Origin of the sequence: Sphingomonas sp. Leaf339 (genome assembly GCF_001426195.1) — a bacterium.
In the GTDB taxonomy this organism is placed as follows: domain Bacteria; phylum Pseudomonadota; class Alphaproteobacteria; order Sphingomonadales; family Sphingomonadaceae; genus Sphingomonas.
In genome coordinates this window covers 55,071-112,741 of record NZ_LMRS01000056.1, presented here as the reverse complement: position 1 = coordinate 112,741, position 57,671 = coordinate 55,071, and the positions used below count along the sequence as shown (strand labels likewise).

Genomic DNA, 57,671 nt, shown 5'->3' with positions numbered 1-57,671 from the left:
CGCGGTGCTGTGCCCGCTGACGGGGGCGATCGGCATCCTGTTGACGGGAACGGTCGTCGATAACTGGTATCTGTGGGCAGTGCTGCACGGTTATGCGCCGGATTATCCGAGCACCGGCGTCATCGATCCCGCCACCTTGCCGGGAGCGCCACAATGAGGAGACATTGGAACAGCATCGCCGTCATCGGTGGTGGCACCGCCGGATTATTGCTGCTGGCCGGGTGCGAGCCTGGTGCCAAGAACGTGACGCAGACCGGGTATCGCGGCGCCGGCCTCGCCCAGATCGTTGATCGCAGCAGCCTGGCCAAGGCGGCTGCCATACCGGCCGAACCCTATCCCTTGCCACCCGATGGCGGACCGACAGCCGGCGAAAGCTATGAGAACATCCGGGTACTGAATGCGGTCAGCAAGGAGCGGTTCGACCATCTGATGGCCGAAATGAGCCAGTGGGTCGCGCCAGCGGAGCAGGGATGCGCTTACTGCCACAACCCCGAAAACATGGCGTCCGACGAAAAATACACCAAGGTCGTCGCGCGGCGGATGCTTCAGATGACGCGCACGATCAATTCGCGCTGGGCCAGCCACGTCAAGGACACGGGCGTGACATGCTATACTTGCCACCGCGGCAACCCGGTGCCCGAATATAAGTGGGCGTTGGCCCCGGGTACGCTTAATCCACGTTCGATCCTGGGCAACAAGCGTGGCCAGAATACGCCGGACGCCAACGTCGGCTATGCGTCGCTACCGTCCGATCCGTTCGCCGCCTATTTCGAGGGTAAGGGCAACATCCGCGTCGCGTCGAGCGACGCGTTCCCGTCGTCCAAGCATGTCGTATCCGTGAAGGATGCCGAGAAAAGCTATGGCCTGATGATGCACGTCAGCTCGGCATTGGGCGTCAATTGCACCTATTGCCATAACACCCAATCGTTCCGCGCATGGAACCTCAGCCGCGCACAACGCGGCACGGCCTATTACGGTATCCGCATGGTCCGGAACATCAACGATGAATATCTGACGTCGCTCGCATCGGTGTTCCCGGCTAATCGCAAGGGCCCGCACGGCGATGTGTACAAGGTGAACTGCACCACCTGTCACCAGGGCGTGTCGAAGCCATTGGGTGGCATCAGCATGATCGCGCAGGCGCCTGCACTGAGGGGGCCATCGGTGGAGCCTGCTGGCGCGGCCGCCGGGGCAGCCGTGCCACGCGCGTTCAACCAGCCGGGAGCGATGACGAGCAAGAACGAGCCAGCGCCGATTCCGACACGGCCGTGAGCCAGGTCCGCGCCGCCGCTGCGCGCGGTGCGGATCGATCCGCATGATTGGCAACCATGCCTTGCGCATCTCCCTGTCGGAGGAGATGCACCTTCGCAGACTGCCTCGTTTCGCGGCACCATGCCGGCTGATGCAGATCGTCGCCGTCCTGGGCGAGAAAGATGGTCACGACGCGCGTGCCCATATCGAAAAGCTGGCGGCGGTCGCTCGAACGGTCGAGCCCATCGCCGACAAATATGCCGTAATCGTCAGCGGCGCGATCACGCTGGTCTGGGAACGGCATACCGAATTCGCCACTTACACGCTGTTGCGTAGCGGCGATTTCGACATGCCTTTCGATCCCGGCCATTTCGAACCGTATCTGGCGACGATGCTGGCGGACATGCCAGGCGATATCATACGCGCTACGCAGATCGCGCTGCCGTCGCGCGATATGCCTGATCCCGCACCCGCGACGCGCGATGCGTGGTTTTCGACCGGGTCGATCGTCAACTGCGACGTCGCTGATGGCGCGGCACAAATCGTCTCGGATTTCCGATTGCATGATGACGGCTATGGCCGGTTGCTGATCCTCGACCGCGATCTGGCCGGGGATGAATCAGCACAACTGGTGCTGCGTCTTCAGGAACTGGGCAATTATCGCAACATGGCATTGCTCGGTCTGCCGCTGGCTCAACAACTGACGCCAATGGTGACCGATCTGGAGGCGCGGCTGGCCGAACTGACCGGGGCGGTATCGCAGCGGACGTCGCAGGACGACAAGTTGCTGGACGAGCTCACCTATCTGTCCGCCGAACTGGCGCGTCTGGTCGCCGAGACGCGGTATCGGATGAGTGCGACCAGCGCCTATGCACGACTGAGTATGGATCGCCTTGCTTCGCTCAAGATCGGCGCGGTGCGTGGCTACCAGACGCTAGCCGACTTCACCGAGCGACGGTTGATGCCGGCGGTACGCACATGTGACAGTTTCTCCAATCGCTTGGAGGACCTGTCACAGCGGACGGCGTGGACGAGCGCACTGTTGCGAACCCGTATCGACATCGCATTGGCCAAACAGAACCGAGATTTGCTGACGTCTGTGGATCGGCGGACGCACATGCAGTTGCGGCTTCAGCAGACCGTCGAGGGATTGTCGGTCGTGGCGATCAGTTATTATTTGGTCGCACTGGTGGGTTACGTGCTGGGCGGCATCCCTGGCTTGCCGCACGAACTGGCTATGGCGCTGGCGGCGCCCACCGTCCTTGGCTGCGTGGCGCTGGCCCTGACCAGATTGCGGCGACGGCTGACCGATTAGTCGCGTTTGATCGCCATTGGCTACCTCCCCTGCTCAGAAAGCAGGGGAGCCACCATTCCTACGCCGCCATCTGCCGACGGGCCAACGCGCACTGCGACCAGATTTCGCTCAGCGCCTCGACCAGCCGGTCGATATCGTCGTCGGTGTGGACGGGCGACGGGGTGATGCGCAGGCGCTCGGTGCCCTTGGGCACGGTCGGGTAATTGATCGGCTGCACATAGATGCCGTGGTTCGCCATCAGCCAATCGGAGATCATCTTGGCATGATGCGGGTCGCCGACCATCACCGGGATGATGTGGCTCGGATTGTCGAGGTGCGGGATGCCCATCGCATCGAGCCGGTCGCGGACAATCTTCACCCGGTTCTGATGGCGGACGCGTTCGATCTGGCTTTCCTTCAAGTGCCGGATCGATGCTGCGGCGCCCGCCGCGACCGCAGGTGGCAGCGCGGTCGAGAAGATGAAGCCGCTGGCGAAGCTGCGGACGAAATCGCACAGATTCTTCGATGCGGTGATGTAGCCGCCCATGACCCCGAACGCTTTGCCCAGCGTTCCTTCGATCACATCGATCCGGTGCATCAGCCCTTCACGTTCGGCGACGCCGCCGCCGCGTGGACCATAGAGGCCGACGGCGTGCACCTCATCGATGTAAGTCAACGCGCCATGCCGCTCGCAGACGTCGAGGATCTCGGCGATCGGCGCGATGTCGCCATCCATCGAATACACGCTTTCGAACGCGACCAGCTTGGCGCGACCCGGTTCGACCTCGGACAATAACCGATCGAGATCGGCGACGTCATTGTGCTTCCACTGCCTGCAGGTCGCGCGACTGTGACGGATGCCCTCGATCATCGAAGCGTGATTGAGCGCATCGGACAGCACCACGCAATCCGGCAGCCGCGATGCGAGCGTCGACAGCGCCGCCCAGTTGGATACATAGCCGGAGGTGAAAATCAGCGCGGCTTCCTTGCCATGCAGATCGGCAAGTTCAGCCTCCAGCAGGACATGCTGGTGATTGGTGCCGGAGATGTTGCGCGTGCCACCCGCTCCGGCGCCGCAGCGGTCGAGCGTTTCGTGCATCGCATCCAGCACCTTGGGATGCTGACCCATCCCCAGATAGTCGTTGGAACACCACACGGTGACGTCCGCTACCTGACCATCTTCGGTCCATCGCTTTGCCCGTGGAAACTGGCCGGCCTGGCGTTCGAGTTCGGCAAAGACGCGATAATTGCCCGCTTCACGCAAGTCGTCGAGCTGTTCCGCGAACACCGCGTCGTAGTTCATTGTCCTCTCCCCACGCATTCGATTGGTACGGCCCTTTTGGCCTTATTATTGATTGCCCAGCGAAACATCTTAGCATCACGTAGCGGCAATACCAGAAACAGATGTTCGACGACGCCGAGTATCGCAAGACCGGCGATCAGTGTTGCGGTCGCCGCCGCACCGCTATCCAACGGCGATGATTCGGCCGTCATCCATGCCCAGAGGGCGATGCCGCTGCCGATCAGGATTGACACCGGGAACAGCGGATTGCACCGGCGTTTGCGAAAATAGCTTTTCAGATACGCCAGATGCGCCGGAAACACTTCGTCGCTGAGATTTGGGACGCCCAGGTACAGGTTGAACTTGGCCGACAGTCGCAACACGAACAGCAACAGGAACGTCAGCGGTGCGGCCTGATTGGGCTGGTCCCAGGTGATGGCGAACAACAGGCACGCGGTCGCCGCGATCGCCAATTCATGGTAGATGACGGTGGCGGTCGCGGCTTTGAACCGTGCCCAGCCGACTGCGCCCGCCGGGCATTCGGCGCGGTTCGGGCCGGCGATTTCGCCCATCAAAAAGCTCATCTCGTGCCAGCCCCAGATGACGATCGCGGCAGCAAAGCCGGCATAGGCCGCACCCTCGCTGTCATCCGCCGCTTTCAGCCAAACCAGCACGCTCGCGGCAATCGCGACCAGCCCGGCGAGCGACAGGCTGGTCCGAAAGGTATGCCGCGGACGACTGTCGAGCCAGACGATCGCGGCAGTGCCGATGAACCACATCAGTAGCGCGAAAAGAAGCGGCGGAATGCTCACCAGGCCGGGACCAGCCGGACATTGGCGGGCGCCTCGTTTTGCTTCACCGGGGTGGTGTAGAGCCGCACGAAAGCGATGGCGGCAGCAGCCGTCAAGGCGATGCGCTTGATCCCGCCGACCACGCCACCGCGCTTCTTCGCGGCATCGATGCCGCCGGCGATGCGGCGCATCCGTTCCAGTCCGCGTGCGAAGCGGGGACTATCGGTATCTAGCACCATCGGAAACACCTGGCGCGTGATCGCCGAGCATACCGTGAAGACGCGGGCATCATATTCGGTCGGATCGATGCCCAGCGCCTTATGAAAGGCGGGGCGATTATGATCGCGGACATACATCGTCGCGTAGACGGCAACGAGGAAGAACCGGATCCACCACTTGTTGATGCCACGAAGCAGCGCAGGGTCGTTGCGCATCAGGATGGCGAACGCGTCGCCGTGGCGGAATTCGTCGTTGCACCACAGTTCGAACCAGTCGAAGATCGGGTGGAAGCGTAGCTCAGGATGCGCCGCAAGATGGCGGTAGATCGTGATGTAGCGCGCATAACCGATCTTTTCGGACAGATAGGTCGCATAGAAGATGAATTTCGGCCGGAAATACGTGTATTTCTTGGTGTGGGTCAGAAACCCCAGATCGATACCGATGCCGGCATCTTTGAGCGTATCGTTGATGAAGCCGGCATGACGGCTTTCGTCGCGGCTCATCAGTTTGAACAGCTGGCGGATATCGGGATTGGTCACCCGCTTGGCGATTTCCGCATACAGGATGCAGCCGGAAAATTCGGCGGTCAGCGAGCTGACGAGGAAGTCGATGAATTCCTGACGAAGCCCATCGGGCAGGCTCTCGATCACGCCGTCGAACGCCTGGGTGCGTTTGAAATGCAGCCTATTGGGATCGCTCGCCATCTCGGCGATCAGCGCGTCCCATTCGACGCGGACGGGCGAGACATCGATGCGGTCCATTGCGGCAAAATCGGTGGTGTAGAAACGCGGCGACAGGACGGTGTCCTCGCGCGCGATGGCCAGTGTTTCTGTGTCCGCGTCGGCGCGTTTGACGGGGGTGATCGCGTTCATACCGTGGTCCGATCGCTGAAGCTGACTTCGTATAGTTCGGTCATCTCGAAATGGCCGGCGAATTTGGTCCACAGTCGCTCGATGGTGCTTGCCCGTTCGACCGTGGCGATGCGATCGACGATGCGGCGCTCACCGAAGCCGATGCTGATCGGTGCGCCGTGTACGCGTACTCGGTCGCCCGGACCGATGGCGTAATCGCCGTCGAGGACGACGTGCGCGCACAGGAATTCGTCGCTGTGTTCGATCTCGACCCGGCAGGGCGTGTCGAACGACGTGCGATGTAACGCGATCATGCGGTTGGTGCCCCCAGCAGGGCGGCAAAGGCGGCGCGGTTGCTCGATCCGAACGCGGTCAGCTCGATCGAACGGCCGGTGGCGGTGTCGGTGAGCGACAGCTCGCCATCGTGCCACGATGTCAGCGTGAACGGCGGTGCATCGCCGATGCCGTGTGCGCGCCGTTCACGGGCAAGTCCGCGCATGACGCCGCGGATGAAGCCAGTCTTCTCGCCCGCATGGATTACCGCGGCCGTCCGGCGGGTGTTCACATCCTCAATCACCACGGCTCCGTCGGCCCGGTCGAGGAAGCGAAGCGTTCGCGAGGCAACCGGTGCGATGTGGTTCTCTGCCCGCATTGCGACGGGTGATGCAGCGGCGGGTACATGCGCGATCCGCACGATACTGGTTGCCGCCAGCGCGAACGCCACCAGCCCGCCGGCAATCACCAATGTGCCGCGTGGCAGCATATCAGCGCGGGATGCGGGGGCGCTCATGCCGCCTGCGCCTTGGCGAAGACCGGCATCGATGCATCGTGCAGTTCGACGACCGCCGCGATCCGGCCATCGGGACGGGCGGCAAGACAGGTGCGAGCGACCAGCGTCGCAACCGCCTCGGCACCGGCGACCGACCGTAACATCGGCTGCGGCGCGGCAACCTTCCACGGTCGCGCATGGGGCCATAGCGCGAGATAGCCGAGTGTCGGCGATCCCAGCGGTGCCAGCGAGACGTCGCCGGTGTTGCCGATGCGAAGAGCAAGATCGACCGAGGCTATCATCCCCAAAGGCAGGTTGATGCATTTGGGCACCGCGATGCCGATACGCATCACGACGCGGCGATTGGTCAGCGTGTACATGGTCGTGCGTGCCGATCCCCAGGCCAGCAGATGGAGAAGCGCGACGCCGACGATGCCGAGCGTCGCGGTCATCACGACACCGACATAACCGCCGCTCGACAATGCCATGACAAGCGCCACCGCCGTCAGCGCCGCAAAATATCCCGCGATCAGCCGGGTGTGGAACGCGGTGCGGGCCAGCACGCGCCAGTCGGGTGATCCCTGCCATAGGATGCGCTCGCCGTCGGGCAGCTCACCGGGCAGGCCGGGAATCGGTTCGATCTCGTATTCGGTCACAGGAATGGCTCCTGCCGGGCGGCGTCCGCGTAAAGATAGCCACCACCGAAATAGGCGGCGACGCGCTCTTCCTCGTACAGAGTGATCTGATCGGGTGCGACGAGCCGGGGAACGCCGGCAAACTGCGCACCGTTCAGCGCATCGATCACGACCCGGCGCCGACGACGATCGATCTGCGCCATCATCATGGGCGCCAGCACGCCGTCGGTGCCGATCTGGATGTAACGGACCAGCCGGTCGGCCCGGTCGATCCACAGGTCACTGACCGTCCCCGCCACGACGCCGTCCGCCCCGACCACCGGCCAGCCGTGCAGATCGGAATCCTCGGACGCGATCCAGAAGTCGGCCGCCATGCTGATCGGAACGATGCGGGGATGTCCCTCCATATCCAGATCAGGACGCTTGGCGCGCTCGACCCAGGCGGCCGGGCCGATGCCATCGACCAGCGGATCGCCAGTCGGCGCATAGGGCGCGCCGGCGAAGCGATCGGTACGGCGCGCGGCGATATCGACCGGCTCGCGTCCCTTGGTCGGGGCGGTGACGATACCGTGGCCGAACGGGAGGAGGAACGATTTGGTTGACGCGGTATGCATGGCGCCGCCGAAGCTCTCGATCCGGCCGGATACCTCGTCCTCCAGCGGATAGCCCTCTCGCCGGTCTTCGCGACGGAGGTAGAACACGAGCACGATGAAGAAGAGGACGAAGGCCCAGAAGACCAGCATCGCGACATCAAGGCCGGGGGTGAGCGTGGGATGCATGGCGGTCCCTTTCAGATCGGAAATTCGCTGAGGCCGAAGCGGTTGGACGGTGGGTCGGTGCGGACGTCCGCATCGGCGCGAACGAGCGGCCCGAGCGCGATGAGCGTGCCGAGCAGCAACAGGATTTCGATGCTATAAACGACCGCGTAGCCGGTCGCCGGCCCGGCAAGCGTCGAGCCGAGCCGATGTGCGACCGCTGCTGCCGACACCGCATCACGCGTCAGCGCACCGACCGCGATGGCAAGACCGGCCGCCGTCGCCTGCACCGCACCCCAGGCGCCGAGTGCAAGGCCGGTGCGGCCTCCCTCCGGATCGGCGATCGCCATCGCCGCGGTCAACGTACCGACCGAAAACAACCCTCCGCCGACGCCGATGAAGGTCGCACCGACGGCCAGCAAAGCAGGTGCCTGCAACGGGCCGGCGAAGATCACGCACAGGAACGCGCCGATACCCGCAACGCCGCCGAAACCGGCCAGCCGATGCGGATCGGCCCCGGCGGCCAGCTGGCGCGCGGCATAGGTGAAGCCGGCCAGCATCCCCGCAGCCCACAACGCGGTGAGCGAGGTCGTTTCGCCGACCGACAGGCCAAGGATCTGGCCGCCATAGGGTTCGAGCAGCACGTCCTGCATGCTGAACGCCGCCGCGCCCAGCCCGACCGCGACCAGCAAGCGCATCGTTCGGGGGCGGGCGATGAAGATGGCCCAGACGTCGCGGAAAGCCGGATGAGGGGCATCGACCGCGGTGGCGCTGCGGTTGCGGGCTTCCTGTTTCCACAGCGCGACGATGTTCAGCACCATCGTCAGCACTGCCGCGCCCTGAACGATCTGAACCAGCTTGGTAGGGGTGAAGTCGGCAAGCGCACGGCCGATAATGATCGCGCTGACCAGCATGCCGATCAACAGCATGACATAGAGCAGGGCAACAACGCGGGGTCGCGACTGTTCCGTTGCCAGATCGGTGGCAAGCGCCAGGCCGGCGGTCTGCGTCGTGTGCATCCCCGCACCGACGAGCAGAAATGCGATCCCGGCGCCGATATGGCCGACGATCGCCGGTCCGTCGCCTTGCCCGGTCATCACCAGCAGCGCGAACGGCAGCAGGGCGAGGCCGCCGAACTGCATCAGGGTGCCGAACCAAATATACGGCACCCGCTTCCACCCCAGAACCGAGCGATGGGTGTCGGACCGGAACCCGATCAGCGCGCGTAGCGGCGCGAACAGCAGCGGCAGAGAAACCATTGCGGCAACGATCGATGCCGACATACCCAGCTCGACGATCATCACGCGGTTCAGCGTGCCGGTGAGCAACACGGCCGCCATTCCGACGGACACCTGGAACAGCGACAGGCGCAGCAACCGTCCGAGCGGCAATTCCTCTGTCGCCGCGTCGGCAAACGGCAGGAACCGCGTGCCGATCCGGTTCCAGAACGCACCACTGCGCAAGGTCGCGACCCGAATCATCGCGGCAGCAATTCCAGCGCGTGGCTGGTGTAGAAACCACTGGCGATGCGTTCGCCGCGACCGATGCGAGCGCTCGGCACCGCGCCGGCGATCAGCGTGCGCAGCAATCGCTCGCGGACCGGCTCGATCGCAGGTGCGCGGTCGGCGCGAGGGAACAGCTTGCCGATCGCGTGCATGACGACCAATGGCCGCGTCGATGGCGCGAATGTGAGCAGCACAGAGCTGCGGGTTCGCTCGGCGAGGCCGGCAACGACATCAACAATATCAAACGCGCCATAATGGATCAGCGAGTCCATCGCGACGACGTGATCGAATCGACCAAGCGCAGGATCGAGCATGTCGCCGACGCGCCAGTCGATGCCAAGGCCGGCAGACGCGCGTTCGCGCGCCACGCCGACCAGGCTGCCGGCGACATCGATCGCGACGACCTGAGCGCCGCGCCGCGCCGCCTCGACCGCCAGCGCGCCAGTGCCGCAACCGGCATCGAGGAGGCGCAGGCCGGTCATGTCGGCGGGCAACCACGACAACAACGTGTCGCGCATCCGGTCGCGGCCGGCGCGGACAGTGGCGCGGATGCCGCTGACGGGCGCATCAGACGTCAGCCGTTCCCACGTCTTCGACGCGGTGCGATCGAAATATGTCTCCAACCGGGTGCGGCGGTCATCGTAGCTGGTCGAGGGAAACGCCGTCGCCATCACTCGAAGCCCAGGAATTCGAAGATGTCGCGATCCTTCATCGGCTCGCAGTCGAGCGCATCGCAACCCGCCCACATCTGTGCGGCCAGGCGCTTATATTCTTCGCATACCGCGGCGACTTCGGGTGTCTGTTCCATCTCGAACAGCGTGCACTTCTTCAGACGCGACCGGCGGATCGCGTCGAGATCGGGGAAATGCGCCAGCCGCTTCAGGCCGGTCGCTTCGTTGAACCGGTCGATCTCGTCGGTCGCCGCCGAGCGATTGGCGATGACGCCGGCCATGCGGACGTCATAATTCTTCGACTTCGCCTTGATGGCCGCGACGATGCGGTTCATCGCGAAGATGCTGTCGAAATCGTTCGATGCGACGACCACTGCACGCTCGGCATGCTGCAGCGGTGCCGCAAAGCCGCCGCACACTACGTCGCCCAGCACGTCGAACAGGACGACGTCGGTTTCCTCGAGCAGGTGATGCTGCTTGAGCAACTTCACGGTCTGGCCGACGACATATCCACCGCAGCCAGTGCCGGCCGGTGGGCCGCCCGCCTCCACGCACATCACGCCGTTGAAGCCTTCGAACATGTAATCTTCGGGTCGCAATTCCTCGCTGTGGAATTCCACCGTTTCCAGCACGTCGATGACGGTCGGCATCAGCTTTTTGGTCAGCGTGAACGTGCTGTCGTGCTTGGGGTCGCAGCCGATCTGCAATACCCGCTTGCCGAGCAGCGAGAAGGCGGCGCTGAGGTTGGATGAGGTCGTCGACTTGCCGATCCCGCCCTTACCATAGACGGCGAAGACCTTGGCCGTACCGATACGATCGGCGGGATCGAGTGCGACCTGCATCGATCCCTCGCCGTCGAGGGTCAGTCGGTCACGGGTGCGGATCGGGGGATCGAACAGGGCCATCAGATTTTCCTCATGCCGCCACCGCGGTGACGCCTTCTAGGCGGTCTTCAAGTTCGTCGCTGGCAGCGTGGAGCGCCGCCAGAGTTGCGGCATCGGGTGCCCAGAACTGCCGGTCGCTCGCCTCGATCAGGCGGTTGGCGACGCGCGCCGATGCCTTTGGATTGAGAGTCGCGAGCCGTTCGCGCATGGCGGCGTCCAGCACATAGGTTTCGCTGATCCGCTGATAGACCCAGGGGTTCACCGTACCAGTCGTTGCCGACCAGCCCATCGTGTTCGTGACATGGCTCTCGATCGCGCGCACGCCCTCATATCCGTGCTTCAACATCCCCTCGTACCAGAGCGGGTTCAGCATCCGGGTCCGGGTTTCCAGATCGACCTGTTCGGCCAGCGTGCGCACCTTTGTCGCGCCTTGCGTGGCATCGACGATATAGATCGGGGCGGGGCTGCCCTTCGCGCGGGTGATCGAGCGGCTGATGCCACCCAGCGCGTCGACATAATGGTCGATGTCGGTCACGCCGAGTTCGACCGAATCGAGATTCTGATAGGCGAGATCGACGCCGGCCAAGGCGGTTTTGAACAAGGCCGCCTGTCGCGCCGGTATGCCGGTGCGGCCATAGGCGTAACCCTTTTGCCGTTCGAACACTTCGGCGATCTCGTCGGGATCGCTCCAGGCGCCATCGTCGATCAGCATGTTGACGTTGGCGCCGTACGATCCCTCTGCGTTGGAGAAGACGCGCAGCGCCGCGGTTTCGAGATCGCAGCCATGGATGGCGGCGTGCGACAGACTGTGTTTGCGGACGAAGTTCTGGTCGAGCGGCTCGTCGGCATCGGCGGCGAGCCACGCTGCCTCGGCAATCATACGCGTCTGGAGGGGCAGCAGATCGCGGAAAATGCCCGACAGCGTGACGATGACGTCGATGCGCGGCCGGCCAAGCTCTGCAAGCGGGATCAGTTCCGCCCCCGACAGTCGGCCATAACCATCGAAGCGCGGACGAGCACCGATCAGCGCCAGCGCCTGTGCTATCTGGATGCCTTCGGATTTCAGATTGTCGGTGCCCCACAGCACCATCGCCAGCGTTTCCGGGAAGGCGGCCGTGGCGGTATGGCGGGCGATCAACTCGTCGGCTTGGGCTACGCCCTCGGCACAGGCAAAGGCGCCGGGGATGCGGAAGGGGTCGAAGCCGTGGATGTTGCGACCGGTCGGCAATACCTTGGGATTGCGCAACACGTCGCCGCCCGGTGCGGGCCTGACGAAACCGGCATCCAGCGCATGGACGAGCGCGTCGATTTCACCGTTACCGCCGGTCAACTCGGCACCAGCCGCGATCATCTGCGCCCGCTGATCCTCCGGGATCGGCCGGCCCAGTACATGGAGGCCGTGAGGGATCAGCTCGCACTCGACCTCATAAAGGCGCGCGGCGAGCGTCGAGATGTCGCCGGCGTCGAGATCAAGTGTCTCGGCCTGCGCGGCGATCATCGGCGCAAGGGCAGCGCGCTCGTCCGCTGACGGTGACGACCGCCAGCGTTCCAGCAGCGCCTTCAGATCTCCCATCCCCTTGTAGAGGCCGGATTGCGCGAGCGGCGGTGTCAGATAGCTGACCAGCGTCGCACCCGACCGACGCTTGGCGATCAGCCCTTCGGAGGGGTTGTTGGCCGCATAGAGATAGATGTTGGGTAGTGCGCCGATCAGCCGTTCGGGCCAGCAGTCGCCGGTCAGCCCCGCCTGTTTGCCCGGCATGAATTCAAGCGCGCCGTGCGTGCCGAAATGAAGCACGGCATGCGCGCCGAAATCCTCGCGCAGCCAGCGATAGAACGCGCTGAACGCATGGGTGGGGGTGAAGCGGCCCTCGAACAGCAGGCGCATTGGATCGCCTTCATAACCGAAGGCGGGCTGGATGCCGACGAACACCTGGCCGAACTGCGCACCCAGCACCTGAATGCTGCCGCCGTCGCTCTGTTGCTTGCCCGGCGCAGGGCCCCATTGCGCTTCGATGGCGGCGAGGTGCGGTTCGCGGCGGACGTGATCGTCGGCGGGGATCCGGGCGTGGACATTGGCATCGGCACCGTAGCGGGCGGCGTTGCCGTGCAGGACGGCATTGCGCAGGGCGTCGACATCGGTCGGAACCGCAACGTCGTACCCTTCACCCGATAGGTGGACCAGCGTCGCATGGAGCGATTCCCAAACCGCCAGATGCGCGGCGGTGCCGGTCGCGCCGGCGTTGGGCGGGAAGTTGAACAGCACGACCGCGAGCTTGCGGGTCGCCCGCTCGCTGCGACGCAGGGTGACGAGCGCGGCGACCTTTGCGGCCAGCGCTTCGGCCCGTTCAGGGCACGACTGCATTTCGCGGGTCAGACCGGAGGCGGGGAAGCGGCAGCGTCGCCCGCAACCGGTGCAGGGCTCGCCCGATCCATCGGCCCGACCACCGAACACGCTCGGCAGGATCGCGCCGTCGAGCTCGGGAATGGCGACCATCATCGTTGCCTCGATCGGCAGCAGGCCCTGACGGCTTGCACCCCATTGCTGCAGCGACTGAAACTCGATCGGATGTGCAGCAATATATGGAACGTCGAGTTGCGCCAGTATCGCCTCGGCGGCTGCCGCATCATTGTAGGCGGGGCCGCCGACGAGGCTGAAGCCGGTCAGCGACACGACCGCGTCGACGGTCGCGCGGCCATCCTTCATGAAAAACTTCTCGATCGCAGGGCGCGAATCGAGCCCGCTGGCAAAGGCAGGGATGACACGCAGGCCCCTGGCCTCCATCGCCGCGATCACGCCGTCATAATGACCGGTATCGCGACCTAGCAGGTAGGAACGCAGCATCAGCAGGCCGACGGTGCCCTGCGTATCGTTCGCGGCAGGCAGTGCCTCGATCTTCTCGGCCATGCGGCCCGGTGTCCGTGGGTGATAGACGCCGACATCGGGATAATCGTGTGGCGCGTCGGCCCGTTCCGCATGGCCAGCATAGCGATGCGCGAGCGCTCGGATCATGGCGATGACATTGTCGTCCGACCCCGCCAACCAATATTGCAGTGTCAGGAAATAGGCGCGGACGTCCTGCGCTGTCCCAGGAATGAAGCGCAGCATTTTCGGCAGCCGGCGCAGCATCTTCATCTGGCCCGCGCCCGATGATCCGCCGGGTTTCGAGGAGCCGCGCAGGCGCTTCAGCAGGGCAAGTGGTCCTTTGGCGGGCTTGTCCATCCGATAGTCGCCGAGCCGCGTCAGGCGGACGACTTCGCTGCCCGACATCAGGCCCAGCATCGCCGAGCACTCCTCACGCCGCGCCGCCAGTGCGGGGAGCACCGCGCGGATATGGTCGTCGAGGAACAGCATCGTTGCGATGACGATGTCACCACGCGCGATGTCGGCGATGCAGCGGTCGAGCGCGCCAGGGGTGCGATCCCAGTCGGCGGCGGCGTGGAAGCCGATGGTGATGCCCGCATCCTCTGCGGCGAACCGTGCCGCCGCGCGCTCTGCCGCGCCCGACAGATGGTTGTCGAGCGTGACGATCACGACATGCAGGGGCGCGTTACCGGGCATAATGCGCCTTCGCGTCGTACAGCGTGTCTAGGGTGATGGTGGCCAGATTGTGCTCGGTCGCAAACTTTTCGGTGTTCCGCCGCGCCTTGCCGCGGACGAAAAACGGGATTTTGAGCAGCTCGCGTTCGGCGTCGGCGGACCATGTCCCGCCATTGGTGGCCAGGGTTGGGTTTGTTTCGTCGCTTTCCGGTGCCGTAACAGGCCCGCCACCGACCCCTCCTGCAGGGCGGGACGAAGGAAGATGGCTCGCGCCGCCGGCATCCGAGAATTCGAAATCGTCGCGGAACATCGTCAACAGATGTTCCTCCAGCCCCATCACCAGCGGATGGACCCAGGTGTCGAACAGCACATTCGCGCCTTCGAACCCCATCTGGGGAGCGTAACGAGCGGGGAAATCCTGCACATGGACGGGGGCGGAGATGACCGCGCAGGGAATGCGCAGTCGCTTGGCGATGTGGCGTTCCATCTGGGTGCCGAGCACCAGTTCGGGCTGTAGCCCCTGGATCGCGGCCTCAACCGCCAGATAGTCGTCGGTGACAAGTGGCTCGATGCCATAGAGGACCGCCGCGTCGCGCAAGTCGCGGGCGAATTCACGGTTGTAGCAACCAAGGCCGACAATCTCGAACCCTAGCTCGTCACGCGCCACGCGGGCGGCAGCGATGGCGTGCGTGGCGTCGCCGAAGATGAAGACGCGCTTGCCGGTCAGATAGGTCGAATCGACCGATCGACTCCACCACGGCAGGTTCGAGGGGGCCAGCGCGGCGGCGGGGTCGACGCCAGCGATCGCGGCGACCTCGGCGATGAAATCGCGAGTCGCGCCATGGCCGATCGGCACGGTTCGCACCGTCTTCTGGCCAAAGCGGCGTTCGAGCCAGCGGCACAGCGTGTCGGCGATTTCGGGATAGAGGCAGATGTTGAAATCGGCGTCGCCTAGCCGTGCGAGATCGGCCGGCGTTGCGCCCAGCGGGGCGGTGACGTTGACGGCGATGCCGAGCTGGTCGAGCAATCGGGTGATCTCGATCACGTCGTCGCGGTGACGAAAGCCGAGTGCGGTCGGGCCGAGGATATTGGCGGAGGGCTTGCCGCCGTCGGGCCGTGCGCCGGGAACCGTAGCGGTGCACATCCGGCGGGCGAGCTGATAAAAGGTCTCTGCCGCGCCCCAATTCTCTTTGCGCTGATAACTGGGCAGTTCGAGCGCTACGACGGGGCAGGGCAGGCGCATCGCTTCGGCAAGGCCGGCGGGATCGTCCTGGATCAGCTCCGCCGTGCAGGAGGCGCCGACCAGCATCGCCTGCGGCTGGAACCGGGCATAGGCATCGCGCGCCGCCTGCTGAAACAGTTCGGCGGTATCCTTGCCCAGATCGCGCGCCTGAAAGGTCGTGTAGGTGACCGGCGGGCGTTTCCCCCGGCGTTCGATCATCGTGAACAACAGGTCGGCATAGGTATCGCCCTGCGGCGCGTGGAGGACGTAATGGACGCCCTGCATCGCGGTGGCGATCCGCATCGCGCCGACATGGGGTGGTCCCTCATAGGTCCAGACGGTCAGTTGCATCGCCTCAGACCCTCAACACATCACGGCGCCGGAGCGGGCGCGCAAAGAGTTCGGCAAGGTCGCCGGCCTGGTCGAAGCCGTGGATCGGCGAGAAGACCAGCTCGATCGCCCATTTTGTCGTCAGCCCTTCCGCCTCCAGCGGATTGGCGAGGCCGAGGCCGCAGACGGTCAGGTCCGGCTGTGCGGCGCGGACGCGGTCGAGCTGGCGATCGACGTCCTGCCCTTCGCTAAGCAGCGTTCCGGCCGGCAGCAGCGCGAGTTCGCCGGCAAGGTGGCGGCGGTGGAGATAAGGCGTGCCGACCTCGACCGGGATCATGCCGGCTTCGGTCGCTAGGAAGCGCGCCAGCGGCACCTCCAGTTGCGAATCGGGCAGGAAGGTGATGCGCTTGCCCGTCAGCCGCTCGCGCGAATGCTCGATAGCGCGCTTTGCCCGCTCGCGGCCCGGCGCGATCACGGAGCGGAAATGCATTTCGTCGATGCCGAAGGCGCGGGCGGCGGCATGGAGCCAGTCGGTTGTCCCCTCCGCGCCGAACGGGAACAGCGCATCGAGTCGGCGTCCGCCGCGATCTTCCAGCGTGCGGGCGGTTTCGCCGAGGAACGGCTGGGCCAGCAGGTAGCGCGTATTGGGGCCGACCGGCGGCATGTCGTTCGCCCGTCGTGCCGGCAGGGAATGGACGGGGCCGATGCCGAGGTCGGCAAACAACCGCAGGAACTGGTCCTCGACGACATCGGGCAGTGCGCCGACAATCATCAGGCTGGGCGCATCGGTAGTGTCTGCTGGCAGGTCAGCGGCCAGCGCGGCGAGGCAGGCATCCTCGCCCTCGGTGAAGGTAGTCTCGATGCCGGAACCCGAATAGTTCAGGATCTTGGTGACGCCGGCATGCTTGACCGAAAGGCGCGCGGCGGCGCGTGACAGGTCGAGCTTGATGACCTCCGACGGGCAGGAGCCGACCAGGAACAGCAGCCTGATATCGGGGCGGCGGGCCAGCAGTCGATCGACGACACGATCGAGTTCCTCGTTGCAGTCGGCCATGCCGGCGAGGTCGCGCTCCTCGATGATCGCGGTCGCGAAGCGTGGTTCGGCGAAGATCATCACGCCGGCGGCTGATTGCAGCAGGTGCGCGCAGGTGCGCGAACCGACGACGAGGAAGAATGCATCCTGCACCTTGCGATGCAGCCAGATGATGCCGGTCAGGCCGCAGAACACCTCGCGCTGGCCACGTTCGCGCAGTACCGGCGCGGCGTCGCACCCGGGTGTCGTCGCGGGCACCGCCGGGGTCACCCGGACACCGCCATGCGAGCGGGCGTGGAACCTTGAAGCCGGGCGGCGCGCAGTTTCAGCAGGAACTGCGCCGCGTTGATCGCATAGGTGGCATAGGCCGCCAGGGCGAGCAGCATCCGGCCCCGCTCGGTGCCGACACCGGCGGCCAGCACCACCAGATAGGCAGTGTGGAGCGCCAGCACGAGCATGCTGAAGACGTCTTCCCAGAAGAAGGCGGGAACGAACAGCCAGCGGCCGAACACGATCTTTTCCCAGATTGATCCGGTAATCATGATGGCATAGAGCGCGATCGTTTTCACCACGATCGAGATCGTGGCGGCCTCTGCCCCCTGACCGGTCGCGAGATAGCGTAACACCAGCGTCAGGCTGATGAGGAAGATCAGGAACTGGATGGGGGCGAGAATGCCCTGCACCAGCGTCCACCGGGTCGAGTCGCGGCGGCGGCGCTGGTCGGCGTCGTACAGCGGCGGGGTGCCGCTTCGTGTCGCTTCTGCGAAATTTGGGTCGTTTGCCCGCATCGCTTTCCCTCGCCCTTGATGACCACAAGAGTAGAACCACGCCGATCAAAGTGTCAATTAAAACTGACGTCAACGATAATTGACACATGGTGCGGTGCGGCGTGTTTGGGTGGTTGCGTACGGACATCGATAGGCATAGGTTTCGAGTCGTAGGGCCAGGCGAAGACGTCGGTTTTGCGGGGAAGACGATTGGGTCGGTCTGGCTGGGAGAGCCGGTTATGGCGTCGTTGGCGAGATATGGCGATACGAATGCGGCCCGAAGCGATGCTTCGTCGGCGCGTCGATTTCGCGCCGATGCCGAAGGGCTCGCCGCGTTCCGCCTGCTCGCCGATGTTGAATGCGAACGATCCTTGTCGGCCCTGATCGAGAGCGAAATCATCCCACGGCTGATGATCGCACATGCAACCAGCATCCCGGACGCGCCGACGGTCGGCGGCGATGCAACGATCGATGCGAACGAGATTACCGAACTGGCGCCGCTTGCCCTAATGGTCGAGGCGGATGCATTGCTGGCACATGTCGAAGCGATTCTGGCGCGGGGCGTTTCGGTAGAAACGGTGATGGTCGATCTGCTGGCTCCGACCGCGCGTCTGCTTGGCGAATATTGGGAGGATGATCGCTGCGATTTCGTCGAGGTGACGATGGGGTTGTGGCGATTGCAGGAGGTGGTTCACGAAATCGCCAGTCGTTCGCCTGGCAACCGGCCGGTTGCGCCGGGAGGGCGGCGCGCGCTGTTCGCGTCGATGCCCGGTGACCAGCATAATTTCGGCACCGTCGTCATCGACGAATTGTTTCGTCGCGACGGGTGGATGACCGACCGATTGAGTGAGGCGGCAACGCCCGACCTTTTGAAAAAGGTCGGTGAATCCTGGTTCGACATGATCGGATTGACGATAAGTTGCGACTGCCATATCGCGAATGTGACGTCGGTTATTGGTGCGATGCGGAATGTATCGAAGAACCCGCGTGTCTGCATCATGGTCGGCGGCCGAATTTTCAGCGCCGATCCGGATCTTGCGGCACATGTCGGTGCGGATGGTACGGCGCAGGATGCCAAACTTGCCCTGAAGGTCGCTGCGGATCTTGTCCGTGCGCGTGAAGGGGATTCCCTGACGGTCTGAACGATTATCGATCCTCCGGAGTGCGACGCTCGTCGATGAACAAGCCTATCGCCCTGTCTCGTAAGGCGGCCTTTACCTCGCCTGACACCATGCCGGGGGCGCTGTCCGCCAGCGTCGCCGCGACTTTGCTGGCGTCGGTGGGTGACGTCGCGTTTATTCTGTCGGGCAAGGGTGACATCCTCGATATCGCCGTGTCGCACGGCGATCTGGTCAATCACGGGTTCGCCGACTGGGTCGGCAGCGCGTGGATCGATACGGTGACAGGCGAGAGCCGGGCCAAGATTACCGAGATGCTGGCCGCGGCTGCGGCGGGCGATCCGGCGCGCTGGCGACAAGTGAATCATGCCGCGGCCGGGGGCGATGTGCCGGTCCGCTACCTGGTGATCGCGCTGGGCGAGGGGGAACGGCTGATCGCGATCGGTCGCGACATGCGTAGCGCGGCGGCGATGCAGCAGCGCCTGTTGCAGACCCAGCAATCGCTGGAGCGCGACTATATTCGCCTGCGTCAGGCCGAGACGCGGTATCGCCTGTTGTTCGACATGGCATCCGAGCCGGTGCTGATCGTCGATGCCGAAACGCGCCGCATCCGTGAAGCCAATCCGGCGGCGCACGACCTGCTGGACGCCAGCGAAGGATCGTTGATCGGCAATCCGGTGAGCACCATTGTCGCGACCGAACAGCGTGACGACCTGATCGCCTATCTTGGCGCCTCTGAGGTGGCGGACGACGTCAGGCCGGTGGTGCTGCGGCTAGCCAATCGGCGCGGCGAAGCCCGAATTTCGGTCCGTCTGTTCCGACAGGCACGCACGCCGATGCTGATCCTGCGCGTCGAGCCGGCCGAGAACACGATCGCTGGCCATCGATTCGACGCCACGCTGGCCGAGGTGGTCGAGCGGATGCCCGATGCGTTCGTGCTGGTCGATCGCGACATGACGGTGCTGACCGCGAATGCGGCTTTCCTGGAACTGACCGAATTGCCGTCGATCGACCGGGTGGTCGGTGGGCGCCTGGGAACATGGCTGGGCCGGCCGGGCATCGATCTGGAACTGATCGTGGGGCAATTGCGCGAGCATGGATCGGTGCGCAATGTCGCGACCATCCTGCGCGGCGCGGCGGGAGCGCAGGAAGAGATCGAAATCTCCGGCGTCATTGCGCCATCTGGGCAGGGCGATTGTTACGGCTTCACGATCCGCAATGTCGGGCGACGGTTGCGCAGTGTGCCGGCGGTCGGTGGCGACGCGCCGCGTTCCGTCAGTCAGCTGACCGAACTGGTCGGGCGGATGTCCCTAAAGGAGATCGTGCGCGAGAGCACCGACATGATCGAGCGCCTCTGCATCGAGGCGGCGCTGGTCTATACCTCGGACAATCGCGCCTCGGCGGCCGAGATACTGGGGGTCAGCCGACAGAGCCTGTACTCCAAACTTCACCGCCATGGACTTGGCAATCTGGTGTCGGGCGACAACTGACACCGGGTGCGGGCGCGGGCGGAAAGTCGCTAAAGTCACACTCTCCCACGTGCGCGCGGACGCACGAATGGGCGCACGCGCGAGAACGCGCGGGGATTATAGATCGACGTTAGCAAAGAGCGGGTGTTCGACGGGGGTAAATCTTTGCTCTTGTGTAGGACAGGGGTGATTTTGCGGTGACGGACTGAGCCGCTCTCCGTTCGTGCCGAATAGCCGTAGCGAGGCACTGTTTTCACGTGCCAACCCGTCCGTTGATACGGGCTTTCGACCAGCTCAATCTCTACTCTGGACGATCGGCAGGGATCGGATCAGCCTTGAGCCCTCTGTCTTGGTTAGCCGGTCACCCTCATCCTTCCGGGACGGTGGAAAATGCGTCAATTTGGTTTGACGCCTTCATGCGTCAAGCATAGCCTTCGGGTTGATGGACCCCTTGAGCGCCCCCGGTATCGCGACGCGGTTTCCCGCCCTCCGCGATGTGCTCGAACTGCTCAAGCCGGTGACGTGGTTTCCACCGATCTGGGCGTTCATGTGCGGAGTGGTGTCGTCAGGCGTGCCGATCGCGGATCGCTGGCCGTTCCTGATCGCGGGCGTCTTGTTGACCGGACCGCTGGTGTGCGGGACGAGCCAAGCGGTCAACGACTGGTTCGACCGGCATGTCGATGCGATCAACGAGCCCGATCGACCGATCCCGTCGGGGCGGATCGCCGGGCGTTGGGGGCTGTGGATCGCCAATATCGGCACGGCGCTGTCGCTGCTGGTCGCCTGGGCGACGGGGCCATGGGTGTTGGGCGCGACCTGCGTCGCGTTGCTCTGTGCATGGGGATACAGCGCGCCGCCGTTCCGGTTCAAGGTCAGCGGTGTGTGGGGACCGGCGGTGGTGGCACTGACCTATGAGGGGCTGACATGGTTCACGGGCGCCAGCGTGATGGCGGGGGCGCTGCCGGCGGCGCCGATCCTGATCGTGCTGGCGCTGTACAGTCTGGGCGCGCACGGCATCATGACGCTGAACGATTTCAAGGCGGTGGAGGGTGACCGGGCGACCGGGTTGCGATCGCTGCCGGTGGTGCTGGGGGTCGGGCGCGCGGCGCGGGTGGCCTGCGTGGTGATGGCGGTGCCGCAGGTCGTGGTTGTGGGATTGTTGGCGTATTGGGGACATCAGGTCGCAGCCGCGATCGTCGCGGCGTTGCTGGTCGGACAGGTCGCGCTGATGCGACGGCTGTTGCGCGATCCGCGCGGGCAGGCGCCATGGTACAATGCGACGGGAACGACGCTATACGTGCTGGGTATGCTGGCCTCGGCGTTCGGGCTGGGCGGGGTGGCGGGATTGTGAGTGCTCGTGAACCCGCCGCGCCGCTTCGCTGGCCGGGTATCGTCCGGCTGGGGCTGGTACAGAGTGCGATCGGCGCGATCGTGATGCTGGCGACGTCGCTGCTGAACCGGGTGATGGTGGTCGAATATGCCCTGCCGGCCGCGCTGCCCGCCGGGTTGGTGGCGTGGCATTATGCCGTGCAATTGTCGCGACCGGTATGGGGGCATGGATCGGATCGCGGGCGGCGGCGGACGCCGTGGATCGTGCTGGGCATGACGACGCTGGCGCTGGGGGCGATGCTGGCGATCGCGTCGTTGGGCTTGCTGGCGGAGCGGTCGGCCTGGGGGTTTGCGCTGGCCGTCATGGCCTTTTCGATGATCGGGGCCGGGGTCGGCGGGGCGGGCACGTCGTTGCTCGCGTTGCTGGCGACGCGGGTCGCGCCGGAGCGACGGGCGGCGGCGGCATCGATCACATGGATCATGATGGTCGCGGGCATCGTCGTGACGGCGGGCGTCGCGGGGTCGCTGATCGATCCGTTCTCGTTGCCGCGACTGGCGATGGTCGCCGGCGGGGTGGCGGGCGGCGCGTTGCTGGTGGCGATCGTCGCGGTGTGGGGTGTCGAGGGGGTGGCGGCAGCGTCCGTCACCGCCGGGTCGCCGACGCCGGCGTTCGGCGTGGCGCTGCGCGAAATGTGGGCTGATGAGACGGCACGCCGCTTCACCCTGTTCGTGTTCCTCTCGATGCTCGCCTATTCGATGCAGGACCTGATCCTGGAGCCGTTCGCAGGATTGCTGTTCGGCTTCACACCAGGGCAATCGACGCAATTGTCGGGGGTGCAGCATGGCGGTGTGCTGGCGGGGATGATCGTCGCCGGGATTGGCGGCAGCGCGTTCGGCGGGCGGAGCCAGGCGGGGCTGCGGCCGTGGATCGTCGGCGGATGCATCGGATCGGCTGTCGCGCTGGGTGGGCTGGCGATGGCGGCGCGGGCCGGGCCGGGTTGGCCGCTGGCGGGCAATATCGCCCTGCTGGGCTTTGCCAACGGGGTGTTCGCGGTGGCGGCGATCGGCGCGATGATGGGGCTGGCGGGTGGTGCCGGCGGCGAAGGCGCGGGGCGCGAGGGCATCCGCATGGGCGTGTGGGGCGCGGCACAAGCAATCGCGTTCGGGCTGGGCGGCCTGATCGGCGCACTGAGCGTCGATGCCGGTCGGGCACTGACCGGCTCGACGGCGCAGACCTTCACGGTCGTGTTCGGGGTGGAGGCGTTGCTGTTCCTGGCCGCCGCGTCGCTGGCCTTGCGGACCGGCCGGCGGGACCGCGCCGTGGCGATCGCCGGGGAGCCGGCATGAACGCTTATGACTGCGTCGTCGTGGGTGGTGGGCCGTCGGGGGCGACGGCGGCCGACGATCTGGCGGCGGCGGGGCACCGGGTGCTGCTGCTGGATCGGGGTGGGCGGATCAAGCCGTGCGGTGGCGCGATTCCGCCGCGCCTGATCCTCGATTTCGCGATTCCCGATCACCTGATCGTCGGGCGGGCGGTGGCGGCGCGGATGGTGGGTCCATCGGACATCGCGGTCGACATGCCGGTGGACCAGGCGGGCGAGGGTGGCTTTGTCGGCATGGTTGATCGCGAGGTTTTCGACGAATGGCTGCGGGCGCGGGCGGCGGCGAGCGGGGCCGAGCGTCGTACCGGCCGCTTCGACCGTATCGAGCGTGACGGCGAGGACGGAGCGATCGTCGTCTATGGCGAGGGGCCGGGCGGTCCGGAGCAGCGGGTGCGGGCGCGGTGCGTGATCGGGGCGGATGGTGCACGGTCGCGTGTGGCGCTGACGACGCTGGACGGCGCCGAACGGATGCCGTGCGTATTTGCGTATCATGAGGTGATCCGGTCGCCTGCCGCCGATGCGCTGGATCGCGGGCGGTGCGACGTATTCTATCAGGGCTCGTTGTCGCCGGATTTCTATGCGTGGATATTCCCGCACGGCGACACTGCGAGTGTCGGCGTCGGCAGTGCGAACAAGGGGTTCGCGTTGCGCGACGCGGTTGGCCGGTTGCGGGCACGCGAAGGGCTGGACGGATGCGAGACGATCCGGCGGGAGGGTGCGCCGATCCCGCTCAAGCCCCTGCGGCGATGGGACAATGGCCGCGACGTGCTGGTAACGGGTGATGCCGCCGGGGTGGTGGCGCCGGCATCGGGCGAGGGCATCTATTACGCGATGGCGGCGGGGCGGGAGTCGGCACGGGCGGTGGGCGCGTTCCTGGTATCGGGCGATGCCCGCGCGCTGCGCCAGGCACGGCGGGCATTCATGCGGGCGCATGGCCGAGTATTCTGGATTCTTGGGATCATGCAGCATTTCTGGTATCGCAACGACCGGCGCCGCGAACGTTTCGTGACGATGTGCGAGGATCGCGACGTGCAAAACCTGATCTGGCCCGCCTATATGAACAAGCAACTCGTCTATGCCCGGCCGATCGCCTATCTGCGGATATTCCTGAAGGATATGCGACACTTGCTGCAGACAGCGGGCTGACCGGCATGAGCCGTGCCTGGATATTCCCGATCGTGATCGCGGGTCTGCTGGCCGTCATGGTCGCCGTATTGGGGGCGACGATCACCGATATCGGGCCCTGGTATCGCAGCCTGATCCAGCCGCGCTGGGCACCGCCCGACATCGTATATGGCGTGGCGTGGACCGCGATCTATTCGGTGACGGCGCTGGCCGGCGTCACCGCCTGGCTGGCGACCCCGAGTTCGCGCGAGCGAGAGTGGTTGCTGGGGATGTTCGCGCTGAACGGCTTCCTGAATATCCTGTGGAGCCTGTTGTTCTTTCGCCTGCATCGGCCCGACTGGGCGCTGATCGAGGTGGTGGGGCTATGGCTGTCCGTCGCGGCGCTGATGGTCGTGATCTGGCGCCGGTCGATGACAGGTGCGGTCCTGTTGGTGCCTTATCTGATGTGGGTGACGTTCGCCGGATATCTGAACATGACGATCGTGCGGTTGAACGGACCGTTCGGCTGAGCGCGGCGATGGCGTGGCTGTTCGCCAGCGGTCATGCCGTCGATATCGTGCTGGTGGTGATCGCGGCTGAACTGGTGTGGCTGATAATCGGGCGCGAGTGGCGACCGGTCGACGCGCTGCTGCGACTGGGGCCAGGCATCCTGATGCTGGTGGCATTGCGCTTCGCGCTGACCGGCCATGACTGGCGCTGGGTCATGACAGCATTGCTGTTGTCGTTTCCGGTGCATCTTGCCGACTTAATGCGGCAGCGCTGAGCACGGATGCGGCCCGGCGACGTCAATCGCCGGGCCGGCTGGCCGATTCAGGAATTCGTTTTCAGATACGCGATCACGTCCGCACGCTTCTGCGGATCGGAGAAGCCGGCAAAGGTCATCTTCGTACCCGGCACCACGCGCTGCGGATTTTCGAGATACTGGAACAGCTTTTCGGGCGTCCAGGTGATACCACTGTTCTTGTTGGCGGCGGTGTAATTGAAGCCGGCGATAGTCCCGGCCGCGCGACCGACGACCGCGTGCAGCGACGGGCCGATCTTATTCACGCCCGCTTCGATCGAATGACACGTTTGGCAGGTAACGAAAGCCACCTTGCCCTTGGCCGCGTCGCCGGTGAAGCTGGCATATTTGACGCCGGAAATCGTGTCGGTGTTGTCGGCAGCGGGGGCGGCGGCCGCAGCGGGCGCTGCCGGTGCCGCGGCGGCTACCTCTGCCGTGGCCGCGGCGCTGGGTGCGGTCGCGGTACTCGTCTCCTCGGCCTTTTTGGAACAAGCGGCCAGGGCCAGTGCAGACAGGCCCACACCAAAGGCCAGTCGTCCAAAACGCGTTTTCGATCCAGAATGCATCATCCCGTTCCTCTCCACTGCGGACTCTACTCCCGTCGCCCCATTGTCGCCGTGTCCCGAGTAATTGTCCAATAGTCTTTACAACGCAGATCATGGGAAAAAGTGACATGGGAGGATGATATGTTGCGTGTCTCGCTTTCCGGCGGGACGCTGCTATCGCTGGCTCCGATCGCGCGCCTGGTGATGCGTGACGATTGCGGGGAGAGGCCGGCGATGGGCATGATGGCAGCGAAGACGACGGGGCGAGCAGGGCCAACCCAGTGGCGGCGTACGGCCCGATCAGCGGCGTTGGGTATCGCGCTGCTGGTGGCGCCGGCGGCGGCGCAGAAGACGATCATGCCGATCCAGCCGCAGGTCGATACCGCGCGGCCGGACTGGGAGAACCCGGCGGTCTTCGCGATCGGCAAGCTGCCGGCACGCGCCACCGGCTTTCCATTCGAGACGCGGGCGTTGGCGATCGCGCGCGATCCATCGCGGTCGAGCCGGTTCGTGTCACTGGACGGGCAGTGGAAGTTCGCCTTTGCCGCCGACGCGGATCGTGCGCCGAAGGATTTCTTCCGGACCGATTACGATGTGTCGCGCTGGAAGGACATCAAGGTGCCGGCGGACTGGCAGGCGGAAGGATATGACCAGCCGCGTTACAACAACATCACCTATCCATTTCCCGCCAATCGCCCGCTGATCCCACATGCGACCAATCCGGTCGGTTCCTATCGCCGCGATATGACGATGCCGGCCGGCTGGGCGGGGCAGGACGTGATCCTGCATATCGGTGCGGCGGGATCGGCCTATTATGTGTGGGTGAATGGCGAGCGGGTCGGTTATTCCGAGGACTCCAAGCTGCCGAGCGAGTTCGACGTTACCCGCTTCGTCCGGCCGGGGCGAAACACCGTGGCGATCCAGATCTATCGCTGGTCGGACGGGTCGTATCTGGAGGATCAGGATTTCTGGCGCGTGTCGGGGATCGAACGGTCGGTGTGGATGATGGCCGCGCCCAAGGCGCGCATTGCCGATACGGGCGTGACGGCGGGGCTGGCGAACGGGTATCGCGACGGGACGCTCGACGTGGCGCTGGACCTGACCGGCGCCACGCAGGGGATGACCGCGCGGGCGACGGTGATGGACGGGACGCGGACGGTACTGACGCGCGCCGCGCCCGTCGTCGGGGCGACACTGCATCTGACCGGCGCGGTGCCGGGCGTGCTGGCGTGGACCGCCGAGACGCCGTCGCTGTATACCTTGCTGGTCGAACTGGTGGATGCGCAGGGCCGTGTGGTGCAGGCGACCGCGCGGCGCATCGGCTTTCGCGACGTGGCGATCCGGGGTGGTGTCGTCACCGTCAACGGTCGGCCGATCATGATCCGCGGCGTCAACCGGCACGAGCATGATCCCGAGACGTTTCACGTGATCTCGGAAGCGTCGATGCGCCGGGACATCGAACTGATTAAGCGCGCCAACATCAACGCGCTGCGTACCTCGCATTATCCGAACGACGAACGGCTCTATGACCTAGCTGACGAATACGGCCTGTACGTGATGGACGAGGCGAATATCGAGAGCCACGGCTATCTCATCAATGCGCGCCGTAATGATGTCGATCGGACCAAGTACGAGATCGGGTACGACCCCGCTTGGCGGGCGGCGCAGATCAGCCGCGTCGTCAACATGGTCGAACGCGACAAGAACCATCCGTCGATCATCTTCTGGTCGCTGGGCAACGAATCGGGCAACGGGCCCAATTTCGAGGCGGCCGCCGCGGCGGCGCGGGCGCTCGATCCGACGCGGTTGATCTCGTTCCTGGGCTGGACGCAGCTGGAGGATCACCGGCCCAACCCGTTCGTCGATATTTATGCGCCGATGTACGACACCGTCGATCAGATGCTCGATTACGCGAAGCATACCGAGCTGAAGCAGCCGATGATCCAGTGCGAATATGCGCACATGCAGGGGAATTCAGGCGGCAACCTGATCGATTACTGGAACGCGATCTATGCGCATCCCGACCGGTTGCAGGGTGGTTTTATCTGGGACTGGGTGGACCAGTCGATGTACCGGTACGACAAGGCGGGTCGGCGGTATTGGGGCGATGGCGGCGAATATGGCCCGAATCCCGGCGGCGAGATCGAATTCGGCGACGGCCTGATCCAGTCGGATCGCACGCCCAATCCGGCGCTGTTCGAGCTGGAAAAGGTCTATTCGCCGATCCAGTTCGCCGCCGTCGATGCGAAAGCGGGGCGGATCGCGGTTATCAACCGGCATGATTTCCGTGACCTGTCGGGCTTCGCGTTCGATTGGGAGGTGACGGCCGACGGGCGATCGATCGCCAAGGGCGACCTGCCCCGCATTGCCACTGCCGCCCGCAGCCGCCAGACCGTTTCGCTGGCGCTGCCGCGGCTGACCCAGGCGCGCGGCGTGGATTACCAACTGACGATCCGGGCGCGCGCGAAGGCGGATTCCATCCCGCTGGTGCCGGCGGGTCAGGTCGTCGGCTGGGAGCAGTTCGCGCTCGGCGGTGTGCCAGCATTACCGAAGACGGTGGCCGGCGCGGTCCGGGTCGCGGAGTCGGCGGCGGCAATTACGATGTCGGCCGGACAGGCCAGCTTGACGATCGATCGCCGCACCGGGCTGGTCGACGGATATCAGTCGGGCGGCGCGACGCTGTTGGCGGGAGGCGCGCCCAATTTCTATCGCGCGCCGACCGATAACGATCTGGGCACCGGATCGAACGAGAAGCAGGCGGTGTGGCGGACGATGTCGGAACGCCGCCGGGTGGATTCGGTAACGATCACGCCGGCGGGCAGCGCGGGAGCGGCGGTGACGGTTCGTTATGCATTGGGCGATGGCGCTGCGACCGTCGATGCGACGTACCGAATGGTCGGGGATGGGAGTGTTGCGGTCGAGGGGCGGTTCGTGCCGCTGAAGCCCGACCTGCCGCCGCCGCTGCGTGTCGGTTTCGCCTATACGACGCCGTCGCGGCTGGCGACGCTGGCCTGGTATGGGCGGGGGCCGCACGAGAATTACGTCGATCGTAAATCGGGTGCGGCGATCGGGTTGTGGCAGGCGCCGCTGGCGGATCAGTATCACGATTATATCCGGCCGCAGGATACCGGCAATAAGGTCGATGTGCGCTGGCTGGCGTTGACGGGGAATGGAGCCGGCCGAGGCACAGGGCTTCGCGTTGTCGGCGACACGCCGCTGATGATGAATGCGCTCGCCTTTCCCTATGCCGATCTCTACCGGCGCCCGCCTGGGACGTGGAAGAGCAGCGACGTGCGGCCGCACGGTGACGGCACGCTGTTGATCGACGGCGCGCAGGCGGGGGTCGGCGGCAACACGACGTGGAACGCGTCGGGCCAGCCGATGCCAGCGTACCGGGTTGCGCTGACCGAGCATCGCTTCGGGTTTCGGCTGGAACCGGTCGCCGGGCGATAGCGGGCAACGCACGGCGCTTTGCATCGTTGGGCGGTCATTGCTGGTCCATCACAGGGAGCGCCTTCTTGCCCACGCCCGACATCCATGTCCCGTCCGCGCCGCCGGTCACGCTCGTCATCTTCGGCGCGACGGGCGATCTGACCCGCCGGTTGCTGGTGCCGGCGATCATCAACATGACGCGGCTGGGGATGGCGGGCGACGACCTGACCGTGCTGGGCATCGGCATCGAGGATCGCAACGCGGAGGATCTGCGCGCCTCGCTCGATTCCTTCCATGCCGAGGCGGGGGGCGAGGGCGCGGTGGAGAGGGGCGCGGCGTGGGACCGCCTGCGCGGGCGCATCGATTACCTGGCGGGCGATTTCACGAAAGACGCGATCTACGAAACGCTGACGACGCGGCTGTCGGGCAATATCGCCTTTTACCTCGCGGTGCCGCCACGCTTCTTCGGCGATATCGTCGACAAGCTAGCGGATCATGGTTTGATGCGCGAGGGCGACGACGCGTTCCGCCGGATCGCGGTGGAGAAGCCGTTCGGCCACGATCTGGCCTCCGCACAGGCGCTGAACGCGCGGATGCTCGGCAAGGTGGCGGAGCGGCAGCTGTTCCGCATCGACCATTTTCTGGGCAAGGAGACGGTCCAGAACATCATGACGGCGCGCTTCGCGAACACTATGATCGAGACGCTGTGGACCAGCAACAGCATCGACCATATCCAGATCACCGCCGCCGAGACGGTGGATGTCGGCACGCGCGGCAGCTTCTACGACCCTACCGGCGCGCTGCGCGACATGGTGCCGAACCATCTGTTCCAGTTGCTCGCGATGGTGGCGATGGAGCCGCCCAACAGCTTTGACGCCGAGGCGATCCGCGATGAAAAGGGCAAGGCGCTGAAGGCGATCCGCGTCTATCACCCAGATGATGCGCGCGCGAACGGCGTGCGCGGCGTGTATGGCGCGGGCGAGGTGCAGGGCAAGCCGGTCGCGGCGTATCAATCCGCAGACGGCGTCTCGCCGGACAGCACGACCGAAACCTATGTCGCGCTGAAACTGATGGTCGATACGTGGCGCTGGGCGGGCGTGCCGTTCTACCTGCGGACGGGCAAGGCGATGACCACGCGCGATACCGAGGTGGTCGTGACGTTCAAGCACGTGCCCTATGCGCAGTTCGGCGGCATGGGGGCGGAACGGTTGCCGCCCAATCGGCTCATCATCCAGGTGCAGCCCGATGAAGGATTGAGCATGGAGATGCTGATCAAGCGGCCGGGGCTGGCGGTGCAGACCGCGCCGGTGAGTCTCGATTTCCATTATGCCGATCGTTTCGGGATCGCCGCGCTGACCGGATACGAGACGTTGCTGTACGACCTGTTCACCGGCGACCAAACGCTGTTTCAACGCGCCGATGCGATCGAGGCGGGATGGGCGGCGGTGCAGCCGTTCCTCGACGTATGGGCGGAGGGTAAGCCGGATGGGTATGCCGCAGGAAGCGCGGGGCCGCAGGCAGCGGCTGATCTAATCGAGCGTGATGGGCGGGTTTGGCACGATCTGACTGCGCCGGATTAAGGAGCCACCCCACCCTTCCGCGGTGTTGCCGCTCCCTCCCTCTCCCGGTGGGAGAGGGAACATCAAGCAGCGCTGGCGACTACCTCGACCAGCAGGACAGCGGTGATGCCGGGATCGCGCTGGTGCAGCGTCGCGGTCAGGTCGTGGACCAGCATTTCCGCATCGACGGCGACATAGGGTGACGCATGCAGGCGGGCGAATTCGCTCGCCCCCGCCAGTGCGGCTTCGCGTAGGGCGGGCATGTCGGCGGTGATCTTCGCGGCGTCGGGGGCGTCTGCGGCGCGCAGGACCAGCTTGAGGCGCAGGCGCGCGTCTGACCGGTTACCCTCGACGATCGGCACGTCGATCGGCTTCATTTCGACCAGGTTGATGCCGCCGCCTTCGCCGCCGCCGCCATGGCCGGATGCCAGCGCGGTCGCCGGCAGTACGGCTAGCGACAGCATCGCGGCGAGGATCGGTAATTGGCGCACAGCGATCATCGACAACGTCCCGAACGGCGGCGCGAACCATGCGCCACGACCGGCTATGCCCGCCACGGCCTATAATTGCGTTTAAGCGGATGGTTAAGGACGGGCGATGAGTCAGGATCAGAAACCCGGTCGCGTACGGATGCAGGCGGGAGGGGGTGCCGGATCGACCGGTGTGCTGGGCCAGCCCGCCCAAGGCACGCCGGTCGCCGCCGCAGGTTCTCCAGCCGGCGGCGTGGCGGCCAAGGGTAGCAAGCTCGCCCGCCTGTTGCCGGTCCTGTTGTTCATGGCGGGGTGCATCGGTGGCGGGGTCGCGGTCGCGCGGCTGGGGCCATTATGATCCGGCTCTTGCTCGCTGCCTCGGTTGCGGCGGCGTCGGCGGGGCATTCGTCAGCGCCCGATGCTGCCCCGCTCCCTTCCGCACCGTCGCATGGCGCGCGCGGCGGTCCCGTGCTGCCCGGTTTCGCGGCGGCATTGGCGGAGCGGCCCATGCCGGCGGGGGCGGCGGCGTGGCCAAAGATGTCGCGGGCGGAGGGGTGGTCGCGACTGGCCGCCGCGTCGTCCGCCGAGCGGCAGGGCGCGCGCTGGGACTTCGCGAACAGCTTGATCGCGGACGGGCGCGGCGCGGATGCGCTGGGGGCGCTGGAGGTGATGCGCGCCGACGATCCCGATCTGTCGCTGGTGCCGGGCTGGTTGCGCGCAAAGGGTGTCGCCGCCATTCAGGCCGCTCATCTGGAGGACGGTATGGCTGCGCTCGCCGATCCGATGCTCGTGAGCGACGCAGAATCCTGCCTGTGGCGATTGCGCGCGCTGACGGCGCAGGGGCAGTCGCGACGGGCGCTGGCGCAACTGCATTGTGCGATGCCCGCGCTGAACGCGCGCGGGTGGCGCGGGCGATATCCGTTCATTCTGGCGGTGGCGACGGCCGGGGTGGCGCTGGGCCAGAACCGGCCCGTGATCGACTGGCTGGCGATACTCCCCGATCAGGACCCGGCCGCCAATTTGCTGCGCGGTGAGGCGATGCTGGCGCTGAACGATACGCAGGAGGGCAAGCTGCGGCTGGCCCGCGTGGCGCTGAGCGGCGATGCCGAACAGCGCGCCGCCGCCGAACTCGCCACCCTCCGTGTCGATCTCGCCGGCCACACTGTGCCGACCGCGGAGGCGGCAAAGCGGCTCGATCGGCTGACCTTCACCTGGCGCGGCGACGAGGTGGAGAAGCAGGCGCTGCACCTGCGGCTCGATCTGGCGATGAAGATGCATGACACGTCGGCGGCGCTGGCGGCGGGGGCGGCGCTGTTCCGTTATGGCGCGGCGGGGCCGGATGCCGGTGCCCTGTCCGAACAACTGCGCGGGTTGCTGGCGACCGCACTGTCGCCCCAATCAAAGCTGCCGCTGCCCCAGGCGGCGGGGCTGTTCTGGGATTATCGCGATCTGGCGCCGGCGGGGGCGGCGGGCGATCGGCTGGTCGACAGCCTGATCGACCGGTTGCAGGGCGCCGGGCTATACATGCGCGCGGCCGATCTGTTGCAGTATCGCCTGACCGCGACGGCGCAGGACATCGAACAAGGGCCGCTGTCGGTGCGGGTCGCCACGCTGCGGATCTTGGCGGGCCGGCCCGAACTGGCGGTGCGGTCGCTGCGCGAGACGGATCAGGTGGCGTATCCCGCATCGATGCTGGCCGACCGGCGGCGGGTGGAGGCGGCAGCGCTCGATATCCTTGGTCGCCGGGCAGAGGCACTGGCGGCGTTGCAGGACGTGCCCGATGCGGCGGGGATCGCGGCGGAAATCCACTGGCAGGCACGCGACTGGGCGCATCTGGCCGAGGTCGGCGAGTCGGCCCTGCCCGCGCCGGGCAAGCTCAGCGATGTCGGGCAGGCGGTGGTCCTGCGCCATGCGATCGCGCTGGCTATGCTGCGGCGCGAGCCGGCGCTGACCCGGTTGCACGCCCGTTATGCCGCGTCGTTCGCCACCCTGCCCACGGCGGCGGCGTTCGCGCTGTTGACCGCCATGCCGGATACGGTTGATCCCGCCGCGCTGGCCAAGGCGATGGCCTCGCTACCCTCGGCCAGTCCGGCCGGCGAGATCGGCGACCTGATCGAGGAAGGGCGCGAGGCGATGGCGACGGCAGCGGCGACACCGCCGCCTCCACCCGCCTGACCGTCAGGCGGCGTCGGCCAGTCCGATGCCGCCGTCCAGCTTATAGGCGCGCCGGACGAGATTGTAGGCGAGGTCGATCGCAGTTTCTGCCGCATCGTCGTCGCTCATCCGTCCCTCGGCGACGAGGCGGGCGAGAAAGCCACAATCGATCCGCCGGGCCATGTCGTGTCGCGCCGGGATCGACAGGAAGGCGCGGGTGTCGTCGTTGAAGCCGACGGTGTTGTAGAAACCGGCGGTTTCCGTCGTCATCTCGCGGAAACGGCGCATCCCCTCTGGTGAATCGTGGAACCACCAGGCTGGACCCAGCTTCAGGCAGGGATAATGGCCCGCCAGCGGCGCGAGTTCGCGGGCATAAGCGGTCTCGTCGAGCGTGAAGAGGATGATCGACAGCCCGGCTTCGTTGCCGAAACGGCCGAGCAGCGGCTTCAGCGCGGCGACGTAATCGGTGCGGGTGGGGATATCGGCGCCCTTGTCGCGGCCATAGGCGCCGTGCAGCCAGCGATTGTGGTTGCGCGACGAACCGGGATGGATCTGCATCACCAGCCCGTCGTCGAGGCTCATCCGTGCCATCTCGGTCAGCATCTGGGCGCGGAACAACTCCGCCTCCGCCGGGGTCGGCGTGCCGTGCATGACGGTGGCGAACAGTGCCTTGGTGTCGACGGCGGACAGGTCGGCGGTCGCGGCGGTCGGGTGGCCATGGTCGGACGAGGTCGCGCCCATCGCGATGAACGCCTGACGCCGCGCGCGGTGCGCAGCCAGATAGCCGCGCCACTCGCCGACGTCCTCGCCGGTCAACTCGGCGAAGCGGGCGAGGGCGCTGCGGAAATCCTCGTGATCGGCATCGATCACCGCGTCGGGGCGATAGGCGGTGACGACCTTGCCCTGCCAGCCGGACCGGCGGATCGCCTCGTGATGCTCCAGCGTGTCGTGCGCGCCTTCGGTCGTGGCGATCAGTTCGATCCCGAACCTGTCGAACAGCGCGCGGGGGCGGAAGGCGGGGGTCGCGAGCAGCTCGCCGATCCGGTCGAAATACAGGTCGGCGGTGTCGGCGGAGAGCGTCACGTCGAAGCCGAAAACCTCCGCGAAGACATGGTCCAGCCACATCCGCGAGGGCGTGCCGCGAAACAGATGCTGGTTACTGGCGAACACCCGCCAAGCCGCGCGGCGATCGGTGGTGGATGGCTTGCCATGGGCAGGCACCGCCAGCGTATCGAGCGCGATGCCCTGGCTGTAGAGCATCCGGTAGAGATAGTGATCGGGCGCCAGCAACAGGTCGGTCGCATTCTCCCAAGGCGCATCGGTGGCGAACCAGGCGGGATCGGTATGGCCGTGCGGGCTGACGATCGGCAGCGTCGCGACATTGGCGTACAGTGCGCGGGCGATGTCGCGCGTGGCCGGATCGGCGGGAAAAAGGCGGTCGGGGTTCAGGGTCAGGCGCGTCATGATCGATAATCCTGCTGGCTTGTGCCAGCGATGGCACAGATGCTATCGCTCTGGCAATGTCATCCTTACCCTCCCCATCCGTTGCCGACCTGCCGCCGCTGGTGCGGGTCGATCCTGCCGATCAGGTCGGCGTCGCCTTGCGCCCGCTGATGCCGGGGGAGACGGTGAACGTCGCCGGCATCGCGGTCACGGTCGTGGACCCGGTGGTGACGGGACACAAGATCGCGTTGACGGCGATCGCCGCGGGCGAGGATGTGCGCCGCTATGGCTGGCCGATCGGTCGGGCGACCCAAGCGATCGCGGCGGGCGCGCACGTCCACAGCCATAATGTCGCGACGAAGCTGGTGGGGGAGGAGCCATATAAGTATCAGCCCACCCCTGTTTCGCCGCGGCCGGCAGGTCGATCGCGCGGTTTCGATGGCTACATCCGGGCTGATGGATCGGTCGGGACGCGCAACCAGATCTGGGTCATCCCGACCGTGGGCTGTGTCGGTCGCACGGCGCAGCGGGTGGCGATGAAGGCGGCGGCGACAGCGGGTGTCGAAGATGTTCTCGCCTTTGCGCATCCGTTCGGGTGTTCGCAGTTGGGCGACGATCTGGACGGCACGGCGCGGGTGCTGGCGGCGCTGGCGTGTCATCCCAATGCGGGCGGGGTGCTGTTGCTGGGACTGGGGTGCGAGGAGAACCAGCTATCGGCATTGCTGGAACGGTTGCCGCCCGAACGCCGCGACCGCATCCGCAGCGTCGGGGCGCAGTTGAGCGCGGACGAGCATGGCGATGCGGCGCGGGCGATCGCCGAGCTGGCCGAGATCGCAGGTGCGGATCGACGGACGCCGGTGGGGCTGGATGCGCTGCGGCTCGGGCTGAAATGCGGCGGGTCAGACGGGTTCAGCGGGCTGACCGCCAATCCGCTAATCGGACGGGCCGCCGATGCGGTGACGGCGGCGGGGGGGACGGCGATCCTGACCGAGATCCCCGAAATGTTCGGGGCCGAGCGCCTGTTGATGGCACGGGCGACGGACGAGGCGGTGTTCGACCGGCTGGTCGTGCTGGTGAACGATTTCAAGCGGTACTTTCTGGACCATGGCGAGCCGATTTCCGAGAATCCCAGCCCCGGCAATGTCGAGGGCGGGATCACCACGCTGGAGGAGAAATCGCTGGGCGCGGTGCAGAAGGGCGGCCGCGCGGCGGTGACCGATGTGCTGGGGTATGGCGAGCAGGTGCGGCGGCCGGGCCTGATCGTGCTGGAGGCGCCGGGGAACGACGCGGTGTCCACGACGGCGCTGGCGGCGGCGGGGGCGACGCTGACGCTGTTTTCCACCGGCCGGGGGACGCCGCTGGGCAGTCCGGTGCCGACCATGAAGCTGGCGACGAACCATGATCTGGCGACGCGCAAGCCGGGCTGGATCGACTTCGATGCGGGCAGCGTGCTGGACGACGGGCTGGACGCCACGGCGGAGGCGTTGCTGGACCGCATCTGCGCGGTGGCATCGGGTGAGCCGGCGAAGAACGAGATCAACGAGGAGCGGGAAATCGCGCTCTGGAAGCGTGGAGTGACCCTTTGACCGTCCTGTCGAATGCGACCCTGTCTGCCCTGCCGATGGGCGTGAGCCGTCCCGGTTATGATCGTGCAACGCTGGTGCCGGGCATCGTGCATGTCGGGCCGGGGGCGTTCCACCGGGCGCATCAGGCGGCGTATGTCGATGCGATCCTGGGCGACGATCCGCGCTGGGCGATCAGCGCGATGGCGCTGAATTCCACCGACGTGGCTGATGCGCTGCGGCCGCAGGATGGGCTCTACACACTGGCGCTGCTGGGTGAGGAGATGCGGTTGCAGCTCGTAGGGTCGATCGTCGAACTGCTGACGCGGGGCGACGGCGATGCGTTCGCCCGGCGTCTGGCCGCGCCGACGACGCGGCTGGTGACGGCGACGGTGACCGAGAAGGGATATTGCCTGACCGCCGATGGCGGGCTGGACCGCGACAATCCGGCGATCGCGCGCGATCTGGCCGATCCGGCGGCGGCGACCAGCTTCGTCGGGCGGCTGGTGGATGGACTGTCGCGGCGGCGGCGGGAGGGTGCCGGCGGACTGACGGTGCTGTCGTGCGACAATCTGGCGGGCAACGGCCGGCGTCTGGCGCGGGCGGTGGGCGATTATGCGGCGGCGATCGATGGCGATCTGGCGCGGTGGATCGCCGACGCGGTGCGATTCCCCAGCTCGATGGTCGATTCGATCACGCCGGCGACCGATGACGATCTGCGTGCGCGGGTCGCGGCGGCGGGGATCGAGGATGCGTGGCCGATCCAGCGGGAACGGTTCACACAATGGGTGATCGAGGACGATTTCGCCGGCGAGCGGCCGCCGTTCGATCTGGCGGGCGCGCAGTTCGTGGGCGACGTGACCGGGTTCGAGGAGGCGAAGCTGCGCCTGCTGAACGGGGCGCATTCCTCGCTGGCGTATATCGGCCTGCTGCTGGGGCATGAGACGGTGCGTGACGCGATGGGCGATCCGGCGCTGGCGCGGTTCGTGGAGACGATGATGCGCGGCGACATCGCGCCGACGCTGGGAGAGACGCCGGGGCTGGATACGGCCGCCTATGTCGGCGCGATCCTCGACCGGTTCCGCAATCCGGCGATCCGGCACCTGTTGGCGCAGATCGCGTGGGACGGATCACAGAAGCTGCCGTTCAGGTTGCTGGCGACGATCGCCGAGGCGCGGGCGGCGGGACGGCCGGTCGACCGGCTGGTGGTGCCGATCGCGGCGTGGATACGATTCCTGGCACTGCCCCGGCCACCGGCGGCGGCGCTGGTCGATCCGGCGGCGGCGACGCTGGTGCCGCTGGCCGGTGATCCGGATGCGCTGGTCGAGCGGAGTGGTGTGTTTCCGCCGGCGCTGATCGGGGATGCGGAGTTTCGGCGGGCGCTGGTGGCGGCGCATGCGGGGATGGCGACGGTCGAAGGGGTTCGGGCGGCGATCGGAAAGTTAGGCTAAAGTTACACCAAAAACGTGAGTTTCGCGCGGGTTTGCTAGCGCGGGCTGGGTTGGCGGTGATGAGAAAAAGCGATCGTCCGCGGTATAGCGGAGCGAGGGGCTGTAGGACAGCCTAGCGCGCGATGGCTTCCACGAAGCGGGTCGCCTGTTGGGCCACCGTGGCGGCATCCTGTCCGGGTTTGTAGAGCGCCGAGCCCAGGCCGAAACCGTCGCAGACGTCGCGCCATTCCGGAATCGTGTCGGGCGTCATGCCGCCAACCGCCAGGATCGGCACGTCCCTTGGCAGGACGGCGCGGTGGGCCTTGATGACGGGCGGGGAGGCAGCCTCGGCGGGGAACAGCTTCAGGCCGGCGGCGCCGGCGGCAAGGGCGGCGAAGGCTTCGCTGGGGGTAAAATAGCCGGGCAGCGCGATCAGGCCGGCGTCGGCGGCGGCGGCGATGACGGCGGGGTTCGTGTTGGGCGAGATCATCAGCCGCGCGCCGGTGTCGCGCAGGCGGGCGACGTCCTCGACCGTCAGGACGGTGCCGGCACCGACCAGCGCGCGGTCGCCGAGGCGGGCGACCAGCCGGGCGATGCTGGCGAAGGGATCGGGGGAATTCAGCGGCACCTCAATCATCGAAAACCCGGCGTCCACCAGGGCGTCGCCAACCGCATCGACCTCTGGCGGGGTGATGCCGCGCAGGATGGCGACGAGGGGACAGCGGGTCAGGGCGGCGCGCAGTTCGGCTCGCTGCATGTCGGGGGTGGTCATGCGGCCAGTCTCCAGATGGCGGTGATGCCGGCGAGGAAGGCGGCATGGCTGTCGACCGCGACCGGCGTGGCGCCGGCATGGCGGACGGCGGCAGCATAGAGCGCGGCCAGACCGGGTTCGGCGAGGATGTGGACGGTGGCGCCGGGGGCCAGCGATCGTTCGCGGACGTCGCTGCCGATCAGCAGACCACTGACGCGCGCCGCCACGTCGCCGGCGGGATTGCGGCCGAGGACGGCGCCGGCACGCTCACCGAACAGGCTGGTGAGGGGGGTGCCGCGATCGGCGAGGGAGAGGCCGTCGCGGAAGGCGGGACCGTCATCGACCGGGCCGGCCATGAAATCGGTCAGAAGGCTGCGGTCGCGGAGCAGGGCGAACAGCTCGCCAGTCATCGCGGTGCTGAAGCCGGTGATCGCGCCGTCCGCGATCGTCGCCCATTTGCTGTGGGTGCCGGGCTGGCAGAGCAGCGCGTTCGGCGGGGCGAGGCCGGCGGCGACGGCGCCGAGCAACTGGACCTCCTCGCCGCGCATCACGTCCGGCGCATCGTCCTTCACGCCGGGGACGATCGCGGTGCGGCCGGGTTCCGCCCAGATCAAGCTGGCGGCGAGATCGGCGAGCGTGGCGGGGCAGGCGACATAGGGTGCCTCCACCCAGCCACGTGTCGATCCGACCATGCCCGCGCACAGGACGGCCAAGTCGCCAAACCGGTCGCGCATCGCCGCGACCTCTGCCGAAAAGCCGCCCGTCGGCACCGACAGGATGCCGCGCGCGTCACGATCGGTGGCGATCACGCCGCCATCGGCGTCGATCGCATAGCAGCGGCGGTTGGTGGTGCCCCAGTCGACCGCCAAGAAGGCGGGCTGGCTCACCACCAGGTCGCGTACAGCGCCACCAGGATCAGGATAACCGCGATCGCGCCGACGTTGAAGCCTGTCGTGGTGCGATAGCTGACGCTGGCGGTATCGATCGTGTCGGTGCCGGCGCGGGCCTGTTTGGCGACGAGCGAGACGACTACCGCCAGCACGACGGTGAGCAGGAAGACGATGCCCATCCGGTCCATGAACGGCAGGCCCGGCGCCATGACCTTGAACCCCCAGGACAGCAGCACCGATCCGGCGGCGGCGGCCAGGGCGCCCGCCTCGTTCGCGCGCTTCCAGAACAGGCCGAGCAGGAAGATCGTGGTGATGCCCGGCGTAAAGAAGCCGGTGAATTCCTGGATGAACTGAAACGCCTGATCCGACGCGCCGAGCAGCGGGCGGGCGGTGGCGATGGCAATCAGGATCGCGACCGTGGCGGTGATCCGGCCGACCATGACCAGATGCCGGTCCTCGCCTTCCTTGCCCGCGACATAGCCGCGCCGCTTCGAATAGAGATCGAGGGTGAAGATCGTGGCGATCGAATTGATCTTCGATGCCGTCGACGCGATGATCGCGGCGATCAGCGCCGCGAAGACGAGGCCGAGCAGGCCCGAGGGCAGCAGGCGCATCATCGTGGGATACGCCTCGTCCGGCTTGGCCAGATCGGGGGCCAGCACGACGGCGGCGATGCCGGGCAGGACGATGACGAGCGGCATCACCAGTTTCAGGAAGGCGGCGAACATCACGCCCTTCTGCGCTTCGGGCAGCGACTTGGCGGCGAGCGCGCGCTGGATGATGTACTGGTTGAAACCCCAATAGCTGAGGTTGGCGATCCACATGCCGCCGATCAGCACCGACAGGCCGGGCAGGTCCATGTAGAACGGATCGCCCTTTTTCAGGATCATGTGGAAGTGATCGGGGACGGCGGTGGTCAGCTTGCTCCAGCCGGCGAGCACGCCCGCGCCCGCACCGATCTCGTCCAGCGTCAAGTACGCGACGACGAGGCCGCCCATCACCAGCAGCGCGACCTGCACGATGTCGGTCAGCGCCACCGCCTTCAGCCCGCCGCGCAGCTGGTACACCAGCGCGAAGAGGCCGAGGATGACGAGGGCGATGTTCTGGTCGATGCCGGCGACCTTCGTGACGGCGATCGAACCCAGCCAGATGATCGAGGTGAGGTTCACAAAGACGTAGAGCGCCAGCCAGAACAGCGCCATCAGCGTGCGGATCGACGGGCCGTACCGCCGTTCCAGGAACTGGGGCATCGTGTAGATTTCGTTCTTCAGGAAGATCGGCAGGAAGAACTTGCCGACGATCAGCAGCGTCAGCGCCGCCATCCATTCATACGACGCGATGGCGAGGCCGATGGCATAGCCCGATCCCGACATGCCGACGATCTGTTCGGCCGAGATGTTGGCCGCGATCAGCGAGGTGCCGATCGCCCACCACGGCAGGCTTTTCGAGGCGAGGAAGTAATCCGTCGTGTTCTTCGGGCCCGCCCCCGCCTTGTCGCGCGAGACATATTGCGCGAGGCCGAAGATGAACACGAAATAGATCGCGACGACCACGATATCGATGGTGGCGAGATGCATCGCTGGCGGCTTCCTTCCCCGAACGCCGCCGCCATGCCGGCGGCAGTCGCATATATATGATAAGCGAGCCTAGCAGCGGCGCGGGGCGGCGCGCAACCCGCCGGACCTGGCGGCGACGTTTATGCTGCACTGCGGAACCGGCGGGGTTCGACCCGGTTGAGGGACAATGAAGATATCGAACTGGCGTGTGCCGCACGAATGGGTCTGGGCGCAGAGCGTCGCGATCGTCTCGTTGGCGGTGCTGGTGGCGCTGGCAGTGCACTGGCTGGTGATGCGGGTGGCGATGCGCACCGGCCGGCGACGGACGCGCGAGGCGCGGGCGACGGTGCTGGGCGAGATACGGCGGCCGTCGCAATGGGTGTTCGTGTCGATCGCGGTCAGCTTTGCCGCGCGCACGTTGCCGATGGACCGCGATGTGCGGGAATTGTGGGAGCAGTTGCTGGGCTTCGCCGTGCCGGCGCTGCTCGGCTGGTCGGCGATCGCGGGCATGCGCGCGGTGCAGCGGATCGTCGAGCTGCAAGCCGACATCAGCGTCGAGGACAATCTGGCCGCGCGGCGCAAGCGGACGCGGGCGACGATCCTGGGGCGGATATCGTCGTTCTTCATCATCTTCGTGACGGTGTGCCTGATGCTGCTGAGCGTACCGGGCATCCGCACGATCGGCGTCACGCTGATGGCGTCGGCGGGTATCGCGGGACTGGTGGTGGGTGCGGCGGCGCAACCGGCGCTGAAGAACCTGATCGCCGGCGTGCAGATGGCCTTTACCGAGCCGATCCGGCTGGACGACGTGGTGATCGTGGCGGGCGAATGGGGGCGGATCGAGGAAATCCGGCTGACCTTCGTCGTCATCCGCCTGTGGGACGAACGACGGCTGGTGGTGCCAGTGTCGAAGTTTCTGGAGGAGAGTTTCCAGAACTGGACGCGCGAGACGAGCCAGTTGCTGGGATCCGTGTTCTGGTATGTCGATCCCGGCGCCGATGTCGCCCGTATCCGCGAGGCGGTGGGCCGCGCGGTGCAGGCGAGCACGTTGTGGGATCAGCGGTTCTGGAACTGCCAGGTAACGGACGTGAAGGCCGATGCGGTGGAGATCCGCGGGCTGATGACCGCCAAGAATGCCTCGATCAGTTTCGACCTGCGGTGCGAGGTGCGCGAGGCGGTGCTGGCATTCATCCGCGACGAGATGCCCGAAGCGATGCCCCGCGGGCGCATCCTGTTTCCGGAGGCGCCAGCGTCGCCGCAACAGGATGGGCGGCGGCTGTAGGGATCACGCTCGCGAAGACGCGGCGGTCAGGCGGATTCCTTTACCTTCTTGCCCTCCAGCGCGTCGAGAAACAGGCGGCACCACCAGAACACGTCCTCGCGGCGGAGACCGTCGATCATCGCTTCCCAGCGGCGCTTGCGTTCGTCGAGCGGCATTTCCAGTGCCTTGACGATGGCATCGGCCATATCCTCGGCACTGTAGGGGTTGACCAGCACCGCCTCCTTCATCTGCGCGGCGGCGCCGGCGAAGGTGGAGAGGATCAGGACGCCGGGATCACTTGGGTCCTGTGCCGCGACATATTCCTTGGCGACGAGGTTCATGCCGTCGCGAAGCGGCGTCACCAGCGCGATGCGGGCGGCGCGGTAGATGCCGGCGAGTTCCTGCCGCGGATAGCCCTGGTTGACGTAACGGATCGGCACCCAGTCGATATCGGCATATTCGCCGTTGATTCGGCCCGACAGGGCGTCGAGGTCGCTGCGAATTTCCTGATAGGTGTCGACCGTCGCGCGGCTGGGCGGTGCGATCTGGAGCAGATAGACGAGCGCGCGGCGATCGGGATTGTTGGCGAGGAAGCGTTCGTACCCCAACAGCCGTTCACGCAGGCCCTTGGAATAATCGAGCCGGTCGACGCCGACGATCAGGCTGCGGCCGGTGGACGACATGTGCATCCGGTCGCAGACGAAGCGGGCTTCCTTCGACTGGGCGGCGGCCTCGAACTCTGCGGTATCGATGCCGATCGGCGCGACGATCGCATGGACGCGGCGATCGCCGACGACGGCGCACCCGTCCTCGTCGATCGTGCCTTCGAGAATGTCGACGACGTAGCGGCGGAAGCTGTCGAGCCAGTCCTCGGTGTGGAAGCCGACGACGTCATAGGCGAACAGCGATTCCACCAGCTTGCGGTGGCTGGGCAGCGAGGTCAGCAGACGCGCGGGCGGCCACGGCGTGTGGAGGAAGAAGCCGAGCCGGTTCTTCAGCCCGCGATCGCGCAGTTCACGACCGAGCGGGATCAGATGATAATCATGGACCCAGACGAGGTCGTCATGATCGATCAGCGGCATGACCGTATCGGCGAAGCGCTTGTTCACACGGCTGTAGCCGCCGGCGAAATCGCGTTCGAATTCGGTCAGGTCGATGCGGTAGTGGAACAGTGGCCACAAGGTGCGGTTGGCGTAGCCGTTATAATATTCGTCGAGATCCTGCTCCTCCAGATCGATCGTCGCGGTGGTGACGCCGCCGCCCTCGGTCCGGTGGATTTCGCCGGTGAACTGCTCGGTCGTGTCGCCCGACCAGCCGAACCAGATGCCGCCATGTTCGCGCAGCGCCGATAGCAGCGCGACGGCGAGGCCGCCCTGATTGCCGCTGGCGTCCGCCTTGGGCACAGCGACACGGTTCGAGATGACGACAAGGCGGCTCAACGTACTTTACTCCAGGGTTCGCTCAACAGTCCGGCGCAATTGATGAGTCCGACAAGCGAATAGGTCTGCGGATAGTTTCCCCACAGCTCGCCGGAGGTGGGGTCGATATCCTCCGACAACAGGCCGGCGGGGGTACGACGGGCCACCATCTCCTCGAACAGAGCGCGGGCGTCGTCGCGGCGGCCGGTCGCGTGCAGCGCCTCGATCAGCCAGAAGGTGCAGACGTTGAACGCGGTCTTGGGCAGGCCGAAATCATCCTCGCTGTCGTAGCGGAGCATGTAGGCGCCGCGCCGCAGTCCCTTCTCCACCGCCTCCAGCGTCGACTGGAAACGGGGATCGTCGGGGGTGAAGAAGCGCAGGTCGAGCAGTTCGATCAGGCTGGCGTCGAGGTCGTCGCCCTCGAACGTCGCGGACATGCGCTTGGTGTCCTCCCGCCATGCCTCCTGCTCGATCTTGGCACGCATCTTGGTCGCGCGATCGTCCCAGAAGCGGCAGCGTTCGGTCAGGCCGAGCACGCGGGCGGCGCTGGCGAGGCGGTCGCACGCAGCCCAGCACATCGCCGCCGAATAGGTGTGGACGGCGACCTTGGTGCGCAGTTCCCACAGGCCGGCATCGGGCTTGTCATAGACTTGCCACGCGAGTTCGCCGACGCGTTCCAGCGACTTGAAATCTTCCTTGCTGGCCAGGCGATAGAGGCGGGTGTCGTGGAACGCCTGCACGTTGGACAGGACGATCTGGCCATAGGCGTCGTGCTGGACCTGTTCGTACGCCTGATTGCCGACGCGGACCGGCCCCATGCCGCGATAGCCGACGAGATCGTCGGTGGTGCGTTCGGGCAGTTCCGCCTCGCCCGACACGCCGTACAGCGGCTGGATATGACCGCCATCGGCATCGTCGACGATGTTGCGGAGATATTCGAGATATCCCTCCAGCACGTCGAGCGCGCCGAGCCGGTTGAGCGCCTGCACCGTGTAATAGGCGTCGCGAATCCAGCAGTAGCGGTAATCCCAGTTGCGGCCCGAATCGGCGTGTTCGGGCAGGCTGGTCGTCATCGCCGCGACGATCGCGCCGGTTTCCTCGTGCTGGCACAGTTTCAGCGTGATCGCGGCGCGGATCACCACGTCCTGCCATTCCAGCGGGATCGCGAGGCCGCGGACCCATTGCCGCCATTCGTCACGCGTCTGGTCGAGCATCATGTCGACGCCGTATTCCAGGCTGCCCGCGAAGCTCTCATCGGGGCCGAGGAAGAAGCGGAGCGGCTTTTCCAGCCGGAAATACTCCTCCCGGCGCAGGCGGTCGATGGGGGCGGTGGTGGTCAGACGGACGGTCTGGTCGCGCATCAGGAAGCGGATGTGGTTGGAGCCGGCGGTGATGCTAGTCGGCTTGCCCCAGTCGGTCGCGACGCGCAGTGCCATGCGGATGCGCGGCGATCCCGCCACGGGGCGGACGATGCGGGCAAAGGCGGTGGGGCGGTAATCGCGGTCGTTGCGGCGGAAACGCGGGCAGAAATCGGTGATCTCGACCGCGTTGCCGGCCGCATCCTCATGCCGGGTGACGAGGATCGGGGTGTTGCGCAGATAACGCTGTTCGGTCTTCACCGCATCGGCGAGGTCGATCGACCAATAGCCGGTGTCGGGATCGCCATCGTCGAGCAGCGCGCTGAACGCCGGATCGCCATCAACGCGGGGGATGCAGCCCCACACGAAGCGGCCGGTGGCATCGACCAGCGCCGACACCTGGCAATTGCCGATCGGCCACAGGTTCATGTCGGCCTTCACGCGGCGGCATCCGCCAGTTCGTTCAGCCAGGTGCGCAGGGCTGCGACGTCGTCCAGCCGGTATGCGGCCTGCGTATCGCGTTCCGGACCGATCAGCACGCCCGCCCCGCCCAGCGCGGCGGCGGCGGCAAAGCCGTCCTCATCGGTGACGTCGTCGCCGAAGAACCAGGGGATCATACCGGCCATCGCGTCGTCGGTGGCCAGCGAGCGCAGGCCGGCGCCCTTGTCACCGGGCAAGCGGACCTCGGCCATCATCTTGCCCGGCTGCATGGTCAGGCCGTGCGTGTCGGCGACGCGGGCGGCCATGGCGGTCGCTTCCTGTTCGATCTCGGGGCGCTGGCGGAAATGCAGGCCGGCGCCTAGGCTCTTGGCCTCGAAGATGATGCCGTTCAGGTCGGCGAATGCGCGCAACTCGGCGGCCGCCGCTTCGAGGGCGGGAGAGCGTTCGGGCAGGATATGGCCGGCTGCGGGGGTGCGGCGTTCGGCCCCGTGGCTGCCCGAGACGGCAAGGCCGAAGGCGCGGTCGCCGAGGAACCCGTCGAGCTGCGCGACCGAGCGACCGCTGACGATCGCGACGCGGCCGGGCATCGCGGTGGCGAGGCGATCGAGCAGGTCGGCAAGGTCCGCCTCCACCACCACGGCGTCGGGACGGTCGGCAAGGTCGACCAGCGTGCCGTCGAAATCGAGGTACAGGGCGATGGTGGCGGGATCGGGTAGCGGCGGGGGGAGCAGGGCTTCGGTCATGCGCGCTCTAACGGTGCACGTCGGGTTCCGTTGCGCGGGCGGAACGGGAAAGGGGCGCTACACCACCCGGTACGGCACGATGCGCCGCGTCTCCGGCTCCACCGCGATGGCGCGGTCGGCCGGGGGGAAGGCGCGCTGGTCACAGTCGGGGCGCGGGCAGAGGCGGCAGGAGATGCCGATCGGGGTCGCGGCGCCCGCCCGGTCGACGGCATCGGCATAGACGAAATCGGCAGCGTGGATCGCCTCGCACCCCAGCGCCACCGCATAGCGGCGCGGCAGGCGGGCGAAGCGGCCCGACGGCTTCACCAGCCCCTTGGCCATCGAGACGTAGCGGACGCCGTCGGGCGTCTCGGCATGTTGCACCAGGATGCGGTCGGGGATCGCGGCGGCTTCGTGGACGACCCAGAGCGGACAGGTGCCGCCGAAGCGCGCGAATTGCAGGCGGGTGGCGGAATGCCGCTTGGTGATGTTGCCGGCCATGTCGATCCGGCAAAAGAAGAACGGCACCCCCGCCGCGCCCGGCCGCTGCAAGGTGGACAGGCGGTGGCATGCCTGTTCGAAACTGACGCCGAAGCGCCGCGACAGGCGATCGATATCGTGGCGCACCGCCCGCGCCTCGTGCCGGAAACGCTCATACGGCATCGCGATCGCGCCGCCGGCATAGTTGGCGAGGCCGACGCCGAGCAGCCGGCGCGCCTCCTCGCTGGCCAATCCCGATCCGTCGATCACCGCCGCGATCGGGGCGGCAAAGGCGCGGGCGGCGAGGCGGTGCGCGATTTGAAAACGGCGACTTTCGGGCGGCAGCGCGCCGTTCAGTACCAGCACGGCGCCGTCGATCCGGGCGAGGGGTGCATCCGCGTTGGGATCGATGCGGATGCCGAGGCCGTGGTCGCGGAGGGCGGCTACCAGCGCCGGTTCGTCAGGTGCGACCTCGCCAAACGCTTCCGTGGCCAGCGCCTCCGCGGCGCGGTCGAGCGGGTCGACATAGTTGCCGGCCTCGTGAAACCAGTCGCGCACCGCCTCCCATGGCAGGCGGGTGGCGCCGCCGGCGGTCAGCGTTTCCTCGGCCAGCGCCAGCCGATCCTCCGCACCACGCTTGGCGGCGTGGAGGGCGACCAGCCGGTCGGCGATGTCGGGGCGCTCCTCCGCCAGTCGCTGCGTCGCCTCTGCGCCCATCGGCGGGAGGAGGGCGGGGTCGGCCAGCGCCTCGGCCAGCGCGGCGAAGCGGCGGGCGGGGCCTTCGCCCTCGATCGCGGCCAGCGCCTGCGGGTAATGGCGGGCGAGGGCGGCGGTGACGGCGGCGGTCAGCGGCCGCTCGCCCCCCTCAAGCTGCGACAGGTAGCTGACCGACAGGCCGAGGCGGGCGGCCATCGCGCGCTGGTTGATCCCGGCGGCGCGGCGAAGGGCGCGCAACTGATCGCCGGCATAGAGGCGGGGATTGGGCATTGCTGCACGTTAGTTCGCAAGATGCCCATTCGCAACTTCGCAAATTCACATTTGCGTGAGGGAGCGGGGGCGGGCAGACAGGGCGCTGCCGCGTACGCCAGGAGGATGCTGTGTCGTCTACGAACTTAATGCTCGGGACGAAACGCGCGGCGGCAAGGCTGGGCGGTGGTGAAAAACGCATCGCCGCCCAGCACGCCAAGGGCAAGCTGACCGCGCGCGAGCGGCTGGACGTGCTGCTCGACGAGAATAGTTTCGAGGAGCTCGACATGTTCGTCGAGCATAACTGCGTCGATTTCGGCATGCAGGATCAGGTGATCCCCGGCGACGGCGTGGTCACGGGGTCCGGCACGATCAACGGCCGCCTCGTCTTTGTCTTCAGCCAGGATTTCACGGTGTTCGGCGGATCGCTGTCCGAACGGCACGCCGCCAAGATCTGCAAGGTGATGGACATGGCGATGAAGGTCGGCGCGCCGATCATCGGCCTGAACGATTCGGGCGGTGCGCGCATCCAGGAGGGTGTCGCGTCGCTGGGCGGCTATGCCGAGGTGTTCCAGCGCAATGCGCTGGCCAGCGGCGTGGTGCCGCAACTGAGCCTGATCATGGGGCCGTGCGCGGGCGGGGCGGTGTATTCGCCGGCGATGACCGACTTCATCTTCATGGTGAAGGATTCGAGCTATATGTTCGTGACCGGCCCCGATGTGGTGAAGACGGTGACGAACGAGGTGGTCAGCCAGGAGGCGCTGGGTGGCGCGGTGACGCACACGACCAAGACCAGCGTCGCCGACAATGCGTTCGAGAACGATATCGAGGCGCTGCTGGCGGCGCGCGACTTCATCGATTTCCTGCCGTTGTCGAACCGGCTGCCGGTGCCCGAGCGGCCGACGGCGGATGCGTGGGACAGGCAGGAGGACAGTCTCGACACGCTGATCCCGGCGAGCGCCAACCAGCCGTATGACATGCATGAGCTGATCCGGAAGGTGGTCGACGAGGGCGATTTCTTCGAGACGCAGCCGGCCCATGCGGGCAATATCATCACCGGGTTCGGGCGGATCGAGGGGCGCACGGTGGGCTTCGTCGCGAACCAGCCGATGGTGCTGGCCGGGGTGCTCGACATCAATTCGTCGAAGAAGGCGGCGCGGTTCGTGCGCTTCTGCGATGCGTTCGAGATCCCGATCGTGACGTTCGTGGATGTACCGGGGTTCCTGCCGGGTACGGCGCAGGAGCATAACGGCATCATCAAGCACGGTGCGAAACTGTTGTTCGCCTATGCCGAGGCGACGGTGCCGAAGATTACGGTGATTACGCGCAAAGCCTATGGCGGGGCGTATGACGTGATGGCGTCTAAGCATCTGCGCGGTGACCTGAATTATGCATGGCCGACCGCGGAGATCGCGGTGATGGGCGCCAAGGGCGCGGTGGAGATCATCTTTCGCGGGCGTACGCGCGAGGAGATCGCGGAGCGGACGGCGGAGTATGAGGCGCGCTTCGCCAACCCGTTCGTGGCGGCGGCGAAGGGCTTCATCGACGAGGTGATCCAGCCGCATTCCACCCGGCGGCGGATCGCGCTGGGGTTACGGAAGCTGCGGGGCAAGCAGCTGGAGAATCCGTGGAAGAAGCATGACAATATTCCGTTGTGATGCCGTCGTCGTGAGTTTGGCGATTCCATCTGGCGTCCTGCGCGACGCCTTGGGTTGCTTCGCTGCGCTCGCAATGACGGATGGAGAAGCAGGGATATGACCCTCGGCCGCCTCAACCATGTCGGCGTTGCGACGCCGTCGATCGAGCGGTCGGTGGATACGTATCGCACGTTGCTGGGTGCCACCTCGATCGGCGAGCCGTTCGATTTGCCGGCGCAGGGGGTGCGGGTGTGTTTCGTGGATGCGCCCAATACGCAGATCGAACTGATCGAGCCGCTGGACGATGCGTCGCCGATCGCGGGGTTCCTGCGCAAGAATCCGGCGGGTGGGCAGCATCATCTGTGTTTCGAGGTGGCCGACATCCACGCCGCGATTGCCGATCTGACTGCCAAGGGCGCGACGGTGCTGGGTGCGCCGCGGATCGGGGCGCATGGGACGCCGATCATATTCGTGCATCCGCGTGACATGGGCGGGTTGCTGGTCGAACTGATGGAAGAACCGAAGGACCATTGATGGCCCATGACCATATCCTCACCGAGCGGCGCGGCGACGTGCTGGTCGTCACGCTCAACCGACCCGATCGGCTGAACGCCGCGCCGCCGGCGATGTTCGAGGAGATCGCCGGCGCGCTGCGCGATCTGGATGGCGCGCGGGCGGTGCTGGTGCAGGGGGCGGGGCGGGCGTTTTGCTCTGGCGCGGATGTCGCGTCGGGCGCGCTGGCGGCGGCCGATCCGGGGGAGGCGACGTTCGCGGCGCTGACCGGGAGTTATAATCGGACGCTGGCGCTGATCGCCGATCTGGCGGTGCCGGTAGTGAGCGCGGTGCGCGGGCCGGCGGCGGGGATCGGTTGCTCGCTGGCGCTGGCGGCCGATTTCTGTGTCGCGAGCGATACCGCGTATTTCCTGCAGGCGTTCGTCAATATCGGGCTGGTCCCCGATGGCGGCGCGTCGTGGATGCTGCCGCGGCTGATCGGCAAGGCGCGGGCGACGGCAATGATGATGCTGGGCGAGCGGGTGTTCGCCGCCCAGGCGCTGGAATGGGGGATGATCCACCGGATCGCCGCCGATGCGGTGCTGGAGCATGAGGCGTTCGCCTTGGCCGAGCGGCTGGCGACGGGGCCGACGCTGGCGATGGCGGCGATCCGGCGGCAGCTTCATGCCGGGTATGAAGGCGATTACGCCGCCGCGATGGCGCGCGAGGCGGACAACCAGCGCGCGATGCGGGGCACCGCCGATGCCGCCGAGGGCGGTCGTGCGTTTCTGGAAAAGCGCACACCGACGTTCAAGGGCGAGTAGGATGGCCGAGATCGAAACGAACACCGGCGAGGATGCCGGTGCGGCACCGCCTGCGCCGCCGCAGCCCGAACCGGTCAAGCAACCGACGCTGGCCGACTGGCAGGCCGCCGCCGCGCGTGAGGTGAAGGGCCGCGACCTGACCTGGCCGACGCCCGAGGGCATCGACGTAAAGCCGCTCTATACCGCCGAGGACGTGAAGACCGACCCCGGCCTGCCCGGCTTTGCGCCGTTCACGCGCGGCGTACGGGCATCGATGTACGCCGGGCGGCCATGGACGATCCGGCAATATGCGGGTTTCTCGACCGCCGAGGAATCCAACGCCTTTTATCGCCGCAATCTGGCGGCCGGGCAGAAGGGGCTGTCGGTCGCGTTCGATCTGGCCACGCACCGGGGATACGACAGTGATCATCCGCGCGTGACCGGCGATGTCGGCAAGGCGGGCGTGGCGATCGACAGCGTCGAGGACATGAAGATCCTGTTCGACGGTATTCCGCTCGACCAGATGTCGGTCAGCATGACGATGAACGGGGCGGTGATCCCGATCCTGGCGTTTTTCATCGTCGCGGGCGAGGAACAGGGCGTGCCGCGCCACCTGCTCGACGGGACCATCCAGAACGACATCCTGAAGGAGTTCATGGTCCGCAACACGTATATCTATCCGCCCGACCCATCGATGCGGATCATCGCGGACATCATCGCATACACGTCGGCCGAGATGCCGAAGTTCAACAGCATCTCGATCAGCGGCTATCACATGCAGGAAGCCGGCGCGACGCAGGTGCAGGAGCTGGCCTTCACCATCGCCGACGGTCGCGAATATGCGCGTGCGGCGATGGCGGCGGGGCTGGACATCGACAAGTTCGCCGGCCGCCTGAGCTTCTTTTTCGCGATCGGCATGAACTTCTTCATGGAGGTCGCCAAGCTGCGCGCGGCGCGGACACTGTGGCACCGGGTGATGACCGATCTGGGCGCGAAGGACGAACGGTCGAAGATGCTGCGCACGCATTGCCAGACGTCGGGCGTGTCGTTGCAGGAGCAGGACCCGTACAACAACGTGATCCGCACCACGATCGAGGCGATGGCGGCGATGTGCGGGGGGACGCAAAGTCTCCACACCAACGCGCTGGACGAGGCGATCGCGCTGCCGACCGATTTCTCCGCGCGGATCGCCCGCAACACGCAGATCGTGTTGCAGGAGGAGACGGGGATGACGAAGGTCGTCGATCCGCTGGGCGGCAGTTATTATGTCGAGAGCCTGACGCAGCAACTGGTCGACCAGGCATGGACGATCATCGAACGCGTCGAGGCAGAGGGCGGCATGGCGGCGGCGGTCGCCAAGGGCTGGCCAAAGGCGATGATCGAGGAAGCGGCAGCGGCGCGACAGGCGCGGGTCGATCGCGGCGAGGACGTGATCGTTGGAGTCAACAAATACCGGCTGGCCGAACAGGACCCGATCGACATCCTCGACGTGGACAATGTCGCGGTGCGCGAGGCACAGGTGGCGCGGTTGCAGACCATGCGCGCGACGCGGGACGAGACGGCGTGTCAGGCGGCGCTGACGGCGTTGCGGGAAGCGGCGCAGAACGCCCCCGGACAAGGCGAGGGCAATCTGCTCGCCCTTGCCGTCGAGGCGGCGCGGGCACGAGCGTCACTGGGTGAGATATCCGCCGCGATGGAGATCGCGTTCGGGCGATATGGCACGCAGCCGACGCCGGTCAGCGGCATCTATGGCGGGGCGTATGCCGATGACCCGCGCTGGGCACGGCTGACCGATGGCGTCGATGCCACCGAGCGCCGGCTTGGTCGGAAACCAAGGATGCTCGTCGCCAAGATGGGGCAGGATGGGCATGATCGCGGCGCCAATCTGGTCAGCAGCATGTTTGCCGATCTGGGGTTCGAGATCGTGCCGGGTGCGCTGTTCCAGACGCCGCAAGAGGTTGCCGGACTCGCGCTGGAAAGGCAAGTCGACGTGGTCGGTGCATCGTCGCTGGCGGCGGGACACAAGACGTTGATTCCCGAACTGATCGGTTATCTGCGCGATGCCGGGCGGCCGGATATCAAGGTGATCGCCGGTGGCGTGATCCCCGCGCAGGATTACCAGATTTTGCGCGACGCGGGCGTGCAGGCGATCTTTGGCCCCGGCACCAATCTTGTCCAGGCGGCAGAAGAGGTGTTGAGGCTGCTCGGCCATAACATGCCGCCACAAGAGGGTGCCGCATGATCCGTTATGCGTTGCTCGCCGCGCTGATGCTGGCGGGACCGGCCGCTGCCCAAACGCAGATGGCGATGAATCAGCAGGCCGGTGCCGACTGGAAAGCGGCGGATACGGCGATGACGGTGCAGTGGCAGCGCACCTATGCGGCGATGAAGCGGCGCGATGCCGCCGATACGACGCGCGGCGGCGGGGTCGGCTATGCGGCGGCGACGCTCGCCAGCCAGCGCGCGTGGCTGCCGTTCCGCGATCGCCAGTGCGTGATCGAGGGCGCGGAGTATGCGGGCGGATCGATGCAGCCGATGGTACAGCGACAATGCCTGGCGCGGGTAACGCGCGAACGGACGGCACAATTGAAGGATATGATGTGGCAGCGGGGACGATGAACGACGTGCGCAACGACTGGACGCGGGAGCAGATCGCCGACCTGTTCGACCTGCCCTTCACCGACCTGATGTTCCGTGCGCAGGCCATCCACCGCGCGCATCATGCGCCGGACGAGGTGCAGTTGTGCACATTGCTGTCGATCAAGACCGGCGGTTGCCCGGAGGATTGCGGATATTGCTCGCAATCGGTCAGTGCCGACAGCGGGCTGAAGGCGGAAAAGCTGATGGACGTCGATGCCGTGCTGGCCAGCGCGGCCGAGGCGAAGGCGGCGGGATCACAGCGTTTCTGCATGGGCGCGGCATGGCGCAACCCCAAGGACCGCGACATGGACAAGGTGGTCGCCATGGTCGAGGGCGTGAAGGCGATGGGGCTGGAAACCTGCATGACCCTGGGCATGCTGGAGGCGCCGCAGGCGCGGGCGCTGGCCGAGGCGGGGCTGGATTATTACAACCACAATATCGATACCTCGCCGGAGAATTACGGCAACGTCATCACCACGCGGACCTTTGCGGACCGACTGGAGACGCTGGGCTATGTCCGCGATGCGGGGATTTCGGTGTGCTGCGGCGGGATCGTCGGGATGGGTGAGACGCGGAGTGACCGGGTCGGTTTCGTCCATGCGCTCGCCACGTTGCCGCGCCATCCCGAAAGCGTGCCGGTGAACGCGTTGGTGCCGGTGAAGGGCACGCCGCTGGGCGATATGCTGGCGGGGACGCCGATGGCGAAGATCGACGACATCGAATTCGTCCGCACCGTCGCGGTCGCGCGCATCACGATGCCGCTCAGCATGGTGCGCCTGTCTGCCGGGCGCGAGAGCATGTCGGAAGCGACGCAGGCGTTGTGCTTCATGGCGGGCGCGAATTCGATCTTCACCGGTGACAAGCTGCTGACCACCGGCAACGCTGGCGACAGTGCGGATGCGGCATTGCTGGCGAAGCTGGGCGTGCGGCCGATGACGGGTGCCGAGCCGATGCGGGTGGCGGCGGAATAGTCTCGCTCGCTGGCGAGAACGGTTAGGGAAGGGGCCTGTCCTTCCCACGAAAACACGCCCGGACGCGGACAGGCCCAACCGGCCCATCCCGCAAGCGGGAGGGGAGTTGAGGATGTTCAAGAAAATCCTGATCGCCAATCGCGGCGAGATCGCGTGCCGGATCATCCGCACCGCGCGGGCGATGGGGATCGCCACGGTGGCGGTGTATTCGGATGCGGATGCGCGCAGCCCGCATGTGCTGATGGCGGACGAATCCGTGCGGCTGGGGCCGGCACCGGCGGCGGAAAGCTATCTGAAGGCGGAACTGATCCTGCTCGCAGCCAAGGAAACCGGCGCGGATGCTATCCATCCGGGATATGGCTTCCTGTCGGAGCGCGAGAGTTTCGCGCGGGCCTGTGCCGAGGCGGGCATCGCCTTTATCGGGCCACCGCCGGCCGCGATCGCGGCGATGGGCGACAAGATCGAATCGAAGAAGCTGGCGCAGGCCGCCGGCGTCAACGTCGTCCCCGGTTTCCTGGGCGAGATCGACGACACCGACCATGCGGTGCGGATCGCGGGGGAGATCGGGTATCCGGTGATGATGAAGGCGTCGGCGGGCGGCGGCGGCAAGGGCATGCGGCTGGCGTGGCACGAACAGGACGTGCGCGACGGTTTCGAGGCGACGAAGCGCGAGGGGCTGGCTAGCTTCGGTGACGACCGCGTGTTCATCGAGAAGTTCATCGAGAGCCCACGGCATATCGAGATCCAGCTGCTCGGCGACCAGCACGGCAACATCGTCTATCTGGGCGAGCGGGAATGCTCGATCCAGCGGCGCCACCAGAAGGTGGTCGAAGAGGCCCCGTCGCCGTTCGTCACGCCGGCGATGCGCCGTGCGATGGGCGAACAGGCGGTCGCGCTGGCGCGGGCGGTGGGGTATTTCAGCGCGGGCACGGTCGAGCTGATCGTGTCCGGCGCCGATACCAGCGGCACCGGGTTCTACTTCCTGGAAATGAACACGCGGTTGCAGGTGGAGCATCCGGTGACCGAGGCGATCACGGGCCTTGATCTGGTCGAGCAGATGATCCGGGTGGCGGCGGGCGAGCCGCTGGCGTTCGGGCAGGACGACGTGACGCTGGACGGCTGGGCGATCGAGACGCGGGTGTATGCGGAGGACCCGTATCGGGGCTTCCTGCCGAGCATCGGGCGATTGGTGCGGTATAATCCGCCGTATTCTTCTGTTCCCCTCCCGCCTGGGGGAGAGGCCGGGGACGGGAAGGTCTCGGACGATGCACGTGAAACAGTCCCCACTCCGCTCGCGAGCGGGAGCGTTACGGAAGAGGCTTATACCCGCGTCGACGATGGCGTCGCCGAGGGGGGCGAGGTGTCGATGTTCTATGACCCGATGATCGCCAAGCTGATCACCTGGGCGCCGACGCGCATCGCCGCGATCGATGAGCAGATCGCGTCGCTGGATGCGTTCGAGATCGAGGGGCCGGGGACCAATCTCGATTTCCTGTCGGCGTTGATGCAGCATCCGCGTTTCCGCGAAGGCGCGCTGACCACGGGGTTTATCGCCGAGGAATATCCGGACGGATTCCACGGGGCGCCGGCCGATGCGGAATTGCGTCGGACGCTGGCGGCGGTCGCGGCGTTTGCGGCGACGGCGGAGGCGGATCGGGCGCGGCGGATCGACGGGCAGCTTGGCCGGCGCCTGCCGCCGCCTGCCGACTGGACCGTGCGGCTGGATGATGCGGAGCATGAAGTTCAGGTGTCCACCGATGGCATCATGGTGGATGGCGAGGCGATCGACCTCGCGCTGGAATACACGCCCGGCGACCGGATGGTGCAGGCAGAGATCGGCGAGACATCGCTGACGATCCGGCTGGCGCCGACGCGCACCGGTTTCCGCCTGTCGACGCGGGGCGCCTCGCACGACGCGCGGGTGTTGCCGTCGCGGGCCGCGCCCTATGCGCGGCACATGATCGAAAAGGTGCCGCCCGACCTTTCACGGTTCCTGCTGGCGCCGATGCCGGGGTTGCTGGTGCGGCTGGATGTCGCGGCCGGCGACCGGGTGGAGGCGGGGCAACCGCTGGCCGTGGTCGAGGCGATGAAGATGGAGAACATCCTGCGAGCCGGCAAGACGGGTGTGGTGAAGAGCATCGAGGCGAAGACCGGCGACAGTCTGGCGGTCGATCAGGTGATCCTGGAACTGGAATGAAACGGCACGCGCGACAAACTGCGACATAATAGCGCTGGACGGTTACACGTTGCCCGGCCATTTCTCTGGCATGGTCCGAGCCCGCGTTTTACTGATTACCACCACGCTTGCGTTGGGGGCGTGTTCCGTCGGGCCGGATTATCGGCCGCAGACGCCGGCCGAACTGGGCGTGCCGGTCGCCTATTCGGTGCCGGCCGCGCCGACGCCCGAAGACCTGACGCGTTGGTGGAACCGGTTCGACGATCCGGTGCTGGGCCGGCTGGTCGAACAGGCGGCGACCGCCAACACCGATATCGCGCAGGCCGTTGCCCGCCTGCGCCAGTCGCGCGAGGCGCTGGTGCAGAGCCGGGCCAGCCTGTTGCCGACGCTGTCGGGATCGACCGGCTATCAGCGCAACGAGAACCTGCGGGGTGGCGGTCGGTCGTTCACGTTGCCCGACGGCACCGTCGTCGATACCGGCGCGGGCGGGACGAACAGCTATTCGATCGGGCTGTCGGCCAGTTATCAGGTCGGCATCTTCGGCGAACTGCGCCGCACCGTCGAGGCGAGCCGTGCGCAGTACGAGGCATCGGGTTTCGATTATGCCAGCGTCCTGCTGTCGGTGCAGAGCGAGGTCGCGCGCAATTACGTGATCGCGCGCGGATTACAGGCGCAGATCGCCAATGCCCGCGCCTCGCTGGGCATTCAGGACGACAATCTGGAGATTGCGGGGTTCCGCGTGCAGGCGGGCCTCGTCTCCAGTCTGGACAGCGAACAGGCGCGGGCGCAGCGGGCGCAGACCGCCGCGACGATCCCGTCGCTGGAACAGCAATACAATGCCGCCGTGTCGCGGCTGGGCGTGCTGACCGGGCAGGCACCGGGGGCGTTGAAGCCCGAACTGGCGACGACGAAGCCGATCCCCGCCGGGCCGGTGACGATCGGTATCGGCATTCCCGCCGATACGCTGCGCCAGCGCCCCGACGTCCGCTCCGCCGAACGCGCGCTGGCCGCCGCGACGGCGCAGATCGGGGTGGCCAAGGCGCGGCTGTATCCGGCGCTGGCGATCACCGGCAACATCAACACCAACGCGACGTCGCTGTCCGGGATCGGCGATGCGATCACCGGCGGGTTGTTCGCGGGATTGACGCAGGCGATCTTCAACGGTGGCCGGTTGCGCAGCCAGGTGCGGACGCAGGAAGCGGTCGCGGACGGCGCGCTGGCCAATTACAAGGGCACCGTGCTGCTGGCGCTGGAGGACGTCGAGAACGCGATCGTGGCGTTGACGACGGCGCGGGCGCGCGAACGGGAATTTGCGATCGCGCTGGATGCCGCGAACATTTCCGCGATCCTCAGCCGTAGCCAGTATCGATCCGGCCTGACCGATTTCACGACGCTGAACCAGCAGGAGTCGGCGTTGCTGTCGGCACGTAACGGCCTGACGCAGGCGCGGGCCGATGCCGCGACGGCGCAGGTCGCGCTGTATGTTGCGCTCGGCGGCGGCTGGGATGCGTCG

At 66.5% G+C, this 57,671-nt stretch carries 49 protein-coding genes (2 of these 49 cut by a window edge); 25 read left to right on the top strand and 24 right to left on the bottom strand.

Annotated elements, in window-relative coordinates:
- The 3 genes in view from pufM to ASG67_RS16005 are tightly spaced (at most 43 nt apart) and all read left to right on the top strand, a layout consistent with a single transcriptional unit that may run on beyond the window.
- Nucleotides 1–157, top strand: partial view of a photosynthetic reaction center subunit M gene (pufM, locus tag ASG67_RS16015; protein WP_056532179.1) — the 3' end only. 818 nt of this gene lie to the left of the window's left edge; only the last 157 of its 975 coding nucleotides appear in the window; its start codon lies off the left edge, out of view; its stop codon occupies nucleotides 155–157.
- Nucleotides 154–1,272, top strand: coding sequence for a photosynthetic reaction center cytochrome PufC (gene pufC, locus ASG67_RS16010; protein WP_056532177.1), 1,119 nt, complete (start codon nucleotides 154–156; stop codon nucleotides 1,270–1,272). The genes pufM and pufC overlap by 4 nt, the downstream gene beginning before the upstream one ends.
- A gap of 43 nt (nucleotides 1,273–1,315) precedes the next feature.
- On the top strand, nucleotides 1,316–2,566 hold the full coding sequence (locus ASG67_RS16005) for a DUF3422 domain-containing protein (RefSeq protein ID WP_056532175.1): 1,251 nt from the start codon (nucleotides 1,316–1,318) through the stop codon (nucleotides 2,564–2,566).
- A gap of 58 nt (nucleotides 2,567–2,624) precedes the next feature.
- On the opposite strand, the gene hemA is transcribed toward ASG67_RS16005, so the two are convergent.
- From hemA to bchF, 14 genes are read right to left on the bottom strand one after another with little or no spacing between them, the layout of a single operon-like run.
- Nucleotides 2,625–3,848 (bottom strand): 5-aminolevulinate synthase, encoded by a 1,224-nt coding sequence (gene hemA, locus ASG67_RS16000; protein WP_056532173.1) that lies wholly within the window; start codon nucleotides 3,846–3,848, stop codon nucleotides 2,625–2,627.
- Nucleotides 3,845–4,639: a putative photosynthetic complex assembly protein PuhE gene (puhE, locus tag ASG67_RS15995; RefSeq protein WP_056532171.1), complete on the bottom strand. Its 795-nt coding sequence runs from the start codon at nucleotides 4,637–4,639 to the stop codon at nucleotides 3,845–3,847. Before puhE ends, hemA begins: the two co-directional genes overlap by 4 nt.
- Complete coding sequence (gene acsF / locus ASG67_RS15990; RefSeq protein WP_056532169.1) at nucleotides 4,636–5,709, bottom strand: magnesium-protoporphyrin IX monomethyl ester (oxidative) cyclase; 1,074 nt, start codon at nucleotides 5,707–5,709, stop codon at nucleotides 4,636–4,638. The genes puhE and acsF overlap by 4 nt, the downstream gene beginning before the upstream one ends.
- Nucleotides 5,706–6,002: a hypothetical protein gene (locus ASG67_RS15985; RefSeq protein ID WP_056532167.1), complete on the bottom strand. Its 297-nt coding sequence runs from the start codon at nucleotides 6,000–6,002 to the stop codon at nucleotides 5,706–5,708. The genes acsF and ASG67_RS15985 overlap by 4 nt, the downstream gene beginning before the upstream one ends.
- Nucleotides 5,999–6,478 carry a photosynthetic complex assembly protein PuhC gene (puhC, locus tag ASG67_RS15980; protein WP_056532165.1) on the bottom strand — a complete coding sequence of 160 codons (480 nt, stop codon included), beginning with the start codon at nucleotides 6,476–6,478 and terminating at the stop codon, nucleotides 5,999–6,001. Before puhC ends, ASG67_RS15985 begins: the two co-directional genes overlap by 4 nt.
- Nucleotides 6,475–7,113: a photosynthetic complex putative assembly protein PuhB gene (puhB, locus tag ASG67_RS15975; RefSeq protein ID WP_056532163.1), complete on the bottom strand. Its 639-nt coding sequence runs from the start codon at nucleotides 7,111–7,113 to the stop codon at nucleotides 6,475–6,477. Before puhB ends, puhC begins: the two co-directional genes overlap by 4 nt.
- Nucleotides 7,110–7,871, bottom strand: coding sequence for a photosynthetic reaction center subunit H (puhA, locus tag ASG67_RS15970; protein WP_056532160.1), 762 nt, complete (start codon nucleotides 7,869–7,871; stop codon nucleotides 7,110–7,112). The genes puhB and puhA overlap by 4 nt, the downstream gene beginning before the upstream one ends.
- 11 nt (nucleotides 7,872–7,882) lie before the next feature.
- Nucleotides 7,883–9,328, bottom strand: a complete 1,446-nt coding sequence (locus ASG67_RS15965; protein WP_056532158.1) for a BCD family MFS transporter — start codon at nucleotides 9,326–9,328, stop codon at nucleotides 7,883–7,885.
- The gene (gene bchM, locus ASG67_RS15960; RefSeq protein ID WP_056532156.1) at nucleotides 9,325–10,023 is read right to left on the bottom strand and encodes a magnesium protoporphyrin IX methyltransferase; all 699 of its coding nucleotides are present in this window, start codon (nucleotides 10,021–10,023) and stop codon (nucleotides 9,325–9,327) included. The genes ASG67_RS15965 and bchM overlap by 4 nt, the downstream gene beginning before the upstream one ends.
- Entirely contained in the window at nucleotides 10,023–10,928 is a 906-nt protein-coding gene (gene bchL / locus ASG67_RS15955) for a ferredoxin:protochlorophyllide reductase (ATP-dependent) iron-sulfur ATP-binding protein (RefSeq protein WP_056532154.1), read from the bottom strand. The genes bchM and bchL overlap by 1 nt, the downstream gene beginning before the upstream one ends.
- Nucleotides 10,929–10,938: 10 nt before the next feature.
- Nucleotides 10,939–14,466, bottom strand: a complete 3,528-nt coding sequence (locus ASG67_RS15950; RefSeq protein ID WP_056532152.1) for a magnesium chelatase subunit H — start codon at nucleotides 14,464–14,466, stop codon at nucleotides 10,939–10,941.
- Nucleotides 14,456–16,018, bottom strand: coding sequence for a ferredoxin:protochlorophyllide reductase (ATP-dependent) subunit B (bchB, locus tag ASG67_RS15945; RefSeq protein WP_056532150.1), 1,563 nt, complete (start codon nucleotides 16,016–16,018; stop codon nucleotides 14,456–14,458). The genes ASG67_RS15950 and bchB overlap by 11 nt, the downstream gene beginning before the upstream one ends.
- A gap of 4 nt (nucleotides 16,019–16,022) precedes the next feature.
- The gene (locus tag ASG67_RS15940) at nucleotides 16,023–17,300 is read right to left on the bottom strand and encodes a ferredoxin:protochlorophyllide reductase (ATP-dependent) subunit N (RefSeq protein ID WP_056532148.1); all 1,278 of its coding nucleotides are present in this window, start codon (nucleotides 17,298–17,300) and stop codon (nucleotides 16,023–16,025) included.
- Nucleotides 17,297–17,818, bottom strand: coding sequence for a 2-vinyl bacteriochlorophyllide hydratase (gene bchF, locus ASG67_RS15935; protein ID WP_056532146.1), 522 nt, complete (start codon nucleotides 17,816–17,818; stop codon nucleotides 17,297–17,299). Before bchF ends, ASG67_RS15940 begins: the two co-directional genes overlap by 4 nt.
- 218 nt (nucleotides 17,819–18,036) lie before the next feature.
- Between bchF and ASG67_RS15930 the strand changes: the two genes are divergently transcribed.
- From ASG67_RS15930 to ASG67_RS15900, 7 genes are all read left to right on the top strand, one after another.
- Nucleotides 18,037–18,939, top strand: a complete 903-nt coding sequence (locus ASG67_RS15930) for a B12-binding domain-containing protein (RefSeq protein WP_056532144.1) — start codon at nucleotides 18,037–18,039, stop codon at nucleotides 18,937–18,939.
- Nucleotides 18,940–18,974: 35 nt separating this feature from the next.
- Nucleotides 18,975–20,405, top strand: a complete 1,431-nt coding sequence (gene ppsR, locus ASG67_RS15925; RefSeq protein WP_056532142.1) for a transcriptional regulator PpsR — start codon at nucleotides 18,975–18,977, stop codon at nucleotides 20,403–20,405.
- Between the two features lie 430 nt (nucleotides 20,406–20,835).
- Nucleotides 20,836–21,735, top strand: coding sequence for a chlorophyll synthase ChlG (gene chlG / locus ASG67_RS15920; protein WP_235535256.1), 900 nt, complete (start codon nucleotides 20,836–20,838; stop codon nucleotides 21,733–21,735).
- Nucleotides 21,732–23,060: a BCD family MFS transporter gene (locus ASG67_RS15915; RefSeq protein ID WP_056532139.1), complete on the top strand. Its 1,329-nt coding sequence runs from the start codon at nucleotides 21,732–21,734 to the stop codon at nucleotides 23,058–23,060. Before chlG ends, ASG67_RS15915 begins: the two co-directional genes overlap by 4 nt.
- The gene (locus tag ASG67_RS15910; protein ID WP_056532137.1) at nucleotides 23,057–24,241 is read left to right on the top strand and encodes a geranylgeranyl diphosphate reductase; all 1,185 of its coding nucleotides are present in this window, start codon (nucleotides 23,057–23,059) and stop codon (nucleotides 24,239–24,241) included. Before ASG67_RS15915 ends, ASG67_RS15910 begins: the two co-directional genes overlap by 4 nt.
- Before the next feature lie 5 nt (nucleotides 24,242–24,246).
- Nucleotides 24,247–24,729 carry a TspO/MBR family protein gene (locus ASG67_RS15905; RefSeq protein ID WP_056532135.1) on the top strand — a complete coding sequence of 161 codons (483 nt, stop codon included), beginning with the start codon at nucleotides 24,247–24,249 and terminating at the stop codon, nucleotides 24,727–24,729.
- Nucleotides 24,730–24,737: 8 nt separating this feature from the next.
- The gene (locus ASG67_RS15900) at nucleotides 24,738–24,983 is read left to right on the top strand and encodes a hypothetical protein (RefSeq protein ID WP_235535255.1); all 246 of its coding nucleotides are present in this window, start codon (nucleotides 24,738–24,740) and stop codon (nucleotides 24,981–24,983) included.
- Nucleotides 24,984–25,030: 47 nt separating this feature from the next.
- Here the strand turns inward: ASG67_RS15900 and ASG67_RS15895 are convergent, their stop codons facing one another.
- On the bottom strand, nucleotides 25,031–25,567 hold the full coding sequence (locus ASG67_RS15895; RefSeq protein ID WP_056532450.1) for a c-type cytochrome: 537 nt from the start codon (nucleotides 25,565–25,567) through the stop codon (nucleotides 25,031–25,033).
- A 120-nt stretch (nucleotides 25,568–25,687) separates the two neighbouring features.
- Between ASG67_RS15895 and ASG67_RS15890 the strand changes: the two genes are divergently transcribed.
- On the top strand, nucleotides 25,688–28,999 hold the full coding sequence (locus ASG67_RS15890) for a glycoside hydrolase family 2 TIM barrel-domain containing protein (protein ID WP_414887687.1): 3,312 nt from the start codon (nucleotides 25,688–25,690) through the stop codon (nucleotides 28,997–28,999).
- A 65-nt stretch (nucleotides 29,000–29,064) separates the two neighbouring features.
- The gene (zwf, locus tag ASG67_RS15885; RefSeq protein ID WP_082543585.1) at nucleotides 29,065–30,558 is read left to right on the top strand and encodes a glucose-6-phosphate dehydrogenase; all 1,494 of its coding nucleotides are present in this window, start codon (nucleotides 29,065–29,067) and stop codon (nucleotides 30,556–30,558) included.
- A 62-nt stretch (nucleotides 30,559–30,620) separates the two neighbouring features.
- On the opposite strand, the gene ASG67_RS15880 is transcribed toward zwf, so the two are convergent.
- Nucleotides 30,621–31,037: a hypothetical protein gene (locus ASG67_RS15880; protein ID WP_235535254.1), complete on the bottom strand. Its 417-nt coding sequence runs from the start codon at nucleotides 31,035–31,037 to the stop codon at nucleotides 30,621–30,623.
- 97 nt (nucleotides 31,038–31,134) lie between these two features.
- On the opposite strand from ASG67_RS15880, the gene ASG67_RS15875 reads away from it, so the two are divergent.
- Both ASG67_RS15875 and ASG67_RS15870 read left to right on the top strand, forming a co-directional pair.
- Complete coding sequence (locus ASG67_RS15875) at nucleotides 31,135–31,365, top strand: hypothetical protein (RefSeq protein WP_156460862.1); 231 nt, start codon at nucleotides 31,135–31,137, stop codon at nucleotides 31,363–31,365.
- Nucleotides 31,362–33,182, top strand: a complete 1,821-nt coding sequence (locus tag ASG67_RS15870) for a hypothetical protein (protein WP_156460861.1) — start codon at nucleotides 31,362–31,364, stop codon at nucleotides 33,180–33,182. The genes ASG67_RS15875 and ASG67_RS15870 overlap by 4 nt, the downstream gene beginning before the upstream one ends.
- 3 nt (nucleotides 33,183–33,185) lie before the next feature.
- Here ASG67_RS15870 and uxaC read toward each other — a convergent pair whose 3' ends face one another.
- Nucleotides 33,186–34,625, bottom strand: a complete 1,440-nt coding sequence (gene uxaC / locus ASG67_RS15865; RefSeq protein ID WP_056532131.1) for a glucuronate isomerase — start codon at nucleotides 34,623–34,625, stop codon at nucleotides 33,186–33,188.
- A 56-nt stretch (nucleotides 34,626–34,681) separates the two neighbouring features.
- On the opposite strand from uxaC, the gene ASG67_RS15860 reads away from it, so the two are divergent.
- The gene (locus ASG67_RS15860) at nucleotides 34,682–36,190 is read left to right on the top strand and encodes a UxaA family hydrolase (RefSeq protein WP_056532129.1); all 1,509 of its coding nucleotides are present in this window, start codon (nucleotides 34,682–34,684) and stop codon (nucleotides 36,188–36,190) included.
- Nucleotides 36,187–37,617: a mannitol dehydrogenase family protein gene (locus ASG67_RS15855; RefSeq protein ID WP_235535253.1), complete on the top strand. Its 1,431-nt coding sequence runs from the start codon at nucleotides 36,187–36,189 to the stop codon at nucleotides 37,615–37,617. Before ASG67_RS15860 ends, ASG67_RS15855 begins: the two co-directional genes overlap by 4 nt.
- A gap of 112 nt (nucleotides 37,618–37,729) precedes the next feature.
- Here the strand turns inward: ASG67_RS15855 and ASG67_RS15850 are convergent, their stop codons facing one another.
- The 3 genes from ASG67_RS15850 to ASG67_RS15840 are packed head-to-tail and all read right to left on the bottom strand — an operon-like array spanning nucleotide 37,730 to nucleotide 40,814.
- Entirely contained in the window at nucleotides 37,730–38,368 is a 639-nt protein-coding gene (locus tag ASG67_RS15850; RefSeq protein WP_056532127.1) for a 2-dehydro-3-deoxy-6-phosphogalactonate aldolase, read from the bottom strand.
- Entirely contained in the window at nucleotides 38,365–39,240 is an 876-nt protein-coding gene (locus ASG67_RS15845; protein ID WP_056532435.1) for a 2-dehydro-3-deoxygalactonokinase, read from the bottom strand. Before ASG67_RS15845 ends, ASG67_RS15850 begins: the two co-directional genes overlap by 4 nt.
- On the bottom strand, nucleotides 39,231–40,814 hold the full coding sequence (locus ASG67_RS15840; protein ID WP_056532125.1) for a sodium/sugar symporter: 1,584 nt from the start codon (nucleotides 40,812–40,814) through the stop codon (nucleotides 39,231–39,233). Before ASG67_RS15840 ends, ASG67_RS15845 begins: the two co-directional genes overlap by 10 nt.
- A 166-nt stretch (nucleotides 40,815–40,980) precedes the next feature.
- Here ASG67_RS15840 and ASG67_RS15835 point away from each other — a divergent pair, with 166 nt between their 5' ends.
- The gene (locus ASG67_RS15835; protein WP_056532123.1) at nucleotides 40,981–42,075 is read left to right on the top strand and encodes a mechanosensitive ion channel family protein; all 1,095 of its coding nucleotides are present in this window, start codon (nucleotides 40,981–40,983) and stop codon (nucleotides 42,073–42,075) included.
- Nucleotides 42,076–42,101: 26 nt separating this feature from the next.
- Here the strand turns inward: ASG67_RS15835 and ASG67_RS15830 are convergent, their stop codons facing one another.
- From ASG67_RS15830 to ASG67_RS15815, 4 genes are read right to left on the bottom strand one after another with little or no spacing between them, the layout of a single operon-like run.
- Entirely contained in the window at nucleotides 42,102–43,493 is a 1,392-nt protein-coding gene (locus ASG67_RS15830; RefSeq protein ID WP_056532121.1) for an alpha,alpha-trehalose-phosphate synthase (UDP-forming), read from the bottom strand.
- Nucleotides 43,490–45,259 (bottom strand): glycoside hydrolase family 15 protein, encoded by a 1,770-nt coding sequence (locus ASG67_RS15825; protein ID WP_056532433.1) that lies wholly within the window; start codon nucleotides 45,257–45,259, stop codon nucleotides 43,490–43,492. Before ASG67_RS15825 ends, ASG67_RS15830 begins: the two co-directional genes overlap by 4 nt.
- An 8-nt stretch (nucleotides 45,260–45,267) precedes the next feature.
- A complete protein-coding gene (otsB, locus tag ASG67_RS15820) occupies nucleotides 45,268–46,014 on the bottom strand; it encodes a trehalose-phosphatase (RefSeq protein WP_056532119.1) in 747 nt (248 codons plus the stop codon).
- A gap of 57 nt (nucleotides 46,015–46,071) precedes the next feature.
- Nucleotides 46,072–47,460 (bottom strand): helix-turn-helix domain-containing protein, encoded by a 1,389-nt coding sequence (locus ASG67_RS15815; protein ID WP_056532117.1) that lies wholly within the window; start codon nucleotides 47,458–47,460, stop codon nucleotides 46,072–46,074.
- Nucleotides 47,461–47,588: 128 nt separating this feature from the next.
- Here ASG67_RS15815 and ASG67_RS15810 point away from each other — a divergent pair, with 128 nt between their 5' ends.
- The 8 genes from ASG67_RS15810 to ASG67_RS15775 form a co-directional block, all read left to right on the top strand.
- Nucleotides 47,589–49,097: an acyl-CoA carboxylase subunit beta gene (locus ASG67_RS15810; RefSeq protein ID WP_156460860.1), complete on the top strand. Its 1,509-nt coding sequence runs from the start codon at nucleotides 47,589–47,591 to the stop codon at nucleotides 49,095–49,097.
- Nucleotides 49,098–49,193: 96 nt separating this feature from the next.
- Entirely contained in the window at nucleotides 49,194–49,610 is a 417-nt protein-coding gene (gene mce / locus ASG67_RS15805; RefSeq protein WP_056532113.1) for a methylmalonyl-CoA epimerase, read from the top strand.
- Nucleotides 49,610–50,392 carry an enoyl-CoA hydratase-related protein gene (locus ASG67_RS15800; protein ID WP_056532112.1) on the top strand — a complete coding sequence of 261 codons (783 nt, stop codon included), beginning with the start codon at nucleotides 49,610–49,612 and terminating at the stop codon, nucleotides 50,390–50,392. The genes mce and ASG67_RS15800 overlap by 1 nt, the downstream gene beginning before the upstream one ends.
- Before the next feature lies 1 nt (nucleotide 50,393).
- Complete coding sequence (scpA, locus tag ASG67_RS15795) at nucleotides 50,394–52,613, top strand: methylmalonyl-CoA mutase (RefSeq protein ID WP_082543584.1); 2,220 nt, start codon at nucleotides 50,394–50,396, stop codon at nucleotides 52,611–52,613.
- The gene (locus ASG67_RS15790; protein ID WP_056532110.1) at nucleotides 52,610–52,990 is read left to right on the top strand and encodes a lysozyme inhibitor LprI family protein; all 381 of its coding nucleotides are present in this window, start codon (nucleotides 52,610–52,612) and stop codon (nucleotides 52,988–52,990) included. The genes scpA and ASG67_RS15790 overlap by 4 nt, the downstream gene beginning before the upstream one ends.
- Nucleotides 52,987–53,982: a biotin synthase BioB gene (gene bioB / locus ASG67_RS15785; protein WP_056532108.1), complete on the top strand. Its 996-nt coding sequence runs from the start codon at nucleotides 52,987–52,989 to the stop codon at nucleotides 53,980–53,982. The genes ASG67_RS15790 and bioB overlap by 4 nt, the downstream gene beginning before the upstream one ends.
- 112 nt (nucleotides 53,983–54,094) lie before the next feature.
- Nucleotides 54,095–56,179 carry an acetyl/propionyl/methylcrotonyl-CoA carboxylase subunit alpha gene (locus ASG67_RS15780; protein ID WP_056532106.1) on the top strand — a complete coding sequence of 695 codons (2,085 nt, stop codon included), beginning with the start codon at nucleotides 54,095–54,097 and terminating at the stop codon, nucleotides 56,177–56,179.
- A 70-nt stretch (nucleotides 56,180–56,249) separates the two neighbouring features.
- Nucleotides 56,250–57,671, top strand: the 5' portion of a protein-coding gene (locus tag ASG67_RS15775; protein ID WP_056532104.1) for an efflux transporter outer membrane subunit. The gene runs 96 nt beyond the window's last position; 1,422 of the gene's 1,518 nt are visible here — the first part of the coding sequence; it begins with the start codon at nucleotides 56,250–56,252; its stop codon lies off the right edge, out of view.

Bases quoted from the DNA above. Each gene is read 5' to 3' on its own strand.
- ASG67_RS15860 (WP_056532129.1), top strand. From the start codon at position 34,682: ATGTCATCCTTACCCTCCCCATCCGTTGCCGACCTGCCGCCGCTGGTG.
- mce (WP_056532113.1), top strand. From the start codon at position 49,194: ATGACCCTCGGCCGCCTCAACCATGTCGGCGTTGCGACGCCGTCGATC.
- ASG67_RS15890 (WP_414887687.1), top strand. From the start codon at position 25,688: ATGTTGCGTGTCTCGCTTTCCGGCGGGACGCTGCTATCGCTGGCTCCG.
- uxaC (WP_056532131.1), bottom strand. From the start codon at position 34,625: ATGACGCGCCTGACCCTGAACCCCGACCGCCTTTTTCCCGCCGATCCG.
- ASG67_RS15825 (WP_056532433.1), bottom strand. From the start codon at position 45,259: ATGAACCTGTGGCCGATCGGCAATTGCCAGGTGTCGGCGCTGGTCGAT.
- ASG67_RS15780 (WP_056532106.1), top strand. From the start codon at position 54,095: ATGTTCAAGAAAATCCTGATCGCCAATCGCGGCGAGATCGCGTGCCGG.
- ASG67_RS15895 (WP_056532450.1), bottom strand. From the start codon at position 25,567: ATGCATTCTGGATCGAAAACGCGTTTTGGACGACTGGCCTTTGGTGTG.
- ASG67_RS15800 (WP_056532112.1), top strand. From the start codon at position 49,610: ATGGCCCATGACCATATCCTCACCGAGCGGCGCGGCGACGTGCTGGTC.
- scpA (WP_082543584.1), top strand. From the start codon at position 50,394: ATGGCCGAGATCGAAACGAACACCGGCGAGGATGCCGGTGCGGCACCG.
- ASG67_RS15985 (WP_056532167.1), bottom strand. From the start codon at position 6,002: ATGATCGCGTTACATCGCACGTCGTTCGACACGCCCTGCCGGGTCGAG.
- acsF (WP_056532169.1), bottom strand. From the start codon at position 5,709: ATGAACGCGATCACCCCCGTCAAACGCGCCGACGCGGACACAGAAACA.
- ASG67_RS15790 (WP_056532110.1), top strand. From the start codon at position 52,610: ATGATCCGTTATGCGTTGCTCGCCGCGCTGATGCTGGCGGGACCGGCC.
- ASG67_RS15910 (WP_056532137.1), top strand. From the start codon at position 23,057: ATGAACGCTTATGACTGCGTCGTCGTGGGTGGTGGGCCGTCGGGGGCG.
- ASG67_RS16005 (WP_056532175.1), top strand. From the start codon at position 1,316: ATGATTGGCAACCATGCCTTGCGCATCTCCCTGTCGGAGGAGATGCAC.
- ASG67_RS15810 (WP_156460860.1), top strand. From the start codon at position 47,589: ATGCTCGGGACGAAACGCGCGGCGGCAAGGCTGGGCGGTGGTGAAAAA.
- ASG67_RS15840 (WP_056532125.1), bottom strand. From the start codon at position 40,814: ATGCATCTCGCCACCATCGATATCGTGGTCGTCGCGATCTATTTCGTG.
- ASG67_RS15835 (WP_056532123.1), top strand. From the start codon at position 40,981: ATGAAGATATCGAACTGGCGTGTGCCGCACGAATGGGTCTGGGCGCAG.
- ASG67_RS15930 (WP_056532144.1), top strand. From the start codon at position 18,037: ATGGCGTCGTTGGCGAGATATGGCGATACGAATGCGGCCCGAAGCGAT.
- bchL (WP_056532154.1), bottom strand. From the start codon at position 10,928: ATGGCCCTGTTCGATCCCCCGATCCGCACCCGTGACCGACTGACCCTC.
- puhA (WP_056532160.1), bottom strand. From the start codon at position 7,871: ATGCATCCCACGCTCACCCCCGGCCTTGATGTCGCGATGCTGGTCTTC.
- ppsR (WP_056532142.1), top strand. From the start codon at position 18,975: ATGAACAAGCCTATCGCCCTGTCTCGTAAGGCGGCCTTTACCTCGCCT.
- ASG67_RS15870 (WP_156460861.1), top strand. From the start codon at position 31,362: ATGATCCGGCTCTTGCTCGCTGCCTCGGTTGCGGCGGCGTCGGCGGGG.
- puhC (WP_056532165.1), bottom strand. From the start codon at position 6,478: ATGAGCGCCCCCGCATCCCGCGCTGATATGCTGCCACGCGGCACATTG.
- otsB (WP_056532119.1), bottom strand. From the start codon at position 46,014: ATGACCGAAGCCCTGCTCCCCCCGCCGCTACCCGATCCCGCCACCATC.
- ASG67_RS15950 (WP_056532152.1), bottom strand. From the start codon at position 14,466: ATGCCCGGTAACGCGCCCCTGCATGTCGTGATCGTCACGCTCGACAAC.
- ASG67_RS15875 (WP_156460862.1), top strand. From the start codon at position 31,135: ATGAGTCAGGATCAGAAACCCGGTCGCGTACGGATGCAGGCGGGAGGG.
- bchM (WP_056532156.1), bottom strand. From the start codon at position 10,023: ATGGCGACGGCGTTTCCCTCGACCAGCTACGATGACCGCCGCACCCGG.
- ASG67_RS15880 (WP_235535254.1), bottom strand. From the start codon at position 31,037: ATGATCGCTGTGCGCCAATTACCGATCCTCGCCGCGATGCTGTCGCTA.
- ASG67_RS15965 (WP_056532158.1), bottom strand. From the start codon at position 9,328: ATGATTCGGGTCGCGACCTTGCGCAGTGGTGCGTTCTGGAACCGGATC.
- bioB (WP_056532108.1), top strand. From the start codon at position 52,987: ATGAACGACGTGCGCAACGACTGGACGCGGGAGCAGATCGCCGACCTG.
- bchB (WP_056532150.1), bottom strand. From the start codon at position 16,018: ATGCAACTGACCGTCTGGACCTATGAGGGACCACCCCATGTCGGCGCG.
- bchF (WP_056532146.1), bottom strand. From the start codon at position 17,818: ATGCGGGCAAACGACCCAAATTTCGCAGAAGCGACACGAAGCGGCACC.
- pufC (WP_056532177.1), top strand. From the start codon at position 154: ATGAGGAGACATTGGAACAGCATCGCCGTCATCGGTGGTGGCACCGCC.
- ASG67_RS15815 (WP_056532117.1), bottom strand. From the start codon at position 47,460: ATGCCCAATCCCCGCCTCTATGCCGGCGATCAGTTGCGCGCCCTTCGC.
- ASG67_RS15900 (WP_235535255.1), top strand. From the start codon at position 24,738: ATGGCGTGGCTGTTCGCCAGCGGTCATGCCGTCGATATCGTGCTGGTG.
- ASG67_RS15850 (WP_056532127.1), bottom strand. From the start codon at position 38,368: ATGACCACCCCCGACATGCAGCGAGCCGAACTGCGCGCCGCCCTGACC.
- hemA (WP_056532173.1), bottom strand. From the start codon at position 3,848: ATGAACTACGACGCGGTGTTCGCGGAACAGCTCGACGACTTGCGTGAA.
- ASG67_RS15905 (WP_056532135.1), top strand. From the start codon at position 24,247: ATGAGCCGTGCCTGGATATTCCCGATCGTGATCGCGGGTCTGCTGGCC.